This window comes from Streptomyces sp. SID9727 (assembly GCF_010550605.1).
Taxonomy (GTDB): Bacteria; Actinomycetota; Actinomycetes; order Streptomycetales; family Streptomycetaceae; genus Streptomyces.
In genome coordinates this window covers 1-47,264 of the sequence record NZ_JAAGNI010000281.1, presented here as the reverse complement: position 1 = coordinate 47,264, position 47,264 = coordinate 1, and the positions used below count along the sequence as shown (strand labels likewise).

Below are 47,264 nucleotides of genomic sequence, written 5' to 3'. Positions count from 1 at the left end.
GGTCTGGCGACCGCCCCGCTGCGGCGCCCTCGTCTGCACGTCCACGTCGGGCCGCCGCTGCGACTCGACGGCGACGGCCCGACGGCCATCGCACAGGCCCGCATCGCCGTCACGGCCGCCTGGCGGACGGCGGCCGCCCGGCTGGGCGAGCCCGCCGCACTCGCCGCGTAGCACGGCGGGTTCAGAGCTCGGCGCCCACCGCGCTCAGGAACGTGCGGAACTTCGCGGCCGTCTCGGCGGTCTCGGCCTCGGGTTCGGACGCGGCGACGACGCCCGCGCCGGCGTAGAGGCGCAGCGTGCGGTCCTCCGCCTCGGCGCAACGGATGGTGACGACCCATTCCCCGTCGCCCCGCGCGTCGCCCCAGCCGACCACGCCCGTGAAGAAGCCCCGGTCGAACGGCTCGGTCTCGGTCAGCACCCGGCGGGCCGTCGCCGTCGGCGTGCCGCACACGGCCGGGGTGGGGTGCAGGGCGCAGGCCAGCGTGAGCGCGGAGGTGTCCGGGTCGCTCAGCGTGCCCGTGACCGTGGTGGAGAGGTGCCACATGGTCGCGGTGCGGATCAGCGTCGGCCGGGGCGGCACGGCCATCCCCGAGCAGTGCGGGGCGAGCGCCTGGTGCACGGCGTCCACGACGACGGCGTGTTCGTGGAGGTCCTTCGCGGACTCCAGGAGCGCGGCGGCGCGGCGGACGTCCTCCGCGAGGTCGTCGCTGCGCGGGGCGGAACCCGCCAGCGGGTTGGCGACCAGCCGGCGGCCCCGGCGGGAGACGAGGAGTTCGGGGCTGGCGCCGATCAGGGTGCGGCCGGGGCCGGTGGGCAGTGCGAAGGTGTAGCCGGAAGGGTCGCGGCGGGCCAGGCGCTGGAGCATGGCGGGCACGTCCAGCGGCGCGGGCGAGGTGAGCTCCAGGGTGCGCGCGAGGACGACCTTGCTGAACTCTCCGCGCCACATCCGCTCCACGGCCGAGGCCACGCCCTTCGCGTAGACCTCCGGTTCGGGCACCGGCCGGATCCGCCAGCCGGGGGAGTCCGTCCCCGGCGAGGGCAGGGCGATGAGGGGGTCGGAGGTGAGCGGCGGGCCGGTGCGCAGCTCGGCGGGCACGCTCAGGGCGGCCGGTTCCGTGTGGTCGAACGGGATCGCGCCCATCACCACCGGCGACGGCTGTCCGGCGTCGGTGGCCTCCGCCAGGGTGTCCGCCACGCGCCGGTCCACCGGTTGTGCGCCGTGCGGGACGTGGAGCGCCGCGCCCCGGGCCAGCAGGGTGCGTCCGGGGGTGGCGAGGAAGCGGGCACCGGGCGCGTAGGCGTCCAGGAGAGAGGTGGCCGCCCCGGTGGCCGGATGGGCCGTGGGTATGGGCGCGGCGACTCGGGATGCCGTCGACACGGGGACTCCGTTTCTCGATGGCCCCGGGGGTGGGGCCAGGGATGAGGATGCGCTGAGGGCTGCGCCGGTTCGGCGCGGCGGCATGCCTGCGGCGGGTCTTCACCCGGAGCAGCACCTACGGTAGGTTAGGTGAGGGTAACCTAAGTTTGACTGTTCGCGCAGGAGGGCGGTGGGGTTCGGGTCATGGATCCGGTGTCCGAACTGCGCCTCGCGGCGGCCTGGTTGGCGGGCGGGGTGCCCGTGTCGCGCGTGTCGATGTTAGGTTAGCCTTGCCTCGGCCTGAGGGGGGACTGTGGTCGATTCCGCAACCCTTCGCCGAGGGCGCCGTGCCCCGTCGGCGGGCCGGGCCGCACGTTCGCGCGCCCTGTGAACGTCACCGCCCTGGGCGGCTGTTCGCGCGCGTCACGCCGGGCCCCGCAAGCACCGTCACTTCCGCTCCGACCCGTCGTCGGCGCCCACCCACCAAGGAGTACTCGCATGAGTCAGACCTTGTCGCCCGACCGTGTCAGGGCCGACATCGCGGAACTGCTGGGCTGTGAGCCCGGTGAGATCGCGCCCGACGAGAACCTGGTCGACCTCGGTCTCGACTCGATGCGGATCATGGTCCTGGTGGAGCGCTGGCGCGCGGCGGGGGCGACCGCGCTGGAGTTCCCCGACCTCTTCGAGCAGCCCGAACTCGGCCACTGGCAGGCGCTGCTGGCGGGTGGGGCCGCATGAGCCGCACCGATCACCGCGACCGTCATCTGGACCGGATCGCCGAGGTGCGCGCCGGGCTGCACGCCGAGAAGGTCGGCTATCCGATCGGCGTCCGGGAGGCCGAGGTCGTGCGCACGGCCGCCGTCGGCGCGGGCCTGCTGCGGGTGACCCTGGGCGGCCCCGGCACCGAGGGGTTCGAGGCCCATGCCCCGGACGAGCACGTGAAACTGATCTTCCGGGAGCCGGACGGCACCCTGCGGCTGCCCGAGCGGAACGGGGCGATGCTGCGCTGGCCCAGGCCGCTGCCCACCTCGCGCGAGTACACCGTGCGCCGCTACGACCCCGTCGCCCGCGAGATCGACATCGACATCGCCGTCCACGAGGGCGGACTCGCCTCCGACTGGGCCGGCAAGGCGCAGCCCGGCGACACCATCCACGTCGCCGGACCACCCGGCGGCCTGATCGTCCCGCACACCTACGACCGCTACCTGCTCGTCGGGGACCTCACCGCCCTGCCCGCCGTCGCGCGATGGCTGGAAGAGCTGCCGAGGACCGCCAAGGGCTGGGCGTTCGTCGAAGTCGCGGACGCCGGCGAGGAGATCGGACTCTCCGCGCCCGAGGGCGTCGAGGTCCACTGGCTGCACCGCGGCGGCGCGCCCGCCGGCTCCGGGGAAGCGCTGGCCCGGGCCGCGATGTCCGTCGCCGTGCCCGAGGGGGAGCGGGTGTACGTCTGGGTGGCCGGTGAGGCGGGGCAGATCAAGCCGCTGCGCCGCTGGGTCCGGGACGAACTCGGGCTGGACAAGGCCGACTACGACATCACCGGCTACTGGAAGCGGGGCGTCGCGGACTTCGACGAGGACGACCACGACCACGGTCACGAGCACTGATCCACCGCAGGACCGGGTGGCGCGACCTGCGGGTTGTCTCCCCGAAAGGCCATCAAGTAAGGTGAGCCTTACCTAAGTAGCAAGGAGCTTCGGAATGTCCATACGCAGATCGTCCGGCCTGGTCGGCGCCGTCGCGCTGGCCCTCGTACTGGCCGGATGCGGGTCCTCCTCGGACGGCGGGTCGGACTCCGCCTCGGAGAAGACCGAGACCCGGGCGTTCACCGCGGACAACGGCACGATCACGATCCCGGCGAACCCGAAGCGTGTGGTGGCCACCGGCTATGCCGTGCCCGCGCTGATCGAGGCCGACGCACCGCTGGTCGGCATCTCGTCGTGGAAGCGCGGCGAGCCGATGATGAACAAGGAAGACCTCGCCACCTACAAGAAGCTCACCAAGGTGGCGGGCGAGCAGGCGGCCGAGACCAACTACGAGGCCATCGCCGAGGCCGAGCCCGACCTGATCGTCATCGGTGTCCCGGCGCCCGTGCTCGGCGACATCGACATGAAGCGGCTGAAGTCCATCGCCCCCGTCGTGGCGATCGGCCCGAGCCTCCCGTCCGCCTGGCGCGACCTCTCCCGCAAGCAGGCCGACGCGGCCGGCGCGCTGGAGCGGTTCGACGCCCAGAAGAAGGCGTACGACACCAAGGCCGCCGAACTGGCCGCCAAGTACAAGGACGTTCTGCCCAAGCTGAAGCTCGGCCACGTCGGCGCGTACGGTGACGCCGCCAAGGGCACCTTCCAGCGCGAGTTCAACGGCTCCTGGGGCACCAACATCGCCGAGGACCTGGGCGCCACCTACTACGGCAAGGTCAAGAAGCCCGGCCCGGGCTCCCAGGCCGTCAGCGAGTACCCCTCCATCGAGGAACTGCCGGACGCCTTCCGCGAGGCCGACGCGCTGACCTACTCCGTCAGTGCCGACGGCAGCGTCCCGCCGTCCGTCCAGTACGTCCTGGACTCGAAGCTCTGGAAGAACCTGCCGGCCGTCAAGGCCGGCAAGGTCTACCCGTTCCGCTACACCGAGGCCGCCACCTACGGCGAGGCCCTGATGACCCTGGACGCGGTCGACCAGTCGCTCGCTCCGCTGCTGAAGCGGTGACCGTCGCGGGCCGCGCGTCCGCGGCGGGGGACCGGCGGGCCGTCCCGCAGACCGCCCTGCTCATCGGCGGACTGATCCTGCTGGCCGCTCTCGCCGTCCTCAGTATGGGCGTCGGGGCCCGCCACATCGCCCCCGGCGAAGTCGTGCGCGCGCTGTTCGACTACCGCGGCACCGACGACCACGTCATCGTGCGGGACGTGCGGGCGCCGCGCGCGATGCTCGCCGTCGCCGTCGGCGCCGCCCTCGCCGTCTCGGGCGCGCTCATCCAGACGCTCGCCCGCAATCCGCTCGCCGAGCCCGGCATCCTCGGGGTCACCGCGGGTGCCGGGTTCGCCGTCACCATCGGGTCCGCGCTCGGCCTGGCCGCCGGCCAGGCCGGACAGCTCGGTTTCGCCGTGATCGGATCGGCGGCCGCGGCGGTGCTCGTCGCCGCGGTCGGCCGCCGCTCACCGCTGCGCCTGGTGCTCACGGGGGTGGCGCTGACCGCGGTGCTGAGCGGCGTCTCGCTCGGTCTGCGGCTGATGCTCCCCGACACCTTCGACGTGTACCGATTCTGGTCCGTCGGCACGCTGGCCGGTCGCGAACAGGCTCCGCTCGCCTGGCCGTTGACCGCCATCGCGGTCTGCCTCGCCGGTGCGCTGCTGCTGAGCAGGGCCCTCAACGCCCTCACGCTCGGCGAGAACGTGGCGCACACCCTCGGCGCCCACGTCGGCCGCGTCCGGACCGTCACCCTCGTCCTCATCACCGTGCTCAGCGGGGCGGCGACGGCGGTGGCGGGGCCCATCCTCTTCGTCGGGCTGATCGTGCCGCACCTCGCGCGCCGGCCGGCGTCCGGCTCCGTACCCTGGCTGATCGGCTACACGATGGTGCTCGGCCCGGTCCTGCTGCTCGCGGCCGACATGGCCTCCCGCGTCCTGCTCCCGACCGGCGAGGTCCCGGTGGCCATCGTGACCGCGTTCCTCGGCGGCCCCATGCTGATCTGGGCGGTCCGCCGCTACGGGGCGGGGTCGCTGTGAACATACGCGGACTGCGCGCCGAACGCCGCACGGTCGTGCTCGTCGCGGTGCTCGTCGCCCTGATACTGGCCCTCGGCTTGCTCGGGCTGTGCTACGGGGCGTCATGGTCGTCGCCCTCCCGGGTGTTCGCCGTCCTCACCGGCTCGGAGCACTCCGTGGTGATCCGGGACTGGCGGCTGCCGCGCGTGCTCGCCGGCGTCGTCTTCGGCCTGGCACTCGGTGTCGCGGGCGCCCTCTTCCAGAACCTCACCCGCAACCCCATGGGCAGTCCCGACGTCATCGGTCTCGACGCCGGCGCCTACACCGGCGCCCTCGTCGCCCTCACCGTGCTGTCCGGCACCTCCGCCCAGCTGGCCGTCGGCTCCGTGATCGGCGGGCTGGTCGTCGCCGCCGCCATCTACCTGCTCGCGCTCGGACACGGCTTCTCCGGGCTCCGGCTGGTGGTCATCGGCATCGCCGTCAACGCGATGGTGACCGCGATCAACTCGTGGATCGTGCTCCGCGCCGAGCTGGAGGTGGCGATCGCCGCCGTCGGCTGGAGCGCCGGCTCCCTCAACGGCGTCGGCTGGGAGGACCTGGGCATCCCGTTCGCCGTCATCGCGGTGCTGCTGCTCCTGATGACCACCCGGGCCCACGCCATGCACCAGGCGGCACTCGGCGACCCGGTCGCCGTGACCACCGGCGTCGGACTCGACCGGCTGCGGCTGCTGATGGTCCTGGTCGGCGTCGGCTGCACCGCCACGGTGACCGCCGTGGCCGGGCCCATCGCGTTCATCGCGCTGGCCGCGCCGCAGATCGGCCGCCGGCTCGCGGGCGCCGCCGGCATCCCGCTGCTCCCGGCAGCGCTGACCGGGGCGGTCCTGCTCCAGGGCGCGGACCTGGTGGCGCAGATGCTGCTGGCCCCGGTCGCGCTGCCCGTGGGCGTCGTGAGCACCGCGATCGGCGGTTGCTATCTGATCTGGCTGCTGACCAAGGAGGTGAGGCGCGCGTGACCGCACGCCTGACGGCGCGGGAGATCACCCTGCGCTACGGAGACCGCGTCGTGTCCACACGGCTCACCCTCGACATACCCGACGGTGCTTTCACCGCGATCGTCGGCCCCAACGCCTGCGGCAAGTCGACCCTGTTGAGCGCGCTCGTGCGGCTGCTCAAACCGCACGCCGGGCAGGTGGAGTTCGACGGCCGCGAGGTCGGCGCGTTCGGCACCAAGGCGCTGGCCAAGCAGCTCGGCTTCCTGCCCCAGGACCCCACGGCGCCGGAGGACATCAAGGTCCGGCAGCTCGTGGCCCGGGGCCGCTTCCCGCACCAGTCGATGCTGGCCCTGTGGTCGGACGGCGACCAGCAGGCCGTCGACGGGGCCATGGCCGCCGCCGGCGTCGCGGACCTGGCGGACCGGCCCGTACAGGAACTCTCGGGCGGGCAGCGGCAACGCGTCTGGATGGCGATGGTGCTCGCCCAGCAGACGCCCTACCTGCTGCTGGACGAACCCACCTCGTTCCTCGACATCACCCACCAGTACCAACTGCTCGGCCTGCTCGCCAGGCTGCGCAACGAGGGCCGCACCGTCGTCGCGGTCCTGCACGACATCAACCAGGCGTGCCGGTTCGCCGACCACCTGGTGGCCATGAAGGCCGGAGAGGTGGTCGCCGAGGGCGACCCCGCGGACATCGTGGACGCCACGCTGATCAAGGACGTCTTCGACCTGCCCAGCGTGGTCGTCCCGGACCCCGTGACCGGCACTCCGATGGTCGTCCCCACCCTGCAAGGAGAGTAAGTTGACCACCGCGAGCGTGTCCCCGGACGGCCTCCTCCCCCTGACCGGCGCCCAACTCGGCATCTGGAACGCCCAGCGCATCGAACCCGACTCGCCCTACTACGTGGTCGGCGACGTGATCGAGATATCGGGAGAGGAACCCGTCGACACGGACGCGCTCGCGCGGGCGGTCCGGGCTGCCACCGAGGAGGCCGAGAGCCTGCGGCTCAGGGTCCACGAGACACCCGACGGCCCGCGCCAGGCCGTCGGCACCGAACCCGTCGCCCTCCCGCCGCTCGTCGACGTCAGCGCCGAGGCCGACCCCGCCGCCGCGGCCCAGGCACTGGTCGACGCCGAGCGCGCCCGGCTCGCCGAGGCGTGCCGCGGCATGACGGACCGCCCGCTGTACGCCCGTACCGTCATCCGGCTCTCCGACCGCGAGGTCTGGTACACCCAGCTCGGCCACCACCTCGTCTTCGACGGCTACACCGCGGCCCTGCTCGCCCGCCGCACCGCCGCCCACTACACCGCCCTCGTCCGGGGCACCGAACCGCCCCGCCCCACCTTCGGCGCGTTCGCGGCGCTCGTCGCCGAGGACACCGCCTACCGCGAGAGCGACCGGGCCGCCGAGGACCGTGCCTACTGGGTCGAGCGCTTCACGCCGCTGCCCGACGTCGACGCCCACGACGGGCCCGAGACGGCCGGCGCACCCGCCCGTACGCTCACCGCGCGGGCCGTCCTGAGCGCCGGGGAGACCGCCGCCCTGCGCGCCTTCGCGGACGCGGAGGGCGTGGCCTGGGGCGAGGCCCTGATCGCCTGCTACGCCGCCTTCCTGCACCGCGTGCTCGGCCGCACCGACGTCGTCTTCGCGCTGCCCCTGATGTGCCGGACCGGCTCCGTCGCGCTGCGCACGCCCGCCATGGCGGTCAACGTGCTGCCGATGCGCGTCACCGTGCGCGGCGACGACCGGCTCGGCGACCTGAGCCGCCGCGTCGCCGCCGCCATGCGCGAGATGCGCGACCACCAGCGCTACCGGGGCGAGGACCTGCCCCGCGACCTCGGCGTGCCCGGCGCCGGCGCGCTGCTGCACGGACGCGGCATCAACCTCAAGGCGTTCGACCTGACGCTCGACTTCGCCGGGGCGGCCGGCGTCATGCGCAACGTCGCGGGCGGCCCGCCCGAGGACATGGGCCTCAGCGTCCTGCCCACCCGCGACGGCGGGCTCCTGCTCGGCTTCGAGGTGGACGCCCGCGCCAAGGACCAGGCGGCCGTCGACAGCCTGATGACCGGGCTGCGCGCCCTGCTCGCCGGGCTCATCGAAGGGCTGCCCGTCGCCCGGATCGCGCTCACCGGCCAGGGGCTGCCCGCAGAGTGGAGCCCGCCCGCCCTGCCCGGCACGCCCCTCGACGTGCCCGCCGCCTTCGACGCGATGACCGCCGCCGGACCCGGGAACACCGCCCTGGTCTGCGGCGGCGAACGGCTGACCGCCGCCGGACTCGCCGACCGGGTCCACCGCGTGGCCCGCGCCCTGCGCGCCCGGGGCGTCGGAGCCGAGGACGTCGTCGCGCTCGCCCTGCCCCGCTCGGCCGACGCCGTCGTCGCCATGCTCGCCGTCCTGGACGCGGGTGCCGCCTTCCTGCCGCTGGACGCCGCACACCCGCCGGAGCGGCTGCGCGAACTCGTCGCGGACACCCGCCCGGTCCTCGTCCTCACCGACGGGACGGTCGACGGACTGCCCTGGAAGACCCTCCTGGACGAGGCCGCGGACCTCTCCGGCACCCCGCTGACCACCGCCGAACTCTCCCGGCCCCGCCACCCCGAGCACCTGGCCTACGTCATCCACACCTCCGGATCGACCGGCCGCCCCAAGGGCGTGCTCGGGCGCGCCGGCGGACTCGCCGCACTGCTGCACCACCAGCGGGCGACCGTCGTCGCGGAGGCCGAACGGGCCACCGGCCGCCGGCTGCGCGCCGCGCACACCTACTCCTTCGCCTTCGACTCCGCCTTCGAGCACCTCATCTGGCTGCTCTGCGGGCACGAACTCCACGTGTATGACGCCGACACGGCCCGCGACGCGGACGCCCTGCTCGCCGCGTACGCCCGCGACGGCATCGACGTCATCGACACCACACCCTCGATGGCCGCCCCGCTCATCGACGCCGGCCTGCTCGACCTGCCCCCGGCGCTGCTGCTCCTGGGCGGCGAGGCGACCCCGCCCGCCCTGTGGCGCCGCGTCGCCGCGTCGGGCATCGCCGCGCGCAACATGTACGGGCCGACCGAGGCGACCGTGGACGCCACCACCGCCCGCATCGACGGCGGCGACCCGGTCATCGGACACCCGCTCGCCGGCACCCGGGTCCACGTCCTGGACAACGCCCTCCAGCCCGTCCCGCCCGGCACGGCCGGCGAACTCTACCTGGCCGGACCGCACCTGGCCCGCGGCTACCTCGGCCGGCCCGGGGCCACCGCCGAACGCTTCGTCGCCGACCCCTTCGGCGCCCCCGGCGACCGGATGTACCGCACCGGCGACCGGGCCCGGTGGCTGCCCGGCCGGGGCCTGGAGTACGGCGGCCGGGGCGACGGACAGGTCAAGATCCGCGGCCACCGGGTGGAGACCGGCGAGGTCGAGGAGGCACTCGCCGCCCTGCCCGGGGTCACCGCCGCGGCCGCGCGGGTCCTCTCCTCCCGGCTCGTCGGCTACATCGTGTCCGCCTCCGTCACCGGGGACGCGGCACGCGCCCGGCTCGCCGAGCGGCTGCCCGACCACATGGTCCCCGCCGCCGTCGTGGTCCTCGACGCCCTGCCCGTCACGCCCAACGGCAAGCTCGACCGCGCAGCCCTGCCCGCGCCCGCCCTGCCCGGCGGCGGCCGGGAACCGGGCACCGCACGCGAACGGCTGCTGTGCACCGTCCTCGCCGAGGCGCTCGACCTCGAACGCGTGAGCGTGGACGACGACTTCTTCACCCTGGGCGGCGACAGCATCACCGCGATCACCGTCAGCAGCAGGCTGCGCGCCCTCGGCCTCGGCCTGCGCCCCAAGGACCTGCTGGCCCGCCGCACCTTCGCCGCCCTCGCCGCCTCCGCCGAGCAGCTGGACGGCGTGGCAGGACCGGCGGACGAGCCGGTCGGCCCGGTGCCCGCCCCGCCCATCGTGCGCGCCCTGCTCGACCCGCACCCGGACATCGACACGGTCGCCGGATACGCCCAGTGGACCGCCCTCTCCGTGGACGCGCTCAGCCCCGACCGGCTGACCCGGGGGATGCAGGCCGTCATCGACCACCACGACGCGCTGCGGCTGCGGGTGGCCGGCGAGCCGGAGATCCTGCCCCGGGGCACGGTCCGGGCCGCCGTCGAGGAGGTCGCGGCCGGAGAGGCCACCGGAGCGGAGGCCGACGGCGACGACATGACCGCCCTGGCCCGGCGGCTCGCCGGACAGCTCGACCCGCGCACCGGCGACCTGGTCCGCGCCGCCCTGCTGCGTACGGGCGACGGCGCGCCGGACCGGCTGGTCGTCGTCGTGCACCACCTCGCCATGGACGGCGTGTCCTGGCGCGTCCTGCTGCCCGACCTGCACACCGCCTGCGCCGGCGGCGCCCTCGAACCCGTCGGCACCTCCTGGCGCCGCCACGCCCAGGCCCTCGCCGACCAGGGCAGGACCGGCGCCCGCCGCGGTGAACTCGCCCACTGGCGGACCGCCCTGGACTCCGCGTCGCGGCTCGGCGCCCGCCCCCTGGACCCCGTGCGCGACACCGTGGCCACCGCCCGGCGCTCGGTCACCACCGCCTCGCCCGAGGCCACCGAGGCCCTGCTCACCACGCTGCCCGCCGCCTACCGGGCCGGGGTGGACGAGATCCTGCTCGCCGCCCTCGCCCTCGCCCTGCGAGGCTGGGGCCTGCGCGGCGACACCGTCACCGTGACCATGGAGGGCCACGGCCGCGAACACCTCGACCTGGCCCGCACGGTGGGCTGGTTCACCAGCGAGTACCCCGTCCCCGTACCCGCCTCCGACGACGTCCGCGCGACGCTGCGCGCGGCCAAGGAAGCCCGCCGCGCCGTCCCCGACAACGGCATCGGCTACGGGGTGCTGCGCCACCTCGACCCGGAGGCGGGTCCGGAGCTGTCGGCGGTCCCGCCGCCGGACGTGCTGCTCAACTACCTCGGCAGGTTCGCCCCATTGACCGCGGACGGCTGGCGGCTCCCCGAGCACGACGCGTTCTCGGTGACCGAGCCCGCCGCCAAGTCCCTCGAACAGGTGCTGGCCCTCAACTGCTTCGTCCACGAGGGCGACACACCCCGGCTCGCCGTCGAGTGGACCGCCGCCGGCGAGGTCCTGGGCCCCGACGCCCTGGCCGCCCTCCAGGACTGCTGGGCCGCCGCGCTCGACGCGCTGGCCGCGCACGCCCTGCACACCACGGGCGGGCTCACCCCCTCCGACCTGCCCCTGGTGGCCCTCGACCAGGACGCGATCGACGCCCTGGAGCGCACCGGCCGCGTCAGCGACGTGCTGCCCGCCACCCCGCTCCAGCTCGGACTGTCCTTCCACACCATGGTCCGCGACGACACGGACACCGATGTCTACGTCGTCCAGGCCGTCACCACCCTGTCCGGGGAGCTGGATCCGGACCGGATGGCCCGCGCCGCCCATGAGCTGCTGCGCCGCCACCCCGCGCTCCGCGTCCACCTGAGCACCGTCGGGGACGAGGTGGTGCAGGTGATTCCGGCCGACGTCGCCCTGGAATGGCGGCAGGACGACGACTTCGCCGCAGCGGCCCGCGCCGACCTGGCGCGCCCCTTCGACCCGGCGCGGCCGCCGCTCATCCGCTTCCTGCTCTCCCGGGTCGGGCCCGCCGAGCACAAGCTCGTCATCACCAACCACCACGCCCTGCTCGACGGCTGGTCGATGCCCATCGTCGGCCGCACCCTCCTCGCGCTCTACGCGGAACTCGGCGGCGGCCCCGCCGCACCCGTCTCCCCGCCACTGTCGGAGTACTTCCACTGGCTGGCGGGCCGGGACGAGGCGGCGTCCGTCGCCGCCTGGCGTCAGGCGCTCGCGGGCGTCGAGGACGCGACCCGGCTGGCCCCGGCGAGCACCGGGAACGCCGTGGAGCGGCCGGGCCGGGAGACCGTCGAGCTGGGCCGCGAGTTCAGCGACCGGCTGCGCGCCTTCGCCCGGGTGCGGGGCGTCACCCTGACGACGGTCCTCCAGACGGCCTGGGGCCTGCTCCTGGGCAGGCTCACCGGCCGCCGCGACGTCGTGTTCGGCTGCCCCGTCTCCGGCCGGCCCGCCGAGGTCGACGGCGTCGAAGCGATGATCGGCCAGCTCGGCACCACCGTCCCGGTCCGGGTCCGGTACACCCCGGACCGCACGGTCACGGAGGTCATGGCCCAGGTGCACGCGGAGAGCGTCGTCCTCGCCGAGCACCACCACGTCGGACTGCCCGGCATCCAGCGGGCCGCGGGCATCGGTGAACTCTTCGACACCATGCTCGTGATGGAGAACTTCCCGCTCTCCAGCCGCACCCGCACCCCGCTCGCCCCCGGGCTCGACCTCACCGGCGTCGACATCACGGACGCCACGCACTACGCGCTCACGGTCATCGTGATCCCGGGCGACGAGATCACCGTCGGCCTCGGCTACCAGCCCGGCGCGTTCGACCGGGACACCGTGCGCGACTACGGCCGCTGGCTGCGCAACCTGCTGCACGAGATCACCGAGGACCCGGACAGGGCCGCCGTCGCGCTGCCCGCCCTCGACGCCGGCGAGCGCGCCCGCATGCTGCGCACGGGCACCGCGATCGTCGCCGCGAAGGAACGGGGCCACTGGCTGGACGAGTTCGCCGGCCAGGTCCGGCGCAAGCCCGGCGGCGAGGCGCTGGTCTGCCGCGACCGCAGCCTCTCGTACGAGGAACTCGACCGGCAGGCCAACCGCCTCGCCCACGCGCTCATCGCGCACGGCGTCCGGCCGCAGGACCCCGTCGCGGTCCTCATCGGCCGGGACATCGAGATGACCGTCGCCCTCTTCGGCGTCGCCAAGGCGGGCGCCGTGTACGTGCCGATGGACGCGGCCTACCCGCGCGAACGACTCGCGTACATGTTCGACGACATCGCACCCGCGGCCGTCGTGACGACCGGCGCCGAACCGCCCGTCGACCGTGAGATCCCCGTCCTGCGCCTGGACGACCCGGCCACCCTCGCCGCCGTACCGGACACGGATCCGGCCGAGGCCCGCGCACGCCTCACCGACGACGCACTCGCGTACGTCATCTACACCTCGGGCACCACCGGCCGCCCCAAGGGCGTCGGCGTCACCCACCGGGGCGTGCCCGACCTGATCGCCCTCCAGGAGGAGGTCGTCGGCGTCACCGAGCACGACCGCTATCTGCACTTCGCGTCGACCGGCTTCGACGTGGCGTTCTGGCAGACCATGGTGCCGCTGCTGTCCGGCGGTACGTCGGTCATCGCGCCCGAGGAGGTGCGCGTACCCGGCGACGAACTCCTCGACTACATCCAGGAACACCGGGTCACCGGCGTGAACCTGCTCCCGTCGTTCCTCGCGGCCATGCCCGACGACCGCACCGTCGACCCCGACGTGTTCTTCGTCGTCGGCGCGGAACGGCTCGACCCGGAGCTCGCCCACCGCTGGGGCCGGGGCCGCCGAGCGCTGTTCAACGCCTACGGGCCCACCGAGGTCACCATCAACTCCACCACCTGGCACTACGACCCGGACGACGAGGGACCGCTGCCCATCGGCCGCCCCGACCCGAACGTCCGCGCCTACGTGCTCGACGGCGGACTCCAGCCGGTCGGCGTCGGCGTCACCGGCGAGCTGTACCTCGGCGGTCCGAGCGTCGCCCGCGGCTACCTCGGCCGCCCCGGCCTGACCTCCGGGGCATTCGTCGCCGACCCGTACGGGCCGCCAGGCACCCGCATGTACCGCACGGGCGACCTGGTGCGGTGGCGGAACGACGGGCAACTGGTCTTCCTCGGCCGCGCCGACCACCAGATCAAGGTGCGCGGCTTCCGCGTCGAGCTCGGGGAGATCGAGACCGCCCTCACCGGACACCCCGACGTCCGCGCCTGCGCCGTCGTGATGCGCGAGGGCCGGCTCGTCGGCTACGTCATCCCGACCGACGACGCCGACCTGGACACCGCCGGGGTGCGCGCACACCTCGCCGAGCGGCTGCCCGACCACATGGTGCCCACCGCGCTCGTCCCACTCGACCGGCTGCCCCTGAGCCCCAGCGGAAAGCTCGACGCCTCGGCGCTGCCCGCCCCCGCCACCGTCTCCGCCGCCCGGCGCGAACCGGCCACCGAGGCGGAGGCGCTGCTGCTCGCCGTGTTCCGGGAGGTCCTGGGCCGCGACGACATCGGCCCCGACGACAACTTCTTCGACGTCGGCGGCGACAGCATCGTCTCCCTCCAACTGGTCTCCCGGGTCCGCCGCCGGGGGCTCGGACTGAGCCCGAAGGACGTGTTCGACGGCGAGACCGTCGCCGGTATCGCGGCCCGGGCCCACGCCCTGGACGCCGAGGCCGCCCCGGCCGTCGGGGACGCCCCGCTGACCCCGGTCATGCGGGACCTGCTGCACCGCGCGGGCAAGGCCGCCGACGGCTTCTGCCAGTGGGTGGAGGTCTGCGTCCCGGCCGGCGGCGACGAGAAGAGCTGGCAGGCCGTGCTCGACGCCCTGCTGGCCCGCCACGACGTGCTGCGCGCCCGCCTCGGCGACGACGCGTTGCACATCCCGTCGGCCGGCGAGGTGACCGGCGCCGAAGTCCTGAGCCGCGTCCCGGCGAACGGCGACCCGCGCGCCGCCGCCGACGCGGCGACCGCCGCCGCACGCGAGGCGATGGACCCGCGCACCGGACCGATGCTGCGCGCGGTCTGGGTGGACGCCGGGCCCGACCGCCCCGGCCGGCTCGTCCTGGTCGCCCACCACCTGGTGGCCGACGGCGTCTCCTGGCGCATCCTCCTGGACGACCTCCGGCACGCCCACGACGGGGGAGAGCTGACCCGGCACGGGCAGTCCTTCCTCGGCTGGGCCCGCGCCCTGCGCGAGTCCGACCGGCGCGCCGAACTCCCGCACTGGCGGCGGATGACCGCGACCGAGCCGCTCACCCGGCCGCTCGACCCCGCCCGGGACACCGTGGACACCGCCGCGCACCACGAGATCCGGCTCGACGCGGACACCACCCGCGCCCTGGTCACCACCCTGCCCGCCGCCCACCGCACCACCCCGGACGCCGTCCTGCTGACGGCGCTCGCCCAGGCGGTACGCGACTGGCGCGGCACACCGGAACTGCTGGTCGCCCTGGAGAGCCACGGCCGGCCGCGCGAGGTCGACCTCTCCCAGACCGTCGGCTGGTTCACCGCGATCCATCCCGTCCGGCTCGACGCCTCCGACGACGTGCGGGCGGTCCGGGACCGGCTGCGCGCCCAGGGCGACGGCCTCGGCCATGGCATCCTCACCACGGCCGGCCTGCTCGACCCGGTCCGCCCCGAGATCGCCTGGAACTACCTCGGCCAGTACCCCGGCGCCCCGGAGACCGAGACGCCGTGGCAGCCCGCCCCGGACGCCGACCCGCTCGGCTCCGACGGCTCCGGCCCGATGCCCCTGCCGTACAGCCTCATGGTCAACGCCCTGGTGCGCGACGACGCGCTCGGGGTGCGGATCACCTGGCCGCGGGCGCTGTTCACCGGCGCCGAGATCGAGGAGCTGGCGGAGCGCCTGAGGGCCGCGCTGCTGCGGGTCGCCGCCGCGCCGGAGAACGTCGCGCTCGGGGACCGGCCGGCCGCCGCCGTGCAGCCGCTCAGCCCGTTGCAGGAGGTGATGCTGCGGCACTCGCGCACCGAGCACCCCGACCCGTACACCGTGCAGTCGGTGTTCTCGCTCGCGGGCCCGCTCGACACCGTGGCGCTGCGCGGGGCCGGCGACGACCTGCTGGCCCGGCACCCCAACCTGGGCGCGGTGTTCCCCGCCTCGTTCGCGGTCGTCCCGGAGGCGCCCCGGCCTGGATTCCGGGTCACGGACGCCCCGGCCGACGAGGTGCTGGCCGCCGATCTCGCCGAACCCTTCGACCTCGCCCGCGGCCCGCTCTACCGGATCACCGTGATCCGGCTCGGACCCGAGCGCGCCGACCTGGTCCTGACCAGCCATCACGCCCTCTCCGACGGCTGGTCGGCCCCGCGCATCCTCGGCGAGCTCTTCGCCCTGTACACCGCGCGGACCCGGGGGACCGCCCCCGAGCTGCCGGCTCCCGTCCCGTTCGCGGACTACCTCGACTGGTGCGCGGAGCACGAGCCGGACCTCGACGCCTGGGCGGCCGAGCTGGAGGGCCTGCCCGAGGGCGACCACCTGGGCGGCGACGCGAGCGGCCCGGCCTGGCAGGAGCCCGAGGTCATCACCTTCGACGCGGCGCTCGTGGCCGGGCTCACCCGGCTCGCCGCCCGGCACGGACTGACCCCGAACACCCTGGTGCAGGGCGCCTGGTCGGTGCTGCTGGCCCGGCGCTCCGGGCGGCCGGACGTCTGCTTCGGCGCCATGGTGTCGAGCCGGCCCCCGGCACTCGACGGTGTGGAGGAGATCATCGGCCTGCTCGCCAACACCGTGCCGGTCCGGGCCCGGCTCACCGGCACCCTGGCCGCCGCGCTCACCGACCTCCAGGCCCGCCAGCGCGACTTGGTCGAGCACCACCATGTGGCCCTCTCCGACCTGGAACGGCTCACCGGGCGGCGCAGGCTCTTCGACAGCATGGTGGTCTTCGAGAACTACCCGGTCGACCCGGACCGCCTGCGCGAACCCGCCCCCGGACTCACCGTGCTCGCCACGCGCTTCCGGGAGTCCACCCACCACCCCGCCACGCTGACCGTCATGCCGGACGGCGACGGCTGGACGGGTGTGCTCGCCCACCGGGCCGGCACGGACACCGACGGACTCGCGGGGCAGCTGGTCGACCTGCTGCGGACCATGGAGCGGCACCTGGACGCCGATGTGCGCGGCCTCCTGGAGGAGTGGTGACCACGGCGCCCGCCCCGCCCGCCGAGCGCGTGGACCGGGACCTGCTGCGGATCGCGTTCATCCTGGTCCTCGGCACGTTCATGGCCTCGCTCGACGCCACCATCGTCAGCGTCGGACTCGACCGGCTCACCGAGGAGTTCGGCGCGTCCGTCGCCGAGATCCAGTGGGTCTCCAGCGCGTACCTGCTCGCCGTCGTCGCCGCCGTCCCCGCGTCCGGCTGGCTGGCCGGCCGGTTCGGCGGCCGGCGGGTCTGGCTCGCGGCGGTGGGGGTGTTCCTGATCGGCTCGGTGCTGTGCGCCTCGGCCTGGTCGGCGAGCAGCCTCATCGCGTTCCGGGTGGTCCAGGGGCTCGGCGGCGGCCTGCTCCCCGCGGCCGGGCAGGCGCTGCTCGCCCGGGTCGCGGGCCCCGGGCGCACCGGCAAGGTGATCAGCGTCGTCGCCGTGGTCCCGCTGCTCTCGCCGGTGTTCGGGCCGCTCGCCGGGGGCTCCGTGCTCGCGGTCGCGCCGTGGCCCTGGCTGTTCCTGGTCAACCTGCCGATCGGCGTGGCGGCGGTCCTGCTGGCCCGCCGATACGTGCCCGTGGTGCCCCCGGCCCCGCAGCGGACCGCGTTCGACCTGCGCGGGGCGCTGCTGCTCTCGCCGGGGCTCGCGGTGCTGGTGTACGGGCTGACCGAAGTCGCCCACGACCGCGCCGTCCCGGCCACGATCGGCGTGGTCGCCGGGGTGGTCATGCTGGGCGCGTTCACCGTGCACGGGCTGCGCACCCGGTCCGTTCCGCTGGTCGACCCCCGGCTGTTCGCCCGGCAGCCCTTCGGGGCCGCCGCGCTCGCGCTGGTGGTGCTCGGGGCCTCGGTGTTCGGCACCACGTTCCTGCTGCCGCTGTACTTCCAGTCGGGCCGGGGGATGTCGGCCTGGGAGGCGGGGCTGCTGCTCGCCCCCCAGGGGCTGGGCGCCGCAGCCGGATCGGTGCTCGTCAACCGGACCATCAGCAAGGTCGCGCCGAGGACCCTGGTGGTGGCCGGAATCGTGCTGATCCTCGCCGGGACCGCCCCGTTCACCTGGCTGGGGCACGGGGTCCCGGACGCGGTGATCGCCTCGGCGCTGGTGGTGCGGGGCTTCGGGATGTCGATGGTCGGGGCGCCCGTGATGAACATCGTCTACAGCCGGATCGAGCCGGAGCAGCTGCCCCGGGCGGCCGGTGCGCTCAACCTCCTCAACACCGTGGGCGGTTCGGTCGGCACGGCGGCGGTGGCGGTGATCCTGGAGAACCGGCTCGCCGCCACCGGCGCGGACGTCCCCGCGGCCTTCGGTGCCACCTTCTGGTGGGTGCTCGGCTTCTGCCTGTTCGCCGCGGCCGCCGCGACGCGGCTGCCCCGTACGCGACCCCGGGAGGCATGACGGGCGGGCACGGGTGTGCCCCCGGCCTCGGCGGATCCGAGGGTCCGGGGGCACACCCGTGCGGGGGTCAGGGGCGGCTGGTCAGGTAGCCGCCCATGGAGGTGAAGTACTCCGTCGCGGGCAGCTCGCGGCCGTCCTCGGTGCGGACCCGGGTGACGGCCAGTCCGTGGTTGCGGCCGGTGCGGGCGTCGGCGCCGGCGACGATGACCACGCCCTCGCCCTCGCGGTAGAAGATCCGGCCGGGCGTTCCGCCGTAACGCCCCTCGGAGACCACGGCGGCCAGGATCTCGATCCGCTTGCCCCGGTGGAAGGCGAAGGCGCTGGGGTACGGGGCCGACTGGGCGCGGACGAGGCGTTCCAGGTCCTCGGCCGGCCAGGTCCAGTCGATCCGGATGTCCTCCTCGGCGCGCTTGTGGAAGAACGTGGCCTGCGAGCGGTCCTGGGGGGTGAACTCCGTCTGCCCGTCCGCGATCAGGGCCAGCGCCTTGGTCGTGACGGGGGCGATGAGGTCCACGGTCTTGTGGAAGAGGTCGGTGGCGGTGTCCCGGGGGCCGACGGGGACGGACTCCTGCCGGACGATGTCGCCGGCGTCCAGCTCGTCGTTCATCATGTGCGCGGTGACGCCCACCTCGCTCTCGCCGTTGATGAGGGCCCAGATGAGCGGCGAGAAGCCCGCGTACTTCGGCAGCAGCGAGTCGTGCACGTTCAGGGTGCCCCGGCGCGGGAGCGCGAAGATGCGCGGCGGGATCCACGTACGCCAGTTGTTGGCGACGATGACGTCGGGGTCGGCCGCCTTCAGGCGTTCGTACAGCTCGTCGTCGTCCGGGCGGTTGCGGATGAGGACCGGGACGCCGTGCTCCTCGGCGAGATCGGCGACGGAGTCGCTCCAGATCTTCTCGTAGGCGTGCTCGCTTCTGGGGTGGGTGACGACCAGCACCACGTCGTGCTCGGAGTCCAGAAGGGCTTGCAGGGTGCGGTGCCCCCAGGTCTGGTAACCGAACATGACGACCCGCATGGGGTTCCTCCTCGACGTAGAAACAAAGACAGGTAAGTAAAGCAAGGCTTACCTTATCTTGCAACGGAAGTGCGAGGTGCCCCAGTTGATGCGACCTCGTGCCGGAGGTGTCCGAATCGCGCCTGTCGACAAGCGTTGACTGATTAGCTTAGGCTCACCTAAGTTCATCGGGTCGTCGTTTCGGCGTGCCCGTCCTTCGCCCGTTCCCCACATCCGACAGGCGGCTTCCCCGCACGATGGGAGTGACATGTCACAGGCTCGTCCTGGCGACGCAGCACCGGTCCACGACCTCATTGGTATCGGCTTCGGCCCGTCCAATGTGGCCATGGCGATCGCGATCAGCGAGCACAACGCGCGTTCCGGGACGCGGGAAGCGGTGTCGGCCCAGTTCTTCGAGCAGCAACCGGCCTTCGGCTGGCACCGGGGCATGCTCATCGACGACGCCACCATGCAGGTCTCGTTCCTCAAGGACCTGGTGACGCTCCGCAACCCGGCCAGTGAGTTCAGCTTCCTCTGCTACCTCAAGAGCAAGGGGCGCCTGATCGACTTCATCAACCACAAGAACCTCTTCCCGCTGCGGGTCGAGTTCCACGACTACTTCGAGTGGGCTGCCTCCCAGGTGGACGACCTCGTCTCCTACGACCACGAGGTCGTCGGGGTGACCCAGGTCGTCGAGGACGGCGTCGTGGAGTTCCTGGACGTCACCGTCCGGTCGGGGGAGGGGCTCACGGTCCACCGCGCCCGCAACCTGGTCATCGGCACGGGCCTGCGCCCGCTGATGCCCGAGGGCGTCGACCGCGGCGATCGCGTCTGGCACAACTCCGAACTGCTGAGCCGGGTGGACGAGTTGGACGGAACGTCGCCCTCCCGCTTCGTCGTCGTGGGCGCCGGGCAGAGTGCCGCCGAGAACGTCGCCTACCTGCACCGCCGCTTCCCCGACGCCGAGATATGCGCCGTCTTCTCCCGCTACGGGTACAGCCCGGCCGACGACAGCAGCTTCGCCAACAAGATCTTCGACCCGGACGCGGTGGACGCGTTCTACGAGGCGCCCGAGAGCGTCAAGCGCCGGCTGATGGACTACCACGGGAACACCAACTACTCCGTGGTCGACATCGGCCTGATCGACGACCTGTACCGGCAGATGTACCAGGAGAAGGTGCTCGGCACCGAGCGGCTGCGCTTCCTCAACGTGTCCCGCCTCACCGAGGCCGTGGAGACCCCGGACACGGTGCGCGCCACCGTGAAGTCCCTCGTCACCGGCGAGGAGACCGTGCTCGACGCGGACGTCGTGGTGTTCGCCACCGGTTACAGCCCGGCCGACCCCCTGGGCCTCCTGGGCGAGGCCGCCGAGTACTGCCTGCGCGACGAGGGAGGCCGGGTCCGCGTCGAGCGCGACTACCGCATCGCCACCGACGCCGCGCTGAACTGCGGCATCTACCTCCAGGGCGGTACGGAGCACACCCACGGCATCACCTCGGCCCTGCTGTCCAACACCGCGATCAGGGTCGGCGAGATCCTGGACTCCCTGCTGGACCGGAGCGTGAAGTCCACGCCGGACGAGGCCCGCTCGCTCGCCGAAGGAACCGGCGGCACCCGCTAGCCGGCGCCGGCCCACGGAAACCGACGCACACCCCGCCGAGGAGGCATCACCCGCATGAGCACCAATCCGTTCGACGACCCCGAAGGCCGCTTCCTGGTCCTGGTGAACGACGAGGGTCAGCACTCGCTCTGGCCCTCCTTCGCGGACGTCCCGGCCGGATGGACCGTCGCGTTCGAGGAGAACACCCGGGACGCGTGCCTCACGTACGTCGAGACCCACTGGACCGACCTGCGGCCCCGGTCCCTCGCGGCGTCGATGGACGCCTGACCTCAGCCTCCGGCGCGCTCCGGCGGGACGACCCGCCGGAGCGCGTACCCGTGTCCCGGAAACCGAGGAAGGACCGCCTTGACCACGGCCGCACCGCGCCGCACACCGCTGTCTCCGCCCCTCCCGCGCGTCCGGATCGCCGGCCCCGGCGACTCCGCCGCGCTCGCCGAGCTGTCGCGGCCGTTCGCCCGCTCGGGCGCCCTGCGTGAACGCCCCGACTCCCTCTACGCGGCCCGCGCCGCCGAATTCCTCGTGGCCGTCGGCTCCGACGGCCGGATCGAGGGCTGCGTGGGCCTGCGGGTGTACGAGGGGGAGGGGGCCCACGCGGGCGTCCTGTACAACTTCTGCGTGGCCGGCCACCGGCAGGGGCGCGGGGTCGGGGGCGCCCTCCTGCGGACCGCGCTGGCCCTGGGCCGCGCCCAGGCGCTCGGTGCCCTCTTCACCGCGACCACCGGCGACGGCCGGCTGTTCCACCGGTACGGCTTCGCTTCCGTGACTGCCCGTCAGGCGCCGCGCGCCTGGGCCGAGTCACTGGACCCCCGGCGCAACGCGCTGGTCCTGGCCCGCACCCTGTGAGGGCGGGGGCGCCGAGGGCCCCGGCGCCCCCGCCTGTCAGGCAGGGCTCACGACGTGGTCCTCGTCCGGCACCACCGTCGTGCCCCCGCCGTCCCCGCCGAGGATGCTCCGCAGCACCGCGTGCGGCACCCGGCCGTCCAGCACGTCCGCCCGGCCGACCCCGCCCCGTACCGCCCGGAGGCAGCCCTCCATCTTGGGCAGCATCCCGCTCGCCAGGCCCGGCAGCAGCCCGTCCAGGGCGTCCGCCGTCAGGCGCCCGATCACCTCGGTGCTCGCCGGCCAGTCCGCGTACAAGCCCGCCACATCGGTCAGGACCACCAGACGCCGCGCGCCGAGCGCCACGGCCAGCGCGGAGGCGGCGAGATCCGCGTTGACGTTGTAGACCTGCCCGTCCGCGCCCCGGGCCACCGGGGAGACCACTGGTATGTGACCGTGCGCCAGGAGCACTCGCACCATGCCCGGGTTCACCTCCACGACGTCCCCGACCTGGCCGATGTCCACTGGTTCGCCGTCCACCCGGACGGGCCGCCGTAGGGCCGTCATCGTGTGGGCGTCCTCGCCGGTCATGCCCACGGCGTACGGTCCGTGGCTGTTGATGTGACCCACCAGTTCCCGCTGGACCCGGCCGGACAGCACCATGCGGACGACGTCCATGGTCTCCGCCGTGGTCACCCGCAGGCCCGCCTCGAAGCGGCTCTCCAGCCCCAGGCGGTCGAGCATGGTGCTGATCTGCGGGCCGCCGCCGTGCACGACGACCGGGCGCAGACCCGTGCGCCGCAACGCCACGACGTCCTCGGCGAAGGTCTGTTGCAGCTGCGCGTCGCCCATGGCGTTGCCGCCGAACTTGATGACGACGACCGGTCCCGAATCCTCTTCCATTTAGCTTAGCCTAACCTTAATTGGCTCGGTCTTGGTCAAGAAGAGGCCCGCCGGCGGAGGAAGTCCCCTCCGCCGGCGGGCGGCCCCGCGCGCGGTCAGCCGATCTCGATGAGGAGGTCGCCCGCCTCCACCTGCTGGACCCGGCCGATGGCCAGGCGGCGCACCACGCCGGCGGACTGGGCGGTGATCGACGCCTCCATCTTCATCGCCTCGATCGTGGCGACCGTCTGCCCGGCCGACACCGACGCGCCCTCCTCCACCTGGAGCGTCACCACCCCGGCGAACGGCGCCGCCACGTGCCCCGCGTTGCCCCGGTCGGCCTTCTCGGCCGCCTTCACCTCGGTCGCCACGGCCTTGTCCCGCACCGACACCGGCCTCAACTGCCCGTTGAGCGTGGCCAGTACGCTGCGGAAGCCGCGTTCGTCCGCCTCGGAGATGGCCTCCAGCTCGAAGAGCAGCGTGACCCCGGGCTCCAGCTCGACCGGGTGCTCCGTCTCCGGCTCCAGCCCGTACAGGAAGTCCGGCGTCGGCAGCACCGAGGTGTCGCCGTACGCCTCCCGGTGCGCGGTGAACTCCTTCGTCGGACCCGGGAACAGCAGCCGGTTGAGCGTCGCGCGCGGCGACTCGCGCAGCGCCTCGCGGTCCTCGTCCGACAATCGCGCCGTCTGCGCCTTCTCGGGGCGGCCCTGCAGCGCCCGGGTGCGGAACGGCTCGGGCCAGCCGCCGGGCGGGTCGCCCAGCTCTCCGCGCAGGAACCCGATCACCGAGTCCGGCACGTCGAACTTGCCCGGGTCCGACTCGAAGTCCGCCGCCTCCACGCCGGCACCCACCAGGTGCAGCGCCAGGTCCCCGACCACCTTCGAGGACGGGGTCACCTTCACCAGCCGGCCCAGCATCCGGTCGGCCGCGGCGTAGCAGTCCTCGATCAGCTCGAAGCGGTCGCCGAGGCCCAGGGCGATAGCCTGCTGCCGCAGGTTGGACAGCTGGCCGCCCGGGATCTCGTGGTGGTAGATCCGGCCCGTCGGCGAGGCCAGCCCCGACTCGAACGGGGCGTACACCTTGCGGGTCGCCTCCCAGTACGGTTCCAGGTCGCCGACCGCCTGGAGCGAGAGGCCCGTCGCGCGCTCGGTGTGGTCCGTGGCCGCCACCAGCGCGGACAGCGGCGGCTGGCTGGTCGTCCCGGCCATCGAGGCGACGGCCGCGTCCACCGCGTCCACCCCGGCGTCGATCGCGGCGATCAGCGTGCCCAGCTGACCGCCCGCCGTGTCATGGGTGTGCAGGTGCACCGGCAGGTCGAACCGCTCGCGCAACGCGGTGACCAGCGTGCGCGCGGCCGGCGGACGCAGCAGCCCCGCCATGTCCTTGATCGCGAGCACATGGGCGCCCGCCTCCACGATCTGCTCGGCCAGCCGCAGGTAGTAGTCCAGTGTGTACAGGGTCTCGCCCGGGTCCGACAGGTCGGCGGTGTAGCACAGCGCCACCTCCGCGAGCGAGGTGCCCGTGGCGCGTACCGCGTCGATCGCGGGACGCATCTGCGACACGTCGTTGAGGGCGTCGAAGATGCGGAAGATGTCCATCCCGGCCGAGGCGGCCTCCGAGACGAACGCCTCGGTGACCTCCGTCGGGTACGGCGTGTAGCCCACCGTGTTGCGGCCGCGCAGCAGCATCTGCGTACAGATGTTGGGCACCGCCTCACGCAGCTTGACCAGCCGCTCCCACGGGTCCTCCGCGAGGAACCGCAGCGCCACGTCGTAGGTGGCCCCGCCCCAGCACTCCAGGCTCAGCAACTGCGGGACGGTGTGCGCCACGTGCGGCGCGACCGCCAGCAGGTCCCGGGTGCGCACCCGGGTGGCGAGCAGCGACTGATGGGCGTCGCGGAACGTGGTGTCCGTGACCGCGACCGCCGGCTGGGCGCGCAGCTCGGCCGCGAACCGCTCCGGACCCAGCTCGGCCAGCCGCTGCCGCGAACCGGGCGGCGGCGTGCCCGGCGGCAGCGCGGGCAGCTTGTCCGCCGGGTCGATGACCGAAGGGCGCGGCCCGTACGGACGGTTGACGGTGGTCTCCGCCAGATAGCTGAGCATCCGGCTGCCCCGGTCGGCCGACGGGCGGGCCCGGATCAGCTCCGGGTGCTCGTCGATGAACGAGGTCGTGACGCGCCCCGCCCGGAACTCCGGGTGATCCAGCACCGCGCCCAGGAACGGCAGGTTCGTCGCCACCCCGCGGATACGGAACTCGGCGATCGCCCGGCGCGCACGGCGGGCCGCGTTGGAGAAGTCGTGGCCGTGGCAGGTGAGTTTGACCAGCATCGAGTCGAAGTGCGCCGACACCTCCGCACCCGTGTGCACGGTCCCACCGTCCAGCCGCACACCCGGACCGCCGGGGGAGCGGTACGCGGAGATGGTGCCGGTGTCCGGACGGAAGCCGTTGACCGGGTCCTCCGTCGTGATGCGGCACTGCATCGCGGTGCCGTTGAGGGTGATGGAGTCCTGGGACAGGCGCAGGTCGGGCAGCGTCATGCCCGCCGCGATGCGCAGCTGCGCGATCACCAGGTCGCGGCCGGTGACCTGCTCCGTCACGGTGTGCTCGACCTGGATGCGCGGGTTCATCTCGATGAAGACGTGGTTGCCCCGCTCGTCCACCAGGAACTCGACGGTGCCCGCGTTCACGTACCCGATGTGCCGGGCGAAGGAGACCGCGTCGGCGCAGATCCGCGCCCGGAGTTCCGGGTCCAGATTCGGGGCCGGCGCGATCTCGACCACCTTCTGGTGGCGGCGCTGCAGCGAACAGTCCCGCTCGTACAGGTGCACCACGTTGCCCTCGGCGTCGGCCAGGATCTGCACCTCGATGTGGCGGGGGTTGATCACCGCCTGCTCCAGGAAGACCGTCGCGTCACCGAACGCGGACCGCGCCTCGCGCATCGCCGCGTCGATCGCCTCGCGCAGCTCACCGGCCTCCGCGACCCGCCGCATGCCGCGCCCGCCGCCCCCGGCGACCGCCTTCACGAAGACCGGGAAACCGATCTCCTCCGAGGCCGCGACCAGGGCGTCCACGTCCTCGGACGGCTCGGAGGACTTCAACACCGGCACGCCCGCCTCCCGGGCCGCCGCCACCGCTCGCGACTTGTTGCCCGTCAGGTTCAGCACCGACGCCGGGGGCCCGACGAAGGTGATGCCGGCCTCCGCGCACGCGGCCGCCAGCTCGGGGTTCTCCGAGAGGAAACCGTAACCGGGGTAGATCGCGTCCGCCCCCGCCTTGCGGGCCGCCTTCACCACCTCGTCCACCGACAGGTACGCCCGCACCGGATGCCCGGGCTCTCCGATCCGGTACGCCTCGTCCGCCTTGGCCCGGTGCAGCGAGTTGCGGTCCTCGTGCGGATACACCGCCACCGTGGAGATGCCCAGCTCGAAGGCCGCGCGGAACGCGCGGATCGCGATCTCCCCGCGGTTGGCGACCAATACCTTGTCGAACATCAAACTCCCCAGTCGTGTCGCGGCTGTGTGGCGTCGAGGACGGGCGGTACGGCACGGACACGCTGCTCGGCGTCGGAGACCGTACGGCGGTGGCGAGTGCTCCGTGACCTGCCGGGTGCGGAGCGTTTCGACACCGTACCGGAGACTTCCCCCGAGATCGCGAGGGCAAAAGATGGCTTGCGTCACGCCCCAAAACGTCCCCCGGACGCAGTCCCTGCCACCGGGACGTTTTGCCGGTTCCCGGTGGCGGGGCCATGCTGGTGGGCATGGCCGACCACGCCGGCCCCGACCCCGTCGCCGCCGTCCGGCGCGACCTCCGCCTGCTGGAGGCCGCGGGCGCCCACGAGGGCGGGGCCACCGCGCAGCAGCTGGCCCGGGAGGCGGGACTTCCCCCGGCCACCGTGCACGGGCTGCTGCCCCCGCTGGTCGGTGACGGCTACCTGAGGGAGCTGGACGACCACACCTACGTCCTCCCCGGCGACGCCCCGGGCGGCGGCTCCGGCGAGCAGCCGGCGCCCGCACGGGTACGGCCCGCCCTCACCGCCCTGCGCAACGACCTGTGGGCGGCCGCCTATCTGACGCTCTACGTGGACGGCGAGATGCGGGTCATGGAGATCGTCGACAGCGCGCGCACCCCGCGCGTGGACCTGTGGGTGGGGCTTGAGGAGGCAGGTCACGCCACGGCGCTCGGCAAGACCGTGCTGAGGGAGCTCGACGACGAGGCACGGGCCGACTACTTCTCCCGGCACGATCTCACCGGCCTCACCCCCCGGACCATCACCCACCGGGACGAGCTGGTGCGGCAGCTCGACGGCTCACCCACTCCGGTGGTCATGGACCGCGAGGAGTACGTGCGCGGCACCACCTGCGTGGCGGTCCCGGTGTACAGCGGCGAGCGGATCGGCTCCCTCGGCATCTCCTTCCGTTCCGACCGGATGTACCGGACCTCCCAGGTCCGCGCGGAGCTGCTGACGGCCGCCGTCAGCGTGTCCCGCCGGCTCACACTGCCCGGCTGACCGGTGCCCCTCGCCGCTCAGTCCAGCCGGGTCAGGTCCGGCCGCAGCCGCTGCCACACCGGATGACGCAGCCGCCCCGCCGCCGTCCACTGCGAGGCGCTGACCTCCGCCACGAGGCGGGGCTCCACCCAGTGCGCCCCGGCCACGTCCACCGGCCCCGTGAACGGGGACCCCGGACGCGCGAGCACCGCCAGGTACCCCCTCAGCTCGCCCAGCTCCCGGTCGGACATCCCCGACCCCACGGAACCCGCGTACCGCAGGCCGCCCGGCTCGTCCGTCCCCACCAGCACCGCCCCGGGGACGCCCGAGGGAGCGCCCTTGCGCTGGGTCCAGCCGCCGATGACCACATCCAGCGTCTCGACCCGCTTGGTCTTGCGCCAGTCGGGTGAACGGAGACCCGGCGTGTACGGAGAGGAGAGCCGCTTGGCCACCAGCCCCTCCAGGCCCCCGCGCTCGACGGTCTCCCACGCCTTGGCGCCGTGCCCGCGCACATAGGACGGAACCGACCAGTGCGGTCCCGCGGACAGCAGCCCTGCCAGGACCGCGCGGCGCTCCTCGTAGCCCAGAGCCGACAGCGGCCGGCCGTCCAGGTACATCACGTCGAAGACCACCAGGTGCGCGGGGACGTCCAGCGCCAGGCGGGCGGCACGGCGGGCGTTCAGGATGCCCATCCGGCGTTGGAGCAGCCCGAAGTCGGACCGCCCCGACGCGTCCAGGACCACGATCTCGCCGTCCAGGACCGCGCTGCGGCCGCGCAGGACGTCGCCGAGTGCGTGCAGCTCCGGATAGGTCGGTGTGACGTCGTTGCGCGCCCGCGAGGTCAGCCGCAGGGTGCCGTCGCCCCGCGTCGCGACGACGCACCGGGCGCCGTCCCACTTCGCCTCGAAGGCCCACTCCGTGTCCGGGGCGGGGAGCGGGCCGGGCACGGCCAGCATCGGTGGGATCCACAGGGGTGCCCCGGACGCGCCGGCGGAGGTGGGGGCCATAGCCTCCATGATCGAACGGCCGGCCGCTCCCCGCAGTCCGAGCTCAGGCCGCCCAGGCGGACAGGGTGAGCGTGCCCGCGAGGACCCGCCACAACGCCCAGGCGCCCGCTCGGCTCGCCGCGCCGCAGAGCACGCTCCTGGTGCAGTCCGTCTCCCGGTCCTGCCACGCGGCGACGTCCAGGTAGTGGAAGCCGAGCGAGCGGGTGAAGGTGAACCGGATGTGCAGCCCGACGCCCAGGTCGTGGCCGGGGAGCGTGGCGATCTGGAGGTGGTCGCCGGCCGCGGACTCCACGCGCACCGGATTGCCGCCCAGCAGGTCGCAGGAGTCGCCCGTGCGGACGCGGCCCGGGCAGCTCCCGCTCACCGGGAACAGCCGGAAGTTGTCCGTGAGCTGCCGGCGTACGGCCTCCGGCGTGGTGAACGGGTGGACGCCGAGCCCGTAGCCGTACCAGTACAGCAGGCGCCGGCCGTCGAGGCAGCGCTCGTGCTCCGGGTCGCAGGCGGCCGCCCGCCCCGCCCCGGTGTCCGCGCGGACAGCCGGGGCGGCGAGCGCCAGGGCGAGGCACGGGGCCACCGCGAGCGCCAGGACGCGCCGGGCGGCCCGGCGCTCACGGGGCACGGCTCAGCCCGGTGACTCGTCCGGCACCGGATGCTCCGGGTGCACTCCGGCATTGCGGGCGGCGCCGCGCCCCGTCCCGGACTCGTCGGGGTCGGGCAGCTCGTTCCGGCCCTCGTCCCCGTCGTGCCCGGCGCGTGGCGGGGCCGGCACGTCCATCGGGTCCTCGCCCTCCTGGACCTGCTGGTCGGGCAGGTCCGCGGGCACCGGAGGGGGGCTCGGGGTCGCGCCCTCGTGGACAGGGCCCTCTGATCTGCGGTCCGTCATGGAAGATCCTCCGTCGTCGTCCCCGCGGGCAGGCGGCGGGGCATCGGTAGCCTCGCGGTGCCCGGGTACCCGCGGCGGGTCGGCCAACTCATTGTCGGCCGGTCGGGACCGCACGGCATGTCCACCGGAACCCCGACGACGGCGTACGGCCCCGCTCAGCGCACCCGGGCGAGCAGGAACATCTGCGGTTCGGGCACGGCGGCCGGGATGGCGGGCACGAACATCGTGCTCTCCCGGGACAGGACGGTGAACCCGGCGTCCTCCACCAGCGCCGCGAACGCGTCCTCGCCGAAGCTGGTCACCTCGACCGGCTGCCCCATGAACGTGCCGCTGACGCCCTCCACGTCGAACGGCACCGTCGCCACGGCCAGATGGCCACCCGGCCGCAGCACCCGCGCGGCCAGGCGCAGCACGTCGGCCTGGTCCCCGCGTTCCATCTGCAGCAGCGCGAAGTACAGGCACACCGCGTCGAACGAGTCGTCCTCCAGCGGGAGCGTACGGATGTCGGCGCAGCGGAACTCCGCCCCCGGCACCTGACGCGAGGCGATGTCCACCATCACCGGCGATACGTCGACCCCCAGTACCTCGTGCCCGGCGTCCACAAGGGTCTGCGCCGTCGGCCTGCCCGTACCGCTGCCCACGTCCAGTACGCGCCCGTGCGGCGGCAGCACCCCCAGGAGCCGCTCCAGCGAGGCACGGTGCGTGGCTGAAGCGGCGAACGCCGCCTCGTAATCGGTGCCGAGAGCGTCGAACACGGCTGCGGCGGTGCGACCTCGTCCCGCTGACATGGCAGGCCCCTTCCTGTTCCGGTGCACCCCCACTTCTACTGCAACAGGCGCACCCCCGCCGCCGAACAGCCGTAATCCGGTGCGCCGCGGCTCAGCGCCCGCCCGCCACCCGGAGCACCGTCCCCGTCGCGTAAGAGGCGTCCGGGGAGAGCAGCCAGGCGACGGCGCCCGCGATCTCGTCCGGTTCGCCGGGGCGGCCGAGCGGGGTGCCGGGGCCGAGCTTCTCGGGGCGGGCCGGGTCGGCGTGGAAGCCGGTACGGATGACGCCGGGGGCGACCGCGTTGACGCGGATGCCGGACGGGCCGACCTCCTTGGACAGGCCGACGGTCATCGTGTCGACGGCCCCCTTGGCGGCGGCGTAGTGCACGTACTCGCCGGGGCTGCCCAGCGTGGCGGCGGCCGAGGACACGTTGACGATCGCCCCGCCGCCCGTCCGCGTCATGTCCCGCACCGCGCGGCGCGCGCAGAGCAGGTAACCGAGGACGTTGACCTCCAGGGCGCGCCGCATGCCCGCCGCGTCGGCGTCGGCGAGCGAACCGACCGGGCCGCTCATGCCCGCGTTGTTGACCAGGCCGGTGACCGGGCCGAGCTCGGCGGCCGCGGTGTCGAAGAGGCGGTCCACATCCGTCTCGTCCGCCGTGTCCACCCGGACCGCCACACAGCGCCGGCCCGTCGCGCGTACCGCCTCGGCGACCTGCTCCGCGGCGTCGGCGTCCGAACGGTAGGCCAGTGCGATGTCATGGCCCTGAGCCGCCAGGCGTACACAGATCGCCGCACCGATGCCGCGGCTTCCTCCGGTCACCACGGTGACGGGTTGACCGTTCATGGCAGGCCCCACTTTCCTCGTACTCGCGTGCGGAGCCATCGTAGGCGGGGATGATCACCCGTCCCGGAGGGGGCCGGAACACGGCGGTGGACTGCCACCCACTCATGGAAGAGTGACAGTCCACCGGTCCGCGCGCCCCGCTCTCACACGGGCAGGCCGTCCGGCCGCTCGCTCTGCTCCTGGAGCTTGCGTGCCTTCTCCTGGAGCCTGCGGCGCTGCTCCGGGTCGCTGGTGCGCTCCGCGGCCTCGGTCAGGTGGCGCGCCTTCTCGCGCATCTGCTGGGCGCGGTTCACCTCTCGTGCAACGCTCATCGTCACTCCTCGGGACGTAGGGGAGAGCGGGTCCCTTCAGGGAAGCAGCGGGCCGTCACCATCGCACGCCGAAGCATCACGCACCGTGAAGACCGCAGGTGGGGGCGGGGGGACGGAACCGTGCCCCGGCGCTGGCATGATCGAGGGTATGAACGAGCGCATGATCGCCGCGTGTGACGGGGCGTCGAAGGGTAATCCGGGGCCGGCCGCCTGGGCCTACGTGGTGGCCGACGCCGAGGGGCGTCCTCAGCGGTGGGAGGCGGGGCCGCTCGGCACCGCCACCAACAACGTCGCCGAGCTCACCGCTCTCCAGGAGCTCCTGGAGAGCGTGGACCCCGCCGTGGCGCTCGAGGTCCGGATGGACTCGCAGTACGCGATGAACGCGGTCACCAAGTGGCTGCCCGGGTGGAAGCGCAACGGCTGGAAGACCTCGGCCGGGAAACCCGTCGCCAACCGCGACCTGGTGACCCGCATCGACGCACTCCTGACCGGGCGCGCCGTGAGCTTCGTCTACGTGCCCGCCCACCAGGTGGACGGCGACCCGCTCAACGCGCTCGCCGACCAGGCCGCGAGCGAGGTCGCCGTCACCCAGAGCGCCGCCGGCACCGCGCACGGCTCGGCCACCCCCGTACCGGCGCCCTCCCGCGCCACCGAGGGCCGTCGCACCGGGGCGACGGCCAAGCGGACCGCTCCGCGGAAGTCGGGGAGCGGGGCCACCATCCGGGCCAAGTTCGCCGGCCGCTGCCACTGCGGACGGCCGTACGCGGCCAAGGACATGATCGCGAAGAACGACCACGGCTGGGGCCACCCGGAGTGCCGCACCGCCTCCGCCTGAGCGACCGCCCCGGGCGGATGTTCCCGGCCAACGGCGCCCGCGGGCCCACCGGATGGGGCGATCTCCCCGCGCGGCGGACCTCCCCGTGCCATGATGCGGCTCCGGCGGCGCGCGGGGAGCGCCGCCGGGGGAGCGGTGGCGACACCGGGACGCTGGGGGGCGCATGGAGACCACGACGACGGTGCTCGGCCGGCTGCGCGGGGCGCAGAAGACGGCCAAGGGGGTGTCGCTCTACTCGCGGTACGTGAACCGCCCGGCCGGCCGGGTCTTCGCCGCCGGCGCGTACCGGCTCGGCATGACGCCCCATCAGGTCACCCTGAGCAGCGCGGCGTTCACCTTCGCCGCGATCGCCTGCGTGGCGCTGGTGCGCCCGGGCCCCTGGCCGGCCGTCCTGGTGTACCTCGGTCTCGCCGTGGGCTTCGCGCTCGACTCGGCCGACGGGCAGCTGGCCCGGCTGACGGGGCGCGGTGGGCCCGACGGCGAATGGCTGGACCATGTGGTCGACTGCGCCAAGATGATCCTCGTCCACACCGCCGTGCTGATCGCGTTCCACCGGTACTTCGACCTGCCGGGCGACGGCTGGCTGCTGCTGCCGCTCGGCTTCCTGTTCGTCGCCGTGCTGACCTTCTGCGCCGGGCTGCTGCGCGAACAGCTCGGCAAGGCGGCGGCGCCCGGCTCCGCAGGGGGGGCCGGGCCCGCCGCGCCGCCGTCCCGGCTGCGGGCCGTGGCGCTGCTGCCCGCCGACTACGGGGTGTTCTGCCTGGTCTTCCTGCTGCTGGCCGACGAAACGGCGTTCCGGATCGGGTACGCCGTACTCGCCGCCGCGCACGCGCTGTTCCTCGTCCTGTTCCTGGGCAAGTGGTTCAGGGAGCTGAAAGCGCTCCGGGCGCACTGACGAGCGTGTCCAGAGCCCGGCGCAACTGGGTGCTGGAGGTGTGCACGGTGTACGGGAAGTACACCACCTCCACACCCACCTCGGCGAAGTCGCGTTCGAGCTTCCTGCCCTTGTCGGTGTCCCGCCAGTCGTCCCCCTTGAAGATGACGTCGAACCTGACCTGCTGCCAGGTCTCGACCTTCTCCGGCACGGTCTCCACGAAGGCGGCGTCCACGTACCGCACGCTCCGCACGATCTCCAGCCGTTCCGGGAGCGGGACCACCGGCCGGTGTCCCTTGGCGAGCGTGGCCATCTCGTCGGAGACCACCCCCGCCACCAGGTAGTCGCACTGGCTGCGCGCATGACGAAGGATATTGAGGTGTCCCACATGGAACAGGTCGTAGACCCCCGGCGCGTAACCGACCCTGTGCACCATCCGTTCTCTCCCCCCACGGTGAACGCGATGTCCGCGATAGTCCAACGACCTTACTGTGAAGACCACTTGCGCATCTCATGAACGGATAAGCTCGCTTTTGGGGCTGTTCCTCGGTGGAACACAGACGGCTCCGGGGGGAAGGCGATCGCCCGATGGCAGACGAAGAGCAGCACCGCAGACCGTTCGAGCAGCGCCGCCTGCTGGTGGTCTCCACCAACTACGCGCCGGAGCTGACCGGCATCGGCCCGTACGCCGCCCAGCTCGCCGAGCACTGGGCCGCCTCCGGCGCCGACACCCATGTGCTCACGGGCATGCCGCACTACCCGGCCTGGCGGACCGACGCCGCGTACCGGGGCGTGTGGCGCACCGAGGAGCGGCGCGCGGGCGTCACCGTGCACCGCAGGCGGCACTACGTGCCGCCCCGCCAGAGCGCGTTGCGCCGGGCCGCCTTCGAGGGCAGCGTCCTGGCGCACGGCCTCCTCGCCCCGCCCGCCGTCCGGCCCGACGCGGTGGTCTCCCAGATGCCCAGCCTCGCCGGCGGGGTCATCGGCGCCCGCCTCGCGCGACGCCACCGGGTGCCGTACATACCCGTCGTCCAGGACCTGATGGGCGCCGCCGCGGCCCAGAGCGGCATCCGCGGCGGGGACAGGGCGGCGGCCCTGGCGTCGAAGGCCGAGCGGTTCGCGCTGCGCGCCGCGACCCTCGTCGGCGTCATCCACGAGAGCTTCGTGCCCCGCGTCACCGCCTACGGGGTGGACCCCGGGCGCATCCGCACCGTCCCCAACTGGAGCCATGTGCACACCCCTTCGGCCGACCGCGCCGCGACCAGAGCCCGGCTCGGCTGGCGCGAGGACACACCCGTCGTCCTGCACTCCGGCAACATGGGACTCAAACAGGGCTTGGAGGTCCTGGTCGACGCGGCCCGCCTCGCCCCCGGGATCCGGATCGTCCTGATGGGCGACGGCAATCAGCGCGAGGCCCTGCGCGCCCGGGCCACCGGGCTGCCCAACCTCGACTTCCTGCCTCCGGCCGGTGCGGACGAGTTCACCGACATCCTGGCCGCCGCCGACGTCCTGGCCGTCACCCAGCGCGCCTCGGTGCTCGACATGAGTGTGCCCTCCAAACTCACCTCGTACTTCGTGGCGGGGCGCCCCGTCGTCGCCTCCGTGGCCGAGGCGGGCGGCACCGCCGACGAGGTGCGGCGCTCCGGGGCCGGGCTCCTCGTCGCGCCCGAGGACCCGGCCGCCGTGCTCGGCGCCGTCCGCAAGCTCGTCGAGTCACCCGCCGAGGCCGACGCCCTCGGCGCCCACGGGCCGCGCTACGTGGCCCGCCACCTGGGCCGGGAAGCGGCGCTGGCCCGTTTCGACGCCCTGCTCACCGAGGCCCTGCGGGACGGCCGGGAAGGGCCACGCCGATGACCGAACCGATCCGCACCCTGGACGAGCAGGACGAACCCGCCCTGCTCCGGGACCAGTTCCGGCAGCTCCTGCGCTACCGCACCCTCCTCGTCACCGGTGTGCTCCTCGGCCTCCTCGGCAGCGGCTGGCTCGCCCTGAGCGGCGACGACACCTACGCGGCCACCGGCGAGGTGTCCGTACGCTCCGCCACCTCCGACCCCTTCGCCGCCGGCGCCTCCGCCGACAAGGGCATCAACATCGGCTCCGAACGCCAGACCGCCGTCAGTGACGCCGTGGGCACCATCGCGGCCGGCACCCTCGCCAAACAGGGCGACACCGTCGAGGTCGGCGAACTGCTCTCCGGACTCCAGGTCACCAACCCTCCCAACACCCTCGTCCTCAAGTTCGCCTACACCGGCCGCACCCCCGAGCGTGCCAGGGCCAGGGCCGAAGCCCTCGCCGAGGCATACCTGGAGATACGCCGGGAGCGCACCGAGGACAGCATCGACAACATGATCGACGGGTACCGTGCGCAGCTCAAACCCCTCACCGAACAGCGCGACCGGCTCGCCGAGCAGGAAACGGGCACCGGGGGCGACGACGTCACCAGCGCACGCGCCAACCTCATCGTCGCCATCTCCGGGCTCAACCAGAAGATCTCCGAACTCCGCGCCCTGGACACCACGCCCGGCTACCTCAACAAGAAGCCCGTCGCCCCGCAGCACCCCTCCGGGGCGGGCCTGCCGCTCCTCCTCGGACTCGGCGGCGTCGTCGGGCTCGCCCTCGGGCTGCTGATGTCATGGGTGCGCCTGGTCTTCGACCCGGCCGTCCGCTCCACCCGGGAACTCGTCCGCTCCCTGGGCGCCCCCCTGCTCGGCACCCTGCCCAGGGAACGCTCGACCGCCGGAACGCTCCTCGCGATCGGCCGCCCCGGCAGCAGGCTCGCCGAGGAGTACCGGGCGGTCGCCTTCCGGCTCGCCTACGACCCGTCCTTCGCGGAACGCCGCCGCCTCCTGGTCACCGCTCCCCGGGGCGACAACGACATGGCGCGGGCCGCCGCCGCCAACCTGGCCGCCGCCTTCGCCGAGATGGGCCGCGACGTCCTGCTGTTCGAGGCCGACCTGCGGACCCCGTCGCTGGCCGGCGACCTCGGCGCCGCCCACCCGGGCCGCAGCCCCCGCTGGGCGACCGGCAGCCAGGACCGCGGCTGGCCGTCCGACAGCCGGGCCAACGTCGACGTTCCGGGGTCGGGCGCCTTCACCCTGGTCGCCGGGCGCCGCACCGACAACGTGCCGCGCGCCCTGACCTCCGCCCCCGTCAGCCGCATCATCGCCGAGGGGGGCAGGCCCGGCGCGGTCGTCATCGTGCTCGCCCCGCCCGTCCTGTCGTACGCGGACGCGGTCGCGCTCGTCGACCGGGTCGAAGGCGTCGTCATCGTCTGCCAGCCGCGCGAGGTGCACCGCAGCGACCTCGAACGCATCCGGGAGATCATCGGCGCGGCGGGCGGCTCCGTCCTCGGCACCCTGCTCCACCCCGGCCACGGCCGGCTGGACCGGCGGGCCCGCGGGAAGTCCGGCGGTGGCCGCCCGACGGGACACCGCCCCTCGGGCCAGGGGCCCGCGGCCCCGGGCGGCCGGTACGGCGACCCCGACGTGGCCGGCCGCACCGGTGACCCCGCCGAGACGCTGGGGCTGCGCACCGTGGACGGCGGCCACGGACGCGACGGCCACAACAGCGCCGCCGGACACCGATGAGAGCCCGTACCGCGATCGTCTGCTCGGTCGCGGACCAGGGCGTGGCGGCCCTCACCAACATCCTCGTGCTGGTGGCGGCCGCCCGGCTCTCGACCGTGGCCGGCTTCGCCCGCTTCTCCGCCGTCTACCTCGTCTTCACCGTCCTGCTCGGCGTCTCCGGCGCCTTCACGGGGCAGCCGCTCGTGCTGCGCAGGGGCGGCGGCGAGGACACCCGGGGCGCCTGCCGGTCCGCCGTCCGCCTCACCCTGCTCGCCGCCTCCGCCCTCGGCGCTCTGCTCGCCGCCGTCTGCGTGGTGCTGCCCGGCTCCACGGCGCGGGCCCTGATGACGCTGGGCCTGGTGCTGCCGGTGGTGCTGGGGCAGGACATCGCCCGTTACGCCTTCGCCACGCTGCACGCCCAGCACCTGGCCCTGGCCGCCGACACCCTCCGGCTGGTCTGCGTCATCGGCGCCCTGGCCGTACAGCCGCACGGGGCGCCGGCCGCCCGGCTGGTCGCCGTCTGGGGCCTCTCCGCGCTCCCCGCGCTGCTGCTGTCGGCGCTCGCCCTGCACCGCAGGACCAGGGGGACCCCGGTGGCGCTGGGGCCGATGCTCGCGAAGGGGCACCTCGGCCGGCGGTTCGTGGTCGAGTTCGGTGTGGGCAACGCCACCTCCCAGCTCTCCGTGCTCGGCCTCGGGGCGGTCGGCAACCCCCTCGTCGTCGGCGCCCTGCGCGGCGCCACCACGCTCTTCGGCCCGCTCAACGTGCTGTTCACCTCCGCCACCGGTTTCGGCCCCCCGCTCCTCGGGAGGCTCGCGACCGACCGGCTCCGGGTACGCGCGACGGCCGCGCTGGCCGGCGTCCTGGCCCTGACGGCGGCCGCCTGGGCCACCGTCCTCGCCCTGCTGCCCGGCTTCGTGGGACGCCACCTGCTCGGCGCGACCTGGCCCACTGCGGCGGCGCTCCTCCCGGCCACCGGCAGCCAGTACGCGGCGATGGCCGCCGGCACCTGCGGGCTGCTGGCACTCCGGCTCCTCGACCCGCGCTCCACGCTCTCGATCCAGGTGGTGTTCTCGCTCGCCGCGGTCGCCTTCCTCGCCACCGGCTACGCGACCGGCGGAGTCACCGGAGCGGCCTGGGGCCTCTGCCTGGGCTCCGTCTGCAAGGCCGTCGCGACCTGGGCCCGGGTGGTCCGGCTGACCCGGTCCGGCGCGCGGGCACCGGAGCGGATCAGCGCGGACGCCGCCCGGACCGGAAACTCGTCACCAGCGCCAGACACAGGGCCGCGATCGCCAGCTTCCCCGCCGCCTGCAGCAACGGACCGCGCAGCAGGATGAAGGTGTACCCGGCGATCAGCGGTGCCGCGATCGCCAGCACGCTGCCGGAGCCCGGCCCGTCCCGCGAGACCGCCCGCGCGTAACGCCGGTCGGTGCGCGCGGCCCCGTACCCCGTCAGCGCCAGCCCGCCGACCAGGCCCACCACCCCGAAGTCGACCCACAGCTCCGCCCACAGCGGCGCGGAGAGGTTGGTCATGTTCATCCCCATCCACTGCCCGACGCGCACCCCGGTGTCCTCCGGCTTCCCGCTCCACGCCGCCCTCGGCACGAAGAAGAACGCGGACCCCGCCAGCTGCCGACCGTAGGTGTGCCCACGGGTGCCGACCCAGGTGACCGTGTTGGCGAACATCACCGTCTGGTCGTAGTCCTTCGTGGCCAGCGGCTCGAACACCGACGAGGACTGGACCGGCCGGTACCCCTCGTCGTCGTACCGGAACCGGTCCGCGTACGGGAACAGCACCAGCGCCCCGACCACCCCCAGCGCCAGCACCGAGCGGTACATCGCCGCACTGCGCGGGAACGCCGTGAACAGCAGCGAGACCAGCACCGTCAGGAACCAGTAACGCGCGTTAGACACAGGGTTGTTGACGATCAGGTTGACGACGGCCAGCGCGCACCACACCAGCACGGTGGAAGGCGAGCGCCTGGCCCGGCGCGAGGTCACCAGCCTGCGCGTGTAGAACAGCAGTGCCAGCAGCGCGGGAACGGTGCCGAAGCCCTTCAGGAACGCCGAGCCCACATTGGACTCGCCGGACGCCACCCCGCTCTCGGCGACCGAGGCGCTGATCTCCTGTCTGCTGGAGAAGAAGACCGCGGGCCCGCCCAGCTTCAGCACGTAGTACCCGCTCGCCGCGAACGCCACCAGCACCAGCAGCCGCAGCCGCACCGGGTGCGCGGTGGCGCCGCGCCCGTCCCCGCGTGCCGTGCGGCGGCGGCGCAGCGGGCGCCGTGAGGCCAGCAGTGCCCCCAGGTCGAAGGCCGCGCACCCCACGAGCACCAGCGCGACGGCGGTCACCAGGTCGCCGCGCGGCCCGACCGCGGGTGTCGGCGTCTGACCGATGACCACCTGCGCGAACGGCGCCACCCCCATCGCGATGTACACGAACATCCAGAAGACGCCCTGGAGGAGCCGCCGCCGCGTGGACAGGACCATCGTCGCGAGCCGTGCCCCCGAGTAACAGGTCAGGACGAGCTGCAACCAGTACGCGGTGTCCCGCACCCCGGTCCCGGGCTGGGCGGCGATCAGCGCGGGCAGGAAGCACACCAGGCCGAGGACGATCGGCACGGCCAGCGCACGCGACAGCATCGCCCAGGACAGCGGGCGGGCAGTCGCGGAAGGCGCCGCACCCTCGTGCACGGATGCCATCAACTCCCCGTTCCTGAAGCGCGGTTGTGTAGTCACACATTAACGAATCACCACACGTGAGGAGATGTGGCGACTAGTCTGGGCAGGGCCGGAACGAGGGCAAGGGGGACCCTGGTGAAGATCCTGCACATCGTCACGCTGCACACCCCGGACCACGCCTTCGGCGGTCCGACCCGGGTGGCCCTGAATCTCTCCAAGGTCCAGCGTGCCGGGGGCGACGACGCCAGGATCATGGCGCTCGGCGACGGCTTCGACGGGCCCCTGCCGCGCGAGGTGGAGGGCGTCCCCGTCCACCTCTTCCAGGCCCGCCACCTGCTGCCGGTGTTCGAGGTCAGCGGGATCACTTCCGCGGCCCTGCTGAGGACCGCGCACCGCATGATGCGCGGCGCCGACCTCGTCCACGTCCACCTGATGCGCGACCTGGTCACCCTGCCCGCCGCCCTGCTCGCGCTGGCCTCCGGCACACCCCTGGTCGTGCAGACCCACGGCATGGTCGACCCGACCGAGAAGCGCGTCGCGCAGCTGACCGACCTCCTGGGCGTACGCAAGGTGCTGCGCGGCGCCGACGCGGTGCTCCACCTCACCGAGGCCGAGCGCCTCGACGTCAACGCCGTCGCCGCCCCCGTGCCGCTCACCCGGACCGTGCGCCTGGTCAACGGGGTGCGCCCGCAGCCCTTCAAACCGTCCCGCGCGCCCGGCCGCCCTCCGACCGTGCTCTTCCTCGCCCGCATCCAGGAACGCAAGCGCCCCGAGGACTTCGTCGCCGCGATGCCCGCCGTCCTGGCCGAACACCCCGACGCCCGCTTCGTCCTCGCCGGTCCGGACACCGGCGCCCTCCCGGGCACCCTCGCACTGGCGCGCCGCCTCGGTGTGACGGGCTCGCTGGACCACGTGGGGCCGCTCGGCCACGAGGAGGTGCTGGCGGCGGGCCGCGAGGCCGATGTGTACGTCCTGCCGTCCATCGAGGAGCCCCTGGGCGTCTCGGTCCTGGAAGCGATGTCCGTCGGCACGCCCGCCGTCATCACCCGTACCTGCGGTCTCGGGCCCGATGTGGCGCACGCCGGCGCCGGGCGGGTCATCGACAGCCGTGTCGGGGAGGACGCCGCCAACGCGGACAAGGTCGCGCGGGCGGTCCTGGAACTGCTGGAGCCGGACGCCAACGCCGAAGCGGGCAAGGCGGCGTGGGAACTGGTCAACGAGCACTTCACCATCGAGGTCGTCACCCGCACCCTCCGGCGGACCTACGAGGACGTGGTCCGCCGGAGGGCGACGGCGTCAAGGTGACGGCCTCTCGCGCGACTTGAGAGCGATCTGCCACCGGTAGAAGCTCATCGCCAGGGCGAAGTCGAAGCCGGCGCGCCCGTCGAGGAAGCCCCGCCGGTAGACGTACATGTAGGCGAAGGACATGAGCGGCTTGAACGGCGCCTTGTGGAACAGCTGCCCCTGCCGTGACTTGGCACGGCGGACCTGCTCCTTGACCTCCGGATGGTGGTTGAGCCACGCCTCCCAGTCCGAGTAGCGGTTGTGCCGCTCGAACCAGGCGGTCACCGGGTCGAGGTCCTGGTGCTCGATCGGATGGCGCAGCGCCGCCGTGCTCTGTGCGACCGGCTGGTAGTGTCCCTCCACCTCCCCGATCCCCGGCGCGTCCAGGTCGCCCACCTCCGGGTAGTGGCAGCGGGTCCGGTCGGTCAGGGAGCGTTTGCGGATGGTGTAGCCGTGCCGCAGCCGCTTCCCCGAGAACCAGTAGCCGAGCGGGATGTCGTACGCGGCCGGCTTCGGCGCGTCCGGATCGGCGAAGATCCCCCGCAGCTCGGCCAGCAGCCCCGGGCTCAGCCGCTCGTCCCCGTCGAGCAGCAGGATCCAGTCCAGATCCGTGCGCACCTGGTCCAGGCACCACTGCTTCTTCCGCGGGTGCCCGCCGTCCCAGCTGTACAGGACGACCTCGGCACCGCACTCGGCGGCGATCTTCGCCGTGTCGTCGGAGCTGTGCGAGTCCACGACGACCACCGCCTCGAAGTGGTCGATGACCGACCGCACGGCCTCCGCGATGTTGAGCCCCTCGTTCTTCGTGGGGATCGCCACGGCTATCGGCAGCTTGTTCATCCGTTGTCCCCTTCGGGCAGCCAGGCGTAGCAGCCTGTGGAGGTGAAGGCGAGTGCCGCCCCCGGAATCGTGAGGGCGGCCCGCTTCCCGTCGTGCGAGGAGCCGGAGGCCAGGACCTTCCCGCCCGGGCCGGTCGCCTCCCAGGTGCAGTCCGCGGTGGGGGAGACGTTCCGGTAGCGGCCGGGCCGCAGCCCCGCGCCCCGGTGCACACCGTCGGCGTACCCGTGCGAGGCCAGTTCCACGAGGTCCTCGTGCCGGGGGCACAGATGGGCGACGGCGGGCTCCGCGCCGGTGATCTCGCCCGCCACGACGGCGCCCACCGCCAAGTCCCGGTCCACCTTGACCAGGTAGTCGAGCCGGTCGCAGGTCTCCTGCCCCGTCTGGAGCACCGCCGCCGGGTCCATGCCCACGGGCACCCGGTCGGTCAGGTATTCCTTCTGCTTCTTGGTGAACGTACCGGTGGCGGGCGTCAGCCGGTCGGCGGGGATCTTGGGCGGCTCGCTGCCGCGGGAGGGCCGGGGCCCGGCCGACGCCGCCCCCGAGGGGTCCGCCTCCGCCCCGGCCACGGGGCCGGAGGAGACGGCGGAGGGTGCGCCCGCCGCCTTGCCGCCGTCGCCGTTCCCGCCCCCGTCACCGGAGGACGAGCCGCAGGCGGCCAGTGCCGCCGTCGCGAGAACGACGGCGGCACCGGCCAGGAAGGCGTTCCTCATCCGCTGTTCCTCAGCGCGTAGTGGGCACTGACCTGGGCGGCGGTCAGCGCGGCCGGGTAGACGGCGGTCTCGTCGATCTGGCCGGCGAAGAAGTCGCTCGTCGGCCGGTTCGGCCAGGTCGCGAGGTTGTCCCCGCCCACCCGCCAGTAGCCGGTGTAGTCCGCGCTCCTGGTGTACCGCGAGTTCGACGCGCGCAGCTGCCCGTCCACGTACAGGGCCATGCCGCCCGAGCCCTGGGTGGCGACGACGTGGTGCCAGGCGCCGTCGTTGTACGCCCCGGTCGTGCTGACGGTCTGGCCGCCGTTGTTGGAGGTGCCGAACGTCAGACGCCCGTTGTTGAGCATGTACACGTGCTTGTCGTACTTGCCGCTCAGCTCCATGGTCTTGTTGCCGAAGCCGATGATCTTCCCTCCCCGGGTCGTCGTGGTCTTGATCCAGGTCTCCACGGAGAAGGCCGTGACCTGGGACCGGCCGCGGTTGCCGTACGCGTACTGGGTGGACCCGTTGAAGCCGATGGCGGTCGAGGGCCCGGCCACGGCCGCCGGGGTCTGCCGGTACGAGGGCGAGCCGCGCAGGAAGCCGTTGTCCAGCCCCGCCCCGGTGTCGGCGGCGAAGGTGGACGTGCCCTCGTCGTAGCGCCAGTACAGGTTCGCCCTGTCGGAGAGCACCTTCGCCGGGTAGCTCTCGGCCTTGGCGGCCACGGTCGCGCTCACCGCCGGCGACTTCGCGCTGGTGTTGGTGCCGTCGCTCGCGCTGATCCGGTACGTGTGCGTCTCACCGGGCGCCACGTCGGTGTCCGTCCACCGCAGCTGCGGACGGTCCCAGAAGACGGAGGAGCCCGTCGTCGTGTGGACCGGGGTGGACGCCCCGTCCTTGTAGATCCGGTACGTGAGCACCCCGTCGTCGGTGTCGAAACTGGTCTGCCAGTTCACGTCCACCTTGCCCGGGGCGACCGTGGAGACGCTCACGTTCGGCACCCACGGCGCCCCCGTGTCCGGGCCGTCGGCGAACCGGGTGAGCCCCTGCTGCGGCTTGCTGTTGACCGTGGTGAACTCTCCGCCCACCCACAGGTAGTGGTGCCCGCCCTTGTCGGTCTGCGCCATCACGCGCGGGCCGACCGGCTCGCCGATCCCGTCGTTGGTGTCCGGGAACCACGGCAGCAGCTTCGGGTCGTCCACCGACTGGGCCAGCAGATGCTTGCGCGGCTGGTCGGGGAACTCGCCCATGGACGCGCAGTCATGCGCGTGACTGCCGCTGTAGAGCACCCCCTTGTGCACCAGCAGGGCCTGGGTGGCCCCCAGGCAGGTGTCGCGCCAGACCTGGTTGAACGTGGTGAGGTCGAGGGCGATCCGGCCGTCGAACACCCCGCCCCCGGTGCCCTCGTTGGCGGTGTAGAACTGCTTGGAATCGCTGGTGAGGTCCTGCACCGTGGAGGCGTTCGGGATGAACCCCGGGTAGCTCTTGTCCAGTGCGCCGGTGGTGGCGTCCACCACCGCCAGCGCGTGCGAGGTGGTGCCGTTCAGGGTGAAGAAGTCCCCGCCGAGCACCACGTGCTGCCCGTCCGGTGTGACCTCCACCGCCCGGCCCACCTCGTCCGCGTCCGCCGTCCACGGTTTCAGCGCGGCACCGGTGGTGACGGCGGCGAAGAAGTCGCGGGACTGCCCCGCCACGCTCTTGAAGTCGCCCCCCAGGTACACCGTGTCGTCGGTGACCGCGAGCGCCCTCACGGTCGCGGAGACGGCGACCTTGAAGTCCTGGCGCGGGGTGCAGGTGGCGGTGTCGATGGCCGCGATGTTACTGACGCCCACCCCGTTCACCGCCCCGAACCGCCCGCCCGCGTAAAGGGTTTCACCGTCCGGCGACAGGGTCAGCGCCCGTACGGTCGCGGTCCCGGAGGAGAGCGTGAACGACAGGGAGCAGCCGGTGGGCGCCCCCGTCGCGGTGTCGAACGCGGCGAAGTTCACCGCGGGCTGCTCGGAGGTCCCGGCCGCTGCCCCTGGCGGCCGTACGGTGGAGAAGGTGCCGCCCGCGTAGACCACCCCGTCCTCGGACGCGGCCATCGACCAGACGATGCCGTTGGTCTGCCAGGTGGACAGGTCGTCCGCGGTGATCGAGATGGGCGCGGTGAGGGCGGCGGCCGGGGGACTGCCCGCGGCGGCGGCGCTCAGGGCGCCCGCGAGCAGGCCGAGCGCCGCGGCCGCGGCCCTCGTCCGGCCGCGTCGGCGCCCCGTGGTTCCGTTCATCATTCAGCTCCGAAGGTGAGAACGAGCTGCGGCCCGTTGGCCGCGGTCGAGTGGGCGGAGCCGGGGCCCCGCCCGAACCGGCGCGTGCGGTCCCACCGCGTCACCGGTGGGGTGGGGGCGCGCCGGAGCCTGTTACCGGTCCACGCGCACGGCGGCACCCGCGAGTTCGTCGGAGAGCCGGCGCACATCGGCGTCGACCATGATCCGGGCCAGCTCCCGGGACCGTACGGCCGGTTTCCAGCCGAGCAGCTGACCGGCCTTCGAGGCGTCGCCGATCAGCGCGTCGACCTCGCTGGGCCGCTCGTACTTCGCGTCGTAGCGGACGTACTCGCGCCAGTCGAGGCCGGCGTGCTCGAAGGCGTACTCCAGGAACTGCCGGACGCTGACCCCCTCACCGGTCGCCACCACGTAGTCGTCAGGGGTGTCGCACTGGAGCATGCGCCACATCGCGTCCACGTACTCGGGGGCGTAACCCCAGTCGCGTACCGCGTCCAGGTTGCCCAGGTGCAGCCGGCTCTGGAGGCCCGCCTTGATCCGGGCCACACCACGGGTGATCTTCCGGGTCACGAACGTCTCCCCGCGCCGGGGCGACTCGTGGTTGAACAGGATGCCGTTGACCGCGAACATCCCGTACGCCTCGCGGTAGTTGACCGTGGCCCAGTACGAGTAGACCTTGGCGACGCTGTACGGGCTGCGCGGGTGGAACGGCGTCAGCTCGTTCTGCGGAGGCGGGCTCGCGCCGAACATCTCCGAGGAGGAGGCCTGGTAGATCCGGGTGTCGATGCCGCTGGCCCGGACCGCCTCCAGGAGCCGGATCGTGCCCAGACCGGTCACATCCCCCGTGTACAGCGGCGCGTCGAAGGAGACCCGCACGTGCGACTGGGCGCCCAGGTTGTACACCTCGTCGGGCCGGATGTCGCGGAGCAGGTTCACCAGCGCGACCCCGTCGGCCAGATCCGCGTGGTGCAGCACGAAGGACCGGTGCTCCTGCTCCGGGCCCTGGTAGATGTGGTCGATCCGCTCCGTGTTGAAGCTGGAGGAGCGGCGGATCAGGCCGTGGACCGTGTACCCCTTCTGGAGCAGCAGTTCCGACAGGTACGAACCGTCCTGTCCGGTCACCCCGGTGATGAGCGCGGTCTTCGCCACGTGTCCCCCTTCTGCGGTCGCCTGTAAGGCAGTTGGTCATGGAATATCAAGGTCTGAGTGATCCGGGATAAAACATCACCGTTTCACCCAGCTGCTGGCACAATCCGACAACATGACGACTGATCTCCCCGGCCCTCCCCGGGAACGAGTCCCGTCCCTGCTACGCCCCGGTGCCCGCGTGTTCGTGGCCGGTCACCGGGGCCTGGTGGGATCGGCGGTGGTCCGCCGCCTCACCGCCGACGGCCATGAGGCGATCACCCGCGGCCGCGACTGCCTCGATCTCCGGGACGCCGGGCGGACCGCCGCCTTCCTGCGCGGCATACGCCCGGACGCCGTGGTGCTGGCCGCCGCCCGGGTCGGGGGGATCATGGCCAACAGCACGTATCCCGTGCAGTTCATCGAGGACAACCTGCGCATCCAGCTGAGCGTGATCGCGGGCGCGCACGCGGCCGGCACCGAGCGGCTGCTCTTCCTCGGCTCCTCCTGCATCTACCCGAAGCACGCCCCGCAGCCGATCCCCGAGAGCGCCCTGCTCACCGGGCCCCTGGAACCCACCAACGAGGCGTACGCGCTGGCGAAGATCGCCGGCATCGTGCAGACGCAGTCCTACCGCCGCCAGTACGGCGCCTCCTACATCAGCGCCATGCCGACCAATCTCTACGGGCCGGGCGACAGCTTCGACCTGGAGACCTCCCACGTCCTGCCCGCCCTGATCCGCCGCTTCCACGAGGCCCGCGAGTCCGGTGCGCCGGCCGTCACGCTCTGGGGGTCCGGAACCCCCCGGCGCGAGTTCCTGCACGTGGACGACCTCGCCGCCGCCTGTGTGCTCCTGCTGGAGCGCTACGACGACGACACGCCCGTCAACATCGGCTGCGGCGACGACCTCGCGATCCGCGAACTCGCCGCGATGGTCGGTGAGGTGACGGCCTATCAGGGAGACATCCGCTGGGACACCGGCAAGCCCGACGGCACCCCGCGCAAACTTCTCGACGTCACCTTGCTGTCCTCCCTCGGCTTCGCACCGCGCATCCCGCTGAAGGAGGGCATCGCGCAGACGTACTCCTGGTGGCTCCGGCAGCGGGCCGCGTAGCCGCCCCCGCCAGGCCGGGCGGCCCGCCCCCGTACCCGGCGGGCGGCCGGCCCGGCCCCTTCCCCTGGCTCTCATCCGCCCCCGTCCTCAGTACGCCCCGCGACCGTCGGTGACGGCGCGCAGCGTCCGGGCCATGAGCCCCATGTCCGTGGCCACCGACCAGTTGTCGACGTACCAGAGGTCGAGCGACACCGTCTCCTGCCACGAGAGGTCGGACCGGCCGCTGACCTGCCACAGACCCGTCAGCCCCGGTTTGACCGCGAGCCTCCGCAACTCCCGCTCGTCGTACCGGGACACCTCGTCCGGCAGCGGAGGGCGCGGGCCGACCAGGGACATGTCACCCTTGAGGACGTTGATGAGCTGGGGCAGTTCGTCCAGCGACGAGCGGCGCAGCAGGCGGCCGAGACGGGTCACCCGGGGGTCCCGGCGCATCTTGAACATCGGGCCCTCGATCTCGTTCGCCTCGGCGAGCCCCGCCTTGTGCCGCTCGGCGTCCACCACCATCGTGCGGAACTTCCACATGACGAACGGGTGGTTGTGCTGCCCCTGGCGCACCTGCCGGTGGAAGACCGGGCCCGCCGAGGTGAACCGGACCGCCACCGCGATCAGCAGCAGCAGCGGGGCCAGGGCGACCAGCCCGCAGGTGGCCCCCGCCCGGTCCACCGCCGCCTTCAGGGCCGGCTGGAGCCCCCGGCGCAGCGGCGGCACGATGTGCAGCAGGGTGAGCCCGGCCGCCGACGAGGGCCGGATCCGGTCCGCGGCGGTCTCCGAGAGGTGCGAGAGCACCGACACTTCGAGTCCGCCGTCGTGCAGCCCCCAGGTCAGCCGCCGCAACCGCTCCTCGGCCAGCTCCGGGCCCGGGACCACCAGTGCGAGGTCCGCCTCGTGCGCGAACGCCGCGCCGAGCACCGTCGAGGCGTCGTCCCCCTCGGGCACCGGAGCCAGCCGCCCCGGCACCGGGACCTCGCAGCTCAGCGCCGCCGTGCCCACCGGCAGCGCGGCCACCACGCGATAGCAGTGGTCCTCCCGCGAGGTGAGCAGCCGCACCGCCCGGTCCACCCCCGGGGCCTCGCCGACCACGAGCACCCGGCGCGCCGTCCGGCCGCCCCCGGACCGGGCCAGCCGCCGCGCCCCCGAGG

General features: G+C 73.4%; 36 protein-coding genes and 1 pseudogene. 20 read left to right on the top strand and 17 right to left on the bottom strand.

The genetic code is table 11. The features are described 5' to 3' along the window. A pseudogene (locus tag G3I41_RS36900) lies at positions 1-171 on the top strand (1-acyl-sn-glycerol-3-phosphate acyltransferase); the annotation flags it as partial. Positions 172-181: 10 nt separating this feature from the next. Here the strand turns inward: G3I41_RS36900 and dhbC are convergent. Then, a complete protein-coding gene (gene dhbC / locus G3I41_RS18265) occupies positions 182-1,378 on the bottom strand; it encodes an isochorismate synthase DhbC (RefSeq protein ID WP_164401287.1) in 1,197 nt (398 codons plus the stop codon). Between the two features lie 477 nt (positions 1,379-1,855). On the opposite strand from dhbC, the gene G3I41_RS18260 reads away from it, so the two are divergent. From G3I41_RS18260 to G3I41_RS18225, 8 genes are all read left to right on the top strand, one after another. After that, entirely contained in the window at positions 1,856-2,095 is a 240-nt protein-coding gene (locus G3I41_RS18260) for a phosphopantetheine-binding protein (RefSeq protein ID WP_164401286.1), read from the top strand. Then, complete coding sequence (locus tag G3I41_RS18255; protein ID WP_164401285.1) at positions 2,092-2,961, top strand: siderophore-interacting protein; 870 nt, start codon at positions 2,092-2,094, stop codon at positions 2,959-2,961. Before G3I41_RS18260 ends, G3I41_RS18255 begins: the two co-directional genes overlap by 4 nt. 94 nt (positions 2,962-3,055) lie before the next feature. Then, positions 3,056-4,057, top strand: coding sequence for an ABC transporter substrate-binding protein (locus G3I41_RS18250; protein WP_164401284.1), 1,002 nt, complete (start codon positions 3,056-3,058; stop codon positions 4,055-4,057). Further along, positions 4,054-5,073, top strand: coding sequence for an iron ABC transporter permease (locus tag G3I41_RS18245; protein WP_164401283.1), 1,020 nt, complete (start codon positions 4,054-4,056; stop codon positions 5,071-5,073). Before G3I41_RS18250 ends, G3I41_RS18245 begins: the two co-directional genes overlap by 4 nt. Positions 5,074-5,108: 35 nt before the next feature. Then, on the top strand, positions 5,109-6,065 hold the full coding sequence (locus tag G3I41_RS18240) for an iron chelate uptake ABC transporter family permease subunit (protein WP_343242163.1): 957 nt from the start codon (positions 5,109-5,111) through the stop codon (positions 6,063-6,065). Next, entirely contained in the window at positions 6,062-6,847 is a 786-nt protein-coding gene (locus G3I41_RS18235) for an ABC transporter ATP-binding protein (protein ID WP_164401281.1), read from the top strand. The genes G3I41_RS18240 and G3I41_RS18235 overlap by 4 nt, the downstream gene beginning before the upstream one ends. A 1-nt stretch (position 6,848) precedes the next feature. Further along, on the top strand, positions 6,849-16,841 hold the full coding sequence (locus tag G3I41_RS18230) for a non-ribosomal peptide synthetase (protein ID WP_164401280.1): 9,993 nt from the start codon (positions 6,849-6,851) through the stop codon (positions 16,839-16,841). Next, complete coding sequence (locus tag G3I41_RS18225; protein ID WP_164401279.1) at positions 16,838-18,238, top strand: MDR family MFS transporter; 1,401 nt, start codon at positions 16,838-16,840, stop codon at positions 18,236-18,238. The genes G3I41_RS18230 and G3I41_RS18225 overlap by 4 nt, the downstream gene beginning before the upstream one ends. A 67-nt stretch (positions 18,239-18,305) precedes the next feature. Here G3I41_RS18225 and G3I41_RS18220 read toward each other — a convergent pair whose 3' ends face one another. Then, positions 18,306-19,253 carry a methionyl-tRNA formyltransferase gene (locus G3I41_RS18220; RefSeq protein ID WP_164401278.1) on the bottom strand — a complete coding sequence of 316 codons (948 nt, stop codon included), beginning with the start codon at positions 19,251-19,253 and terminating at the stop codon, positions 18,306-18,308. A gap of 247 nt (positions 19,254-19,500) precedes the next feature. Between G3I41_RS18220 and G3I41_RS18215 the strand changes: the two genes are divergently transcribed. The 3 genes from G3I41_RS18215 to G3I41_RS18205 all read left to right on the top strand — a co-directional run bounded on the left by G3I41_RS18215 (position 19,501) and on the right by G3I41_RS18205 (position 21,696). Beyond that, positions 19,501-20,853 (top strand): lysine N(6)-hydroxylase/L-ornithine N(5)-oxygenase family protein, encoded by a 1,353-nt coding sequence (locus G3I41_RS18215; RefSeq protein ID WP_164401277.1) that lies wholly within the window; start codon positions 19,501-19,503, stop codon positions 20,851-20,853. Positions 20,854-20,907: 54 nt separating this feature from the next. Next, complete coding sequence (locus tag G3I41_RS18210) at positions 20,908-21,120, top strand: MbtH family protein (protein WP_164401276.1); 213 nt, start codon at positions 20,908-20,910, stop codon at positions 21,118-21,120. A 78-nt stretch (positions 21,121-21,198) separates the two neighbouring features. After that, positions 21,199-21,696, top strand: a complete 498-nt coding sequence (locus G3I41_RS18205) for a GNAT family N-acetyltransferase (RefSeq protein WP_164401275.1) — start codon at positions 21,199-21,201, stop codon at positions 21,694-21,696. 36 nt (positions 21,697-21,732) lie between these two features. On the opposite strand, the gene argB is transcribed toward G3I41_RS18205, so the two are convergent. Both argB and G3I41_RS18195 read right to left on the bottom strand, forming a co-directional pair. Further along, positions 21,733-22,575: an acetylglutamate kinase gene (argB, locus tag G3I41_RS18200; RefSeq protein WP_164401274.1), complete on the bottom strand. Its 843-nt coding sequence runs from the start codon at positions 22,573-22,575 to the stop codon at positions 21,733-21,735. A 95-nt stretch (positions 22,576-22,670) separates the two neighbouring features. Continuing rightward, entirely contained in the window at positions 22,671-26,045 is a 3,375-nt protein-coding gene (locus tag G3I41_RS18195; protein ID WP_164401273.1) for a pyruvate carboxylase, read from the bottom strand. Between the two features lie 266 nt (positions 26,046-26,311). On the opposite strand from G3I41_RS18195, the gene G3I41_RS18190 reads away from it, so the two are divergent. After that, entirely contained in the window at positions 26,312-27,061 is a 750-nt protein-coding gene (locus G3I41_RS18190; RefSeq protein WP_239081691.1) for an IclR family transcriptional regulator C-terminal domain-containing protein, read from the top strand. Positions 27,062-27,078: 17 nt separating this feature from the next. Here G3I41_RS18190 and ligD read toward each other — a convergent pair whose 3' ends face one another. The 6 genes from ligD to G3I41_RS18160 all read right to left on the bottom strand — a co-directional run bounded on the left by ligD (position 27,079) and on the right by G3I41_RS18160 (position 30,855). After that, a complete protein-coding gene (gene ligD, locus G3I41_RS18185) occupies positions 27,079-28,047 on the bottom strand; it encodes a non-homologous end-joining DNA ligase (RefSeq protein WP_164401271.1) in 969 nt (322 codons plus the stop codon). Between the two features lie 43 nt (positions 28,048-28,090). Further along, the gene (locus G3I41_RS18180; protein WP_164401270.1) at positions 28,091-28,666 is read right to left on the bottom strand and encodes a hypothetical protein; all 576 of its coding nucleotides are present in this window, start codon (positions 28,664-28,666) and stop codon (positions 28,091-28,093) included. 3 nt (positions 28,667-28,669) lie between these two features. Continuing rightward, a complete protein-coding gene (locus G3I41_RS18175; RefSeq protein WP_203601269.1) occupies positions 28,670-28,930 on the bottom strand; it encodes a hypothetical protein in 261 nt (86 codons plus the stop codon). Between the two features lie 155 nt (positions 28,931-29,085). Further along, positions 29,086-29,718 (bottom strand): class I SAM-dependent methyltransferase, encoded by a 633-nt coding sequence (locus G3I41_RS18170; RefSeq protein ID WP_203601268.1) that lies wholly within the window; start codon positions 29,716-29,718, stop codon positions 29,086-29,088. A 91-nt stretch (positions 29,719-29,809) separates the two neighbouring features. Further along, entirely contained in the window at positions 29,810-30,544 is a 735-nt protein-coding gene (locus tag G3I41_RS18165) for an SDR family oxidoreductase (RefSeq protein ID WP_164401269.1), read from the bottom strand. Positions 30,545-30,687: 143 nt separating this feature from the next. Continuing rightward, positions 30,688-30,855, bottom strand: a complete 168-nt coding sequence (locus G3I41_RS18160) for a DUF6381 family protein (protein ID WP_164401256.1) — start codon at positions 30,853-30,855, stop codon at positions 30,688-30,690. Positions 30,856-31,003: 148 nt separating this feature from the next. On the opposite strand from G3I41_RS18160, the gene G3I41_RS18155 reads away from it, so the two are divergent. Further along, positions 31,004-31,690, top strand: coding sequence for a ribonuclease H (locus G3I41_RS18155; protein WP_164401268.1), 687 nt, complete (start codon positions 31,004-31,006; stop codon positions 31,688-31,690). A gap of 163 nt (positions 31,691-31,853) precedes the next feature. After that, positions 31,854-32,585, top strand: coding sequence for a CDP-alcohol phosphatidyltransferase family protein (locus G3I41_RS18150; RefSeq protein WP_164401267.1), 732 nt, complete (start codon positions 31,854-31,856; stop codon positions 32,583-32,585). Here the strand turns inward: G3I41_RS18150 and G3I41_RS18145 are convergent. Then, on the bottom strand, positions 32,554-33,000 hold the full coding sequence (locus G3I41_RS18145; protein WP_164401266.1) for an adenylyltransferase/cytidyltransferase family protein: 447 nt from the start codon (positions 32,998-33,000) through the stop codon (positions 32,554-32,556). The two genes, G3I41_RS18150 and G3I41_RS18145, sit on opposite strands and share 32 nt — an antisense overlap. A gap of 152 nt (positions 33,001-33,152) precedes the next feature. Between G3I41_RS18145 and G3I41_RS18140 the strand changes: the two genes are divergently transcribed. From G3I41_RS18140 to G3I41_RS18130, 3 genes are read left to right on the top strand one after another with little or no spacing between them, the layout of a single operon-like run. Next, the gene (locus tag G3I41_RS18140; RefSeq protein WP_164401265.1) at positions 33,153-34,418 is read left to right on the top strand and encodes a glycosyltransferase; all 1,266 of its coding nucleotides are present in this window, start codon (positions 33,153-33,155) and stop codon (positions 34,416-34,418) included. Continuing rightward, on the top strand, positions 34,415-36,151 hold the full coding sequence (locus G3I41_RS18135; RefSeq protein WP_164401264.1) for a lipopolysaccharide biosynthesis protein: 1,737 nt from the start codon (positions 34,415-34,417) through the stop codon (positions 36,149-36,151). Before G3I41_RS18140 ends, G3I41_RS18135 begins: the two co-directional genes overlap by 4 nt. Further along, positions 36,148-37,467 (top strand): hypothetical protein, encoded by a 1,320-nt coding sequence (locus tag G3I41_RS18130; RefSeq protein WP_239081690.1) that lies wholly within the window; start codon positions 36,148-36,150, stop codon positions 37,465-37,467. Before G3I41_RS18135 ends, G3I41_RS18130 begins: the two co-directional genes overlap by 4 nt. Here the strand turns inward: G3I41_RS18130 and G3I41_RS18125 are convergent. After that, a complete protein-coding gene (locus G3I41_RS18125; protein WP_203601267.1) occupies positions 37,361-38,833 on the bottom strand; it encodes a hypothetical protein in 1,473 nt (490 codons plus the stop codon). The genes G3I41_RS18130 and G3I41_RS18125 overlap by 107 nt on opposite strands. A 114-nt stretch (positions 38,834-38,947) precedes the next feature. Here G3I41_RS18125 and G3I41_RS18120 point away from each other — a divergent pair, with 114 nt between their 5' ends. After that, complete coding sequence (locus G3I41_RS18120) at positions 38,948-40,117, top strand: glycosyltransferase (RefSeq protein WP_164401263.1); 1,170 nt, start codon at positions 38,948-38,950, stop codon at positions 40,115-40,117. Here G3I41_RS18120 and G3I41_RS18115 read toward each other — a convergent pair. The 4 genes from G3I41_RS18115 to gmd all read right to left on the bottom strand — a co-directional run bounded on the left by G3I41_RS18115 (position 40,109) and on the right by gmd (position 45,035). Beyond that, on the bottom strand, positions 40,109-40,936 hold the full coding sequence (locus G3I41_RS18115) for a glycosyltransferase family 2 protein (RefSeq protein ID WP_164401262.1): 828 nt from the start codon (positions 40,934-40,936) through the stop codon (positions 40,109-40,111). The genes G3I41_RS18120 and G3I41_RS18115 overlap by 9 nt on opposite strands. Then, the gene (locus G3I41_RS18110) at positions 40,933-41,646 is read right to left on the bottom strand and encodes a hypothetical protein (RefSeq protein WP_164401261.1); all 714 of its coding nucleotides are present in this window, start codon (positions 41,644-41,646) and stop codon (positions 40,933-40,935) included. Before G3I41_RS18110 ends, G3I41_RS18115 begins: the two co-directional genes overlap by 4 nt. After that, positions 41,643-43,892 carry a LamG-like jellyroll fold domain-containing protein gene (locus G3I41_RS18105; RefSeq protein WP_164401260.1) on the bottom strand — a complete coding sequence of 750 codons (2,250 nt, stop codon included), beginning with the start codon at positions 43,890-43,892 and terminating at the stop codon, positions 41,643-41,645. The genes G3I41_RS18110 and G3I41_RS18105 overlap by 4 nt, the downstream gene beginning before the upstream one ends. A gap of 129 nt (positions 43,893-44,021) precedes the next feature. Then, the gene (gene gmd, locus G3I41_RS18100; protein WP_164401259.1) at positions 44,022-45,035 is read right to left on the bottom strand and encodes a GDP-mannose 4,6-dehydratase; all 1,014 of its coding nucleotides are present in this window, start codon (positions 45,033-45,035) and stop codon (positions 44,022-44,024) included. 112 nt (positions 45,036-45,147) lie between these two features. On the opposite strand from gmd, the gene G3I41_RS18095 reads away from it, so the two are divergent. Beyond that, complete coding sequence (locus tag G3I41_RS18095; protein ID WP_164401258.1) at positions 45,148-46,125, top strand: GDP-L-fucose synthase; 978 nt, start codon at positions 45,148-45,150, stop codon at positions 46,123-46,125. A gap of 87 nt (positions 46,126-46,212) precedes the next feature. Here G3I41_RS18095 and G3I41_RS18090 read toward each other — a convergent pair. Further along, positions 46,213-47,264: sugar transferase (locus G3I41_RS18090; protein WP_164401257.1), on the bottom strand; the 1,052-nt coding region annotated here is incomplete at its 5' end.

Bases quoted from the DNA above. Each gene is read 5' to 3' on its own strand.
- G3I41_RS18260 (WP_164401286.1), top strand. From the start codon at position 1,856: ATGAGTCAGACCTTGTCGCCCGACCGTGTCAGGGCCGACATCGCGGAA.
- G3I41_RS18255 (WP_164401285.1), top strand. From the start codon at position 2,092: ATGAGCCGCACCGATCACCGCGACCGTCATCTGGACCGGATCGCCGAG.
- G3I41_RS18250 (WP_164401284.1), top strand. From the start codon at position 3,056: ATGTCCATACGCAGATCGTCCGGCCTGGTCGGCGCCGTCGCGCTGGCC.
- G3I41_RS18220 (WP_164401278.1), bottom strand. From the start codon at position 19,253: ATGCGGGTCGTCATGTTCGGTTACCAGACCTGGGGGCACCGCACCCTG.
- G3I41_RS18215 (WP_164401277.1), top strand. From the start codon at position 19,501: ATGTCACAGGCTCGTCCTGGCGACGCAGCACCGGTCCACGACCTCATT.
- G3I41_RS18210 (WP_164401276.1), top strand. From the start codon at position 20,908: ATGAGCACCAATCCGTTCGACGACCCCGAAGGCCGCTTCCTGGTCCTG.
- argB (WP_164401274.1), bottom strand. From the start codon at position 22,575: ATGGAAGAGGATTCGGGACCGGTCGTCGTCATCAAGTTCGGCGGCAAC.
- G3I41_RS18195 (WP_164401273.1), bottom strand. From the start codon at position 26,045: ATGTTCGACAAGGTATTGGTCGCCAACCGCGGGGAGATCGCGATCCGC.
- G3I41_RS18190 (WP_239081691.1), top strand. From the start codon at position 26,312: ATGGCCGACCACGCCGGCCCCGACCCCGTCGCCGCCGTCCGGCGCGAC.
- ligD (WP_164401271.1), bottom strand. From the start codon at position 28,047: ATGGCCCCCACCTCCGCCGGCGCGTCCGGGGCACCCCTGTGGATCCCA.
- G3I41_RS18175 (WP_203601269.1), bottom strand. From the start codon at position 28,930: ATGACGGACCGCAGATCAGAGGGCCCTGTCCACGAGGGCGCGACCCCG.
- G3I41_RS18170 (WP_203601268.1), bottom strand. From the start codon at position 29,718: ATGTCAGCGGGACGAGGTCGCACCGCCGCAGCCGTGTTCGACGCTCTC.
- G3I41_RS18165 (WP_164401269.1), bottom strand. From the start codon at position 30,544: ATGAACGGTCAACCCGTCACCGTGGTGACCGGAGGAAGCCGCGGCATC.
- G3I41_RS18160 (WP_164401256.1), bottom strand. From the start codon at position 30,855: ATGAGCGTTGCACGAGAGGTGAACCGCGCCCAGCAGATGCGCGAGAAG.
- G3I41_RS18155 (WP_164401268.1), top strand. From the start codon at position 31,004: ATGAACGAGCGCATGATCGCCGCGTGTGACGGGGCGTCGAAGGGTAAT.
- G3I41_RS18150 (WP_164401267.1), top strand. From the start codon at position 31,854: ATGGAGACCACGACGACGGTGCTCGGCCGGCTGCGCGGGGCGCAGAAG.
- G3I41_RS18145 (WP_164401266.1), bottom strand. From the start codon at position 33,000: ATGGTGCACAGGGTCGGTTACGCGCCGGGGGTCTACGACCTGTTCCAT.
- G3I41_RS18140 (WP_164401265.1), top strand. From the start codon at position 33,153: ATGGCAGACGAAGAGCAGCACCGCAGACCGTTCGAGCAGCGCCGCCTG.
- G3I41_RS18135 (WP_164401264.1), top strand. From the start codon at position 34,415: ATGACCGAACCGATCCGCACCCTGGACGAGCAGGACGAACCCGCCCTG.
- G3I41_RS18130 (WP_239081690.1), top strand. From the start codon at position 36,148: ATGAGAGCCCGTACCGCGATCGTCTGCTCGGTCGCGGACCAGGGCGTG.
- G3I41_RS18125 (WP_203601267.1), bottom strand. From the start codon at position 38,833: ATGGCATCCGTGCACGAGGGTGCGGCGCCTTCCGCGACTGCCCGCCCG.
- G3I41_RS18115 (WP_164401262.1), bottom strand. From the start codon at position 40,936: ATGAACAAGCTGCCGATAGCCGTGGCGATCCCCACGAAGAACGAGGGG.
- G3I41_RS18110 (WP_164401261.1), bottom strand. From the start codon at position 41,646: ATGAGGAACGCCTTCCTGGCCGGTGCCGCCGTCGTTCTCGCGACGGCG.
- G3I41_RS18105 (WP_164401260.1), bottom strand. From the start codon at position 43,892: ATGATGAACGGAACCACGGGGCGCCGACGCGGCCGGACGAGGGCCGCG.
- G3I41_RS18095 (WP_164401258.1), top strand. From the start codon at position 45,148: ATGACGACTGATCTCCCCGGCCCTCCCCGGGAACGAGTCCCGTCCCTG.